General features: G+C 63.8%; 42 protein-coding genes, 4 tRNA genes and 1 pseudogene (2 of these 47 cut by a window edge). 27 read left to right on the forward strand and 20 right to left on the reverse strand.

Annotated elements, in window-relative coordinates:
• Both KY496_RS19835 and KY496_RS19840 read right to left on the reverse strand, forming a co-directional pair.
• A protein-coding gene (locus tag KY496_RS19835) for a hypothetical protein (RefSeq protein ID WP_005663665.1) crosses the window boundary here: on the reverse strand, positions 1–359 show its 5' portion. 133 nt of this gene lie to the left of the window's left edge; the window shows 359 of its 492 coding nt (coding positions 1–359); the start codon lies at positions 357–359; its stop codon lies off the left edge, out of view.
• Between the two features lie 64 nt (positions 360–423).
• Entirely contained in the window at positions 424–1,947 is a 1,524-nt protein-coding gene (locus tag KY496_RS19840) for a S8 family serine peptidase (RefSeq protein ID WP_143054460.1), read from the reverse strand.
• 651 nt (positions 1,948–2,598) lie between these two features.
• Between KY496_RS19840 and KY496_RS19845 the strand changes: the two genes are divergently transcribed.
• A complete protein-coding gene (locus KY496_RS19845; RefSeq protein ID WP_229520546.1) occupies positions 2,599–3,090 on the forward strand; it encodes a transposase in 492 nt (163 codons plus the stop codon).
• A 131-nt stretch (positions 3,091–3,221) separates the two neighbouring features.
• Here KY496_RS19845 and KY496_RS19850 read toward each other — a convergent pair whose 3' ends face one another.
• A complete protein-coding gene (locus KY496_RS19850; RefSeq protein WP_219862084.1) occupies positions 3,222–4,205 on the reverse strand; it encodes an IS5 family transposase in 984 nt (327 codons plus the stop codon).
• Positions 4,206–4,258: 53 nt separating this feature from the next.
• Here KY496_RS19850 and KY496_RS19855 point away from each other — a divergent pair, with 53 nt between their 5' ends.
• Positions 4,259–4,675 carry a hypothetical protein gene (locus KY496_RS19855; RefSeq protein WP_229520316.1) on the forward strand — a complete coding sequence of 139 codons (417 nt, stop codon included), beginning with the start codon at positions 4,259–4,261 and terminating at the stop codon, positions 4,673–4,675.
• A gap of 100 nt (positions 4,676–4,775) precedes the next feature.
• Here the strand turns inward: KY496_RS19855 and KY496_RS19860 are convergent, their stop codons facing one another.
• The 5 genes from KY496_RS19860 to KY496_RS19880 form a co-directional block, all read right to left on the reverse strand.
• Positions 4,776–5,309, reverse strand: coding sequence for a histidine phosphatase family protein (locus KY496_RS19860; protein ID WP_219862086.1), 534 nt, complete (start codon positions 5,307–5,309; stop codon positions 4,776–4,778).
• A gap of 48 nt (positions 5,310–5,357) precedes the next feature.
• Positions 5,358–6,116 (reverse strand): 2'-5' RNA ligase family protein, encoded by a 759-nt coding sequence (locus KY496_RS19865; RefSeq protein ID WP_219862088.1) that lies wholly within the window; start codon positions 6,114–6,116, stop codon positions 5,358–5,360.
• 74 nt (positions 6,117–6,190) lie between these two features.
• Positions 6,191–7,138, reverse strand: a complete 948-nt coding sequence (gene ttcA / locus KY496_RS19870) for a tRNA 2-thiocytidine(32) synthetase TtcA (protein WP_219862090.1) — start codon at positions 7,136–7,138, stop codon at positions 6,191–6,193.
• Entirely contained in the window at positions 7,135–7,533 is a 399-nt protein-coding gene (locus tag KY496_RS19875) for a dihydroneopterin aldolase (RefSeq protein WP_005663650.1), read from the reverse strand. Before KY496_RS19875 ends, ttcA begins: the two co-directional genes overlap by 4 nt.
• Before the next feature lie 9 nt (positions 7,534–7,542).
• Positions 7,543–8,343 (reverse strand): SDR family oxidoreductase, encoded by an 801-nt coding sequence (locus tag KY496_RS19880; RefSeq protein ID WP_184238396.1) that lies wholly within the window; start codon positions 8,341–8,343, stop codon positions 7,543–7,545.
• Between the two features lie 44 nt (positions 8,344–8,387).
• On the opposite strand from KY496_RS19880, the gene KY496_RS19885 reads away from it, so the two are divergent.
• The 17 genes from KY496_RS19885 (at position 8,388) to rpoC (ending at position 28,531) form a co-directional block, all read left to right on the forward strand.
• Positions 8,388–9,536, forward strand: coding sequence for a class I SAM-dependent methyltransferase (locus tag KY496_RS19885; RefSeq protein WP_005663645.1), 1,149 nt, complete (start codon positions 8,388–8,390; stop codon positions 9,534–9,536).
• 132 nt (positions 9,537–9,668) lie between these two features.
• On the forward strand, positions 9,669–10,628 hold the full coding sequence (locus KY496_RS19890) for a J domain-containing protein (protein WP_184238392.1): 960 nt from the start codon (positions 9,669–9,671) through the stop codon (positions 10,626–10,628).
• A 167-nt stretch (positions 10,629–10,795) separates the two neighbouring features.
• Positions 10,796–12,454: a tetratricopeptide repeat-containing response regulator gene (locus tag KY496_RS19895; RefSeq protein ID WP_219862091.1), complete on the forward strand. Its 1,659-nt coding sequence runs from the start codon at positions 10,796–10,798 to the stop codon at positions 12,452–12,454.
• A 13-nt stretch (positions 12,455–12,467) separates the two neighbouring features.
• Complete coding sequence (locus tag KY496_RS19900) at positions 12,468–14,012, forward strand: HDOD domain-containing protein (protein WP_184238388.1); 1,545 nt, start codon at positions 12,468–12,470, stop codon at positions 14,010–14,012.
• A gap of 320 nt (positions 14,013–14,332) precedes the next feature.
• Positions 14,333–14,417: transfer RNA gene (locus KY496_RS19905), tRNA-Tyr, on the forward strand.
• Between the two features lie 38 nt (positions 14,418–14,455).
• A tRNA-Gly gene (locus KY496_RS19910) sits at positions 14,456–14,529 on the forward strand.
• 33 nt (positions 14,530–14,562) lie between these two features.
• A tRNA-Thr gene (locus tag KY496_RS19915) sits at positions 14,563–14,637 on the forward strand.
• An 85-nt stretch (positions 14,638–14,722) separates the two neighbouring features.
• Entirely contained in the window at positions 14,723–15,913 is a 1,191-nt protein-coding gene (gene tuf / locus KY496_RS19920; protein ID WP_005663511.1) for an elongation factor Tu, read from the forward strand.
• A gap of 108 nt (positions 15,914–16,021) precedes the next feature.
• Positions 16,022–16,097 (forward strand) — tRNA-Trp (locus KY496_RS19925).
• Positions 16,098–16,133: 36 nt separating this feature from the next.
• Positions 16,134–16,520: a preprotein translocase subunit SecE gene (secE, locus tag KY496_RS19930; protein ID WP_005663637.1), complete on the forward strand. Its 387-nt coding sequence runs from the start codon at positions 16,134–16,136 to the stop codon at positions 16,518–16,520.
• A gap of 1 nt (position 16,521) precedes the next feature.
• A complete protein-coding gene (gene nusG, locus KY496_RS19935; RefSeq protein WP_005663636.1) occupies positions 16,522–17,142 on the forward strand; it encodes a transcription termination/antitermination protein NusG in 621 nt (206 codons plus the stop codon).
• Between the two features lie 111 nt (positions 17,143–17,253).
• A complete protein-coding gene (rplK, locus tag KY496_RS19940) occupies positions 17,254–17,685 on the forward strand; it encodes a 50S ribosomal protein L11 (RefSeq protein ID WP_005663634.1) in 432 nt (143 codons plus the stop codon).
• Positions 17,685–18,386, forward strand: a complete 702-nt coding sequence (gene rplA, locus KY496_RS19945; protein ID WP_219862093.1) for a 50S ribosomal protein L1 — start codon at positions 17,685–17,687, stop codon at positions 18,384–18,386. The genes rplK and rplA overlap by 1 nt, the downstream gene beginning before the upstream one ends.
• Positions 18,387–18,684: 298 nt before the next feature.
• Entirely contained in the window at positions 18,685–19,215 is a 531-nt protein-coding gene (gene rplJ / locus KY496_RS19950; RefSeq protein WP_005663630.1) for a 50S ribosomal protein L10, read from the forward strand.
• Positions 19,216–19,272: 57 nt separating this feature from the next.
• On the forward strand, positions 19,273–19,650 hold the full coding sequence (gene rplL, locus KY496_RS19955; protein ID WP_005663628.1) for a 50S ribosomal protein L7/L12: 378 nt from the start codon (positions 19,273–19,275) through the stop codon (positions 19,648–19,650).
• A 300-nt stretch (positions 19,651–19,950) separates the two neighbouring features.
• Entirely contained in the window at positions 19,951–24,060 is a 4,110-nt protein-coding gene (gene rpoB / locus KY496_RS19960) for a DNA-directed RNA polymerase subunit beta (protein WP_005663627.1), read from the forward strand.
• Positions 24,061–24,286: 226 nt separating this feature from the next.
• Entirely contained in the window at positions 24,287–28,531 is a 4,245-nt protein-coding gene (rpoC, locus tag KY496_RS19965) for a DNA-directed RNA polymerase subunit beta' (protein WP_005663626.1), read from the forward strand.
• 179 nt (positions 28,532–28,710) lie between these two features.
• Here the strand turns inward: rpoC and KY496_RS19970 are convergent, their stop codons facing one another.
• A complete protein-coding gene (locus KY496_RS19970) occupies positions 28,711–30,477 on the reverse strand; it encodes an ATP-dependent endonuclease (RefSeq protein WP_219862095.1) in 1,767 nt (588 codons plus the stop codon).
• 515 nt (positions 30,478–30,992) lie between these two features.
• Here KY496_RS19970 and KY496_RS27470 point away from each other — a divergent pair.
• Positions 30,993–31,204: pseudogene (locus KY496_RS27470) on the forward strand (hypothetical protein); the annotation flags it as partial.
• 404 nt (positions 31,205–31,608) lie between these two features.
• On the opposite strand, the gene KY496_RS19975 reads toward KY496_RS27470, so the two are convergent.
• From KY496_RS19975 to KY496_RS19990, 4 genes are all read right to left on the reverse strand, one after another.
• A complete protein-coding gene (locus KY496_RS19975; RefSeq protein ID WP_307729058.1) occupies positions 31,609–32,112 on the reverse strand; it encodes a tlde1 domain-containing protein in 504 nt (167 codons plus the stop codon).
• 160 nt (positions 32,113–32,272) lie between these two features.
• Positions 32,273–33,208: a bifunctional 2-polyprenyl-6-hydroxyphenol methylase/3-demethylubiquinol 3-O-methyltransferase UbiG gene (locus KY496_RS19980; protein WP_219862097.1), complete on the reverse strand. Its 936-nt coding sequence runs from the start codon at positions 33,206–33,208 to the stop codon at positions 32,273–32,275.
• Positions 33,209–33,309: 101 nt separating this feature from the next.
• Positions 33,310–33,678 carry a hypothetical protein gene (locus tag KY496_RS19985; RefSeq protein WP_219862099.1) on the reverse strand — a complete coding sequence of 123 codons (369 nt, stop codon included), beginning with the start codon at positions 33,676–33,678 and terminating at the stop codon, positions 33,310–33,312.
• A 9-nt stretch (positions 33,679–33,687) separates the two neighbouring features.
• Positions 33,688–34,161 carry a penicillin-insensitive murein endopeptidase gene (locus tag KY496_RS19990; protein ID WP_219862101.1) on the reverse strand — a complete coding sequence of 158 codons (474 nt, stop codon included), beginning with the start codon at positions 34,159–34,161 and terminating at the stop codon, positions 33,688–33,690.
• Between the two features lie 254 nt (positions 34,162–34,415).
• Between KY496_RS19990 and sodC the strand changes: the two genes are divergently transcribed.
• Complete coding sequence (gene sodC / locus KY496_RS19995; RefSeq protein WP_005663610.1) at positions 34,416–34,937, forward strand: superoxide dismutase family protein; 522 nt, start codon at positions 34,416–34,418, stop codon at positions 34,935–34,937.
• A gap of 61 nt (positions 34,938–34,998) precedes the next feature.
• Here sodC and KY496_RS20000 read toward each other — a convergent pair whose 3' ends face one another.
• From KY496_RS20000 to KY496_RS20015, 4 genes are all read right to left on the reverse strand, one after another.
• Entirely contained in the window at positions 34,999–35,847 is an 849-nt protein-coding gene (locus KY496_RS20000) for an alpha/beta fold hydrolase (protein WP_219862103.1), read from the reverse strand.
• A 94-nt stretch (positions 35,848–35,941) separates the two neighbouring features.
• A complete protein-coding gene (locus tag KY496_RS20005) occupies positions 35,942–37,567 on the reverse strand; it encodes a M28 family peptidase (protein WP_005663607.1) in 1,626 nt (541 codons plus the stop codon).
• 71 nt (positions 37,568–37,638) lie between these two features.
• The gene (locus KY496_RS20010; protein ID WP_219862105.1) at positions 37,639–39,882 is read right to left on the reverse strand and encodes a M28 family peptidase; all 2,244 of its coding nucleotides are present in this window, start codon (positions 39,880–39,882) and stop codon (positions 37,639–37,641) included.
• A gap of 134 nt (positions 39,883–40,016) precedes the next feature.
• Entirely contained in the window at positions 40,017–40,679 is a 663-nt protein-coding gene (locus KY496_RS20015) for an energy transducer TonB (RefSeq protein ID WP_005663604.1), read from the reverse strand.
• Between the two features lie 386 nt (positions 40,680–41,065).
• On the opposite strand from KY496_RS20015, the gene KY496_RS20020 reads away from it, so the two are divergent.
• Genes KY496_RS20020 through KY496_RS20035 form a run of 4 tightly spaced genes read left to right on the forward strand, consistent with a single transcriptional unit; the run spans position 41,066 to position 45,912 of the window.
• Positions 41,066–41,716, forward strand: coding sequence for a response regulator transcription factor (locus tag KY496_RS20020; protein ID WP_005663603.1), 651 nt, complete (start codon positions 41,066–41,068; stop codon positions 41,714–41,716).
• 4 nt (positions 41,717–41,720) lie between these two features.
• The gene (locus tag KY496_RS20025; RefSeq protein ID WP_005663602.1) at positions 41,721–42,671 is read left to right on the forward strand and encodes a hypothetical protein; all 951 of its coding nucleotides are present in this window, start codon (positions 41,721–41,723) and stop codon (positions 42,669–42,671) included.
• Positions 42,668–44,215 (forward strand): ATP-binding protein, encoded by a 1,548-nt coding sequence (locus KY496_RS20030; RefSeq protein WP_219862107.1) that lies wholly within the window; start codon positions 42,668–42,670, stop codon positions 44,213–44,215. Before KY496_RS20025 ends, KY496_RS20030 begins: the two co-directional genes overlap by 4 nt.
• 5 nt (positions 44,216–44,220) lie before the next feature.
• Positions 44,221–45,912, forward strand: coding sequence for a M14 family zinc carboxypeptidase (locus KY496_RS20035; protein ID WP_219862108.1), 1,692 nt, complete (start codon positions 44,221–44,223; stop codon positions 45,910–45,912).
• Positions 45,913–46,083: 171 nt separating this feature from the next.
• Here KY496_RS20035 and KY496_RS20040 read toward each other — a convergent pair whose 3' ends face one another.
• From KY496_RS20040 to KY496_RS20050, 3 genes are all read right to left on the reverse strand, one after another.
• The gene (locus tag KY496_RS20040) at positions 46,084–47,892 is read right to left on the reverse strand and encodes a DUF885 family protein (RefSeq protein WP_219862110.1); all 1,809 of its coding nucleotides are present in this window, start codon (positions 47,890–47,892) and stop codon (positions 46,084–46,086) included.
• A 17-nt stretch (positions 47,893–47,909) separates the two neighbouring features.
• Positions 47,910–49,046 (reverse strand): branched-chain amino acid ABC transporter substrate-binding protein, encoded by a 1,137-nt coding sequence (locus KY496_RS20045; protein WP_219862112.1) that lies wholly within the window; start codon positions 49,044–49,046, stop codon positions 47,910–47,912.
• Positions 49,047–49,155: 109 nt separating this feature from the next.
• A complete protein-coding gene (locus tag KY496_RS20050; protein WP_005663596.1) occupies positions 49,156–49,641 on the reverse strand; it encodes an Lrp/AsnC family transcriptional regulator in 486 nt (161 codons plus the stop codon).
• 152 nt (positions 49,642–49,793) lie between these two features.
• Here KY496_RS20050 and KY496_RS20055 point away from each other — a divergent pair, with 152 nt between their 5' ends.
• Together KY496_RS20055 and KY496_RS20060 are read left to right on the forward strand one after the other, a co-directional pair.
• Positions 49,794–51,347: an aminotransferase class V-fold PLP-dependent enzyme gene (locus KY496_RS20055; RefSeq protein ID WP_219862114.1), complete on the forward strand. Its 1,554-nt coding sequence runs from the start codon at positions 49,794–49,796 to the stop codon at positions 51,345–51,347.
• A 190-nt stretch (positions 51,348–51,537) separates the two neighbouring features.
• Positions 51,538–57,671 carry the 5' portion of a GH36-type glycosyl hydrolase domain-containing protein gene (locus tag KY496_RS20060; protein WP_219862116.1) on the forward strand. The gene runs 1,969 nt beyond the window's last position, so the window shows 6,134 of its 8,103 coding nt (coding positions 1–6,134); its start codon is at positions 51,538–51,540; its stop codon lies beyond the right edge, outside the window.

The raw sequence follows: 57,671 nt of genomic DNA on the forward strand, positions 1-57,671 counted from the left end.
TGGACGAATTCCTTGGCCGCGGTCAGGGCTTCGGCGGAGGGCTCCGTGCCGAGGCTGATCTCGCTGATCGCCCCGCTGTCGCCATACTTGACGTGGAATTCCGTCTTGGCGAATTGGGCGGGGACGACCTTGGCGTAGTACAAGGCCCCGGTCGCCAGGGTGGCGCTGGTAACGAATTGCGCCGGCTCGCAGTTTCCGCCGTCGCTCGCCTTGTCATGCGTCCCTGTCTTGACATAGGTTTCGTGCGTCCTGAACGGAACGCCCGGCGCCTGCCTGTTGCCCGCATCGTATATATGCAGCGAGCTGGCGCAGCCGCACAGGCTGGCTACCGCGCCCAGGGTCGTGACCAGCGTTTTCATGGTGGCGCCTCCGTACCGGTCCGGGGTTAATGTGTTTCCGCTCGGGTCGTGGATGCCCGGGCCGTTACGACGTTATTGCCAGCTGCACCGCTTTCAGCACGTTCAGGCGGCCATAGCCCATCTGGTCGTTGCGTCCATCGACATAGGACACCGAGCCGACCTTGTCGGCGCTCTGCGCGATGATGGCCGTCACCTGGGCGCCGGACAGCGTGGGGTTGGCGCTCAGCACCAGGGCGCAAGCCCCGGCGACCAGCGGCGTGGCGGACGAGGTGCCATTGAAGCCGGGATAGTAATCGCCGCCGGGGTTGTAGCCGGCCGGCCCGGTGATGTCGGTCGTATAGTTCTTGACCCCAGGGGCGGCGACCAGTACTTCAGGGCCGTAACTGGAGCCCCACCAGTTTTCTCCATCGTCGCTGGAGGGCGTCTTCGGTTCATCTTTCGGCGTGGATGCGGCCACGCAGATCACACCGGGGAGGTTGCTTGGAAAACCGACCGGTCCTGGCCTGTTGCCCGCCGCGACGACGACAACGCAGCCCTTGCCGCCGCGACCAAGCGTCAGCGCACGTCCAAAAGCGGCGATGACGGCGCTCGACGCGGATGTGTCGCTCCAGCTATTGCTCAGGACCGAGGCGCCGTTTTGCCAGCACCAGTCGACCGCCTCGGCGATCTGGCCGGGGCTGGTGGTCCAGACGCCGCGCGGCCGGTCGGAATAGGCGATCCGGACCGCCATGATCGAGCAGCCGCCACCGATCCCGCGGACGCCATCGGTGCTGCTGGGAACCGCCGCGGCAAGACCTGCGCACGCCGTCCCATGGCCGTCCCAGGCATTGGGCTCCTGAAAATTGTCCTTGTCGCAGGCGTCGTAGCCGGCGATGACCGATTGGCGCAGGTCGAGATGCCGGGTATCGATGCCGTCGTCCAGCACGGCGATCTTGATTGCGAGATTTCCCTGAACCAGCTTCCAGGCCTGGTCGGCGGCGGTCAGCTGTATCGCGTATTGCCGCGCGGCGTAGGCGCGCTCGCTGCCCGGGCCGCCCTGGGCGGCAGCATCGGCCGAGACATCGTCAAGCGCGGGCTTGACCATCAGATTGACGAAGTCCGGCTCGATATACGCCAGGTCTTCGCTTGGCGCCAGTTGCTGGACCGTCGCCAGCGGATCGACATCGGGCGCCAGGGTAACCGTGTACTCGCCGAACCCGCGTGGCGCGATCGATTCATAGTTCACGTCCTTGAGCAAGCCGCTGACGGGGGTGGCCGGGTCTTTCATGCCCAGCAGGATCCGGTCTGTGGCCAGCACCCGGGTTTCGCCCAGCTTGAACACGGGCGTCGTTCGTGCAACGCCGGCAGGCCGGTTGCCGACCGCCGCGTTGACGGCATGGCTCACCGACATGGGCGCCGCGGACGGGGATTTCAGTAAGGTGAATTTTTCATTAGGGATTTCGATGCGTTCGGTAACGTCGGCCCCGACACTGCTGGAGAATGCCGCCCGCAGGCTATGCGGCGCCGGCTCCAGATAACGTACGCCAACCAGATCTGGATCTTCCGCCAAACGAACCGTCTGGCCATTGACCTTGTATTCATAATCCACGATATCCCTCCGTGACCAGTGATCTATCCACCATTCATGCGCCGTGCATGGATGTAGATCACCATGTCACGGTTTTTTGGTAAAACGGTCAACGAAAATCCAGGTGTTCAATAATCGAAATGCGGGCGTGTCGCGCAAATACGATGCCATGTCCTTGTTTTGGTGGCCTGAACGACTAACATCGCAACACCGGGGGCACGTAACATCGGGGTCAGCATAATATCGGTAACATCGGGGTCAGGTCTGACATTTGGACACGGGTTCAGCATTAATCAATATCGGTAACATCGGGGTCACGGTAACATCGGGGTCAGGTCTGACATTTGGACACGAGTTCAGCAGTAATCAAGGTTCCTTGGAAGTCTGAGCGATCTCAGCGCTGGTGGTTGCCGATCCAGTACCGTTATCGGATGACACGACCACTTAGAGTCAATTTTCCTGGGGCGCTCTACCATGCGGTAACATCGGGGTCAGGTCTGACATTTGGACACGAGTTCAGCAGTAATCAAGGTTCCTTGGAAGTCTGAGCGATCTCAGCGGTAACATCGGGGTCAGGTCTGACATTTGGACACGAGTTCAGCAGTAATCAAGGTTCCTTGGAAGTCTGAGCGATCTCAGCGCTGGTGGTTGCCGATCCAGTACCGTTATCGGATGACACGACCACTTAGAGTTAATTTTCCTGGGGCGCTCTACCATGTGACGTCGCGCGGAAACCGACGCGCATCGATCTTTCGGGATGATGCCGATCGACGTATTTGGCTAGACGTTCTGGAGAAGGTTTGCGAACGCTATCATTGCGTCATTCACAGTTTTTGCCAGATGACCAATCACTACCACTTATTGATTGAAACGGTGGAAGGGAATCTACCGAGTTGCATGCGCCAACTCAACGGTCATTATTCACAGTATTTCAATCGACGGCATCGTGTTGTTGGCCACTTGTTTCAAGGGCGCTATAAGGCGGTATTGGTGCAGAAAGATAGCTATCTGCTAGAGGTTTCCCGTTATATTGTTCTAAATCCTCTACGCGCTAACACCGTGGCGGCGCTGAAAGAATGGAGATGGAGCAGCTACCATTATTTTATAGGGGATGACATTTCACCCGACTGGCTTGAGCGCAACTGGCTTCTAAGGAAGCGCTGATCAATTAACGATTTTTCGGCGCATCCGCAGTTTTTGGTGACGTGGTCGCCTCGCACGTTGCGATAGGTTTCTTGACGCCGCTACGGCGAACTTTTCAGCGAATTGGCAGTTTTCCTTGCGCCTTTCGGCACTCAGGACGCACTTCGGGTTTCTGTGATCGTAAATCGCCGTCCGGCCAGCACCAGATTGGCGAAGCCGAACAAGGTAAAGAGCTGAGCGGTGTTCTTGGCCAAGCCGCGATAGCGTGTCTTCCGATGGCGGAACAGGTTCTTGATGACATGGAACGGATGCTCAACTTTCGCCCGCACGCTCGCCTTGAGATGCTCCAGTTTTTCGAGCATGCGGCCGAGCTTGTTCTTGGGCAGCGCCTTGCGCTTGGAGCGCTTCATCGCCACGTGCCAGGTCACCGATTTGCCGAGATTCTCTGCGCGCTTTTCGACACCTTGGTAGCCTGCATCGCCAAGCGCAGCAGATTCATCACCGTGCAACAGCGAGCCCGCTTGCGTAACGTCGGAGACGTTGCCGGCAGTGCCGATGACGGTATGCACCAGGCCCGACGCGGCGTCCACGCCCACGTGCGCCTTCATCCCAAAATGCCAGTCGTTGCCCTTCTTCGACTGGTGCATTTCTGGGTCGCGCTTCCCGTCCTTGTTCTTGGTCGAAGGTGGCGCAGCGATCAGCGTGGCGTCCACGATGGTCCCCTCACGCATCATCAAACCCTTCTCGGCAAGATGGCCGTTGATCGTGTCGAAGATCTTCTTGGTGAGTCCCTTGGCTTCGAGCAGATGGCGAAATTTAAGGAGCGTCGTCGCGTCCGGCGCGGACTCCCGATTGAGGTCGATGCCAACGAAAGCGCGGATGGCCTGGCTGTCATAAATCGCGTCTTCAATGCCCTCATCCGACAAGCCGAAACACTGTTGGGCCACGTACATCCTCAGCATGCGTGCCAAGCCGATTGGCGGGCGGCCAGCACCGACGACCTTGGGATAAAACGGTTCGATTGCCTGCTGCAGCTGCTTCCACGGCGTGATCTTTTCGATCTCTGCAAGGAAGCGGTCGCGCCGCGTCAGCTTCTTCTTGCTCGCGTATTCAAGGTCAGAGAAGCTCTTCTGCATGATCGACACCGTGACGTTGGAGGAGCCAAAATTATCGCAGATGAGCAGACCCTGTGACACGTAGTGCGGATGAATTGATCAGCGCCTCCCTAAGGCAGTTTGGTAATACGCCGACGAGCGCGATCGCGGCATATCAGGATTTTGTTCTTGCTGGCCTTGGGCAAATGAGTCCATTGGAGGCTACACGCCATCAAATTCTGCTTGGCGATGAAAACTTCATATTGGTGCACCAGCAACTGCAGCAATCCGAAGAGCTTATAGAAACAAAGAGATCTGAACGACGTGCCGTTGCGCTTCCATTGTCCGACTATCAGGACCGGTATCCGGACAGGAGCGAGGCAATGGCACGTGCTTACGCGTCTACCGCCTTCACCATGTCGGAAATAGCACGCGTGTTTGGTGTGTCGACCAAAACGGTCAGCCGAGCGATTGCTGGCTTTGAACGGGCAAATAAAAGCAAATCATTGTAGAGGCCGTGTCCAAATGTCAGACCTGACCCCGTAGTTCCGGCAGTAGTTCCCGTGTATCCGGTGCTGCGCGCGAACGTCGCGCCCTGACGCCTGGCCACGCTCAGGGCGCGCTGGCGGATGCAGGCAGGGACGTCAGGATGACCGTCCTTACCGCGCCGCCGGCGTCAAGCGTGAGCTGGTAGAGGCGGTCGTACTCGTCGTCGGCGATATCGGGACCAGGCTCGCCGCCGAACAGGCGCACCAGTTCCGGCAGCGTGTTCGAGTGGCCCACCACCAGCACCGGGCCGCGCAGCGTCTTCACCTTGTCGACCAGCGCTTTCGGCCGGGCCGGGTCGTACTGCTCGACCTGCAAGCCCAGTTGGCGGGCCAGTGGCTGCGCGGTCTGCAGCGTGCGCGCGGTCGGCGTGCTGAAAATGGCCTGGATGCCGGTGCGCTGCAGGATCCCCGCGATGTTCTGGGCGCGCAGCTGGCCTTGCGGCGTCAGGGCCGGGTCCTTGCCGATGCTGGCTTTTTCGCCATGGCGGACCACGTAGATCGCGCTGGGCTCGGCAAGGGCAGTGCCTGGGACGAGCACGGCAAGGGCAATGAAGATGTTTCGCAGCAGGCGTGGGGCTTGGCTCAAAGGCAGGCGCATCGCGGTTCTCTAGGCGGTGGAGGTGACGCCAGCGTAGCACGGCGGAACTCAGGCTTCGGTATCTGGGAGAGGGCGACCGTGGAAACTGGCATCGCGCTGCGGCCCGGCGAGGGGCAACGCTGCCACCCGCACCAGCAAGTGGCTGGACATATACCAGTCATTGACCACCAGTTCGGCCTGTTCGATGCGCATAAGGCCGAGCGGCTCGTCGCGCAGCGCGTCGAGCAGGGCGGCGAAACGCGCCGCATCGCGCAAGGGCTCGGTGAAGCGAAACAGCGTCATATGCGCGGTCACCAGGCGATAACGCCGGTCGAGCGCGCCGTCGAGGCCCCGCTCGCGCAATGCCGTCCGCAGGCGCTCGCGCAGGATTTCCAGCGCTGGGCCGCGTGCAATGCCGCGCGCCATCACCGCACCGCGCGACAGCGCGATGCCGCCGAAGTCGATCCCGATCGCCTCGATGCCGTCCACGGCGGCCCGGGCCGCGGCCAAATAGTCGTCCACCAGCGCCGGGTGGATGGCGACACCGGCGCCGGCGGTCAGCAGCGACAGGATCGTCATGTGCATATCGGCTGCCGGGTAGCGATACTGGCGCGGTTCGGCGCCCGCCAGGCAGTCTAGCAGGCCGTCGAAGCGCGCCTGCAGCGATGGGCCGGGACGCGCGATCAGGCTGATGCCGCGGCGCGGGTCGGGACCGGCCGCAAGTCGCGTGTCGCAATCGACGTCTCCACGCGCGATCGCGCCAAAGGCGTGCTCCCACATCGTGTCGTAATGGGCTTGCAGGCTGGGCCTCGCAGAGGTGTCGGTCATGTCGTCGTTCCGCACGTCTATCATGACGAAAAAAAAGCAGAGGCACCGGCCTCTGCTTCCTCGATGCGCTGCTCTTAGAGCTGCGTCAACGAAATCGTATTCGCCGCAGGCGTCGAACACGGCTCCTCGTCGAACGCGATATCGCCCAGCGGATTCGGCACGCCATCGGTCTTCAGGCCGACGAAATCGAACAGGTCGCGGTCCTGCAAATGCGACGGCACCACGGTCGACAGCGCCGAGAACGTGTTCTCGACCCGGCCCGGATGCTTCTTTTCCCATTCGCGCAGCATGTTCTTGATTTGCTTCCTCTGCAGGTTTTCCTGCGAGCCGCACAGGTCGCACGGGATGATCGGGAAACCTTTCACTTCGGCGTAGCGCTCGGTGTCGGCTTCTTTCACGTAGGCCATCGGGCGGATCACCATGTGCTTGCCGTCGTCCGACACCAGCTTGGCCGGCATGCCCTTCAGCTTCCCGCCGAAGAACATGTTCAGGAAGAAGGTCTCGAGGATGTCGTCGCGGTGGTGCCCCAGGGCGATCTTGTTGCAGCCGAGTTCGTCGGCCACGCGGTACAGGATGCCGCGCCGCAGGCGCGAGCACAGCGAGCAGGTGGTCTTGCCTTCCGGGACCAGGCGCTTGACGATGCTGTAGGTGTCCTGGTTTTCGATGTGATAAGGCACGCCGAGCTTGTCCAGGTAGGCCGGGAGAATATGCGCCGGGAAGTTCGGCTGCTTCTGGTCGAGGTTGACCGCGACGATGTCGAAGTGGATCGGCGCACGCTCGCGCAGCGTGAGCAGGATGTCGAGCAGCGCATAGCTGTCCTTGCCGCCCGACAGGCACACCATCACCTTGTCGCCGTCCTCGATCATATTGAAGTCGCCGATGGCCTGGCCCACCAGGCGGCACAGGCGCTTGTGCAGTTTATTGTCTTCGCGTGCGATCTTCTCTTGCTTCTTCGCGTCAATGCCGGCCTCGGCAGTCGGGAAGTCGTCTTCGACGACGCGTTCAATCACCGTTTCGTTCATGCTTCTTCCTTGATCCTGAATACTTCGACGCCGACGCCTTCGCAATCCGGATAGACGTCCGGCTTCATCGTCGACACACCGGCGGCGCGCACGCGCGGGTGGGTCAGCATCGCGGCCACCACGTCGTCGCACAGCGTTTCCTGCAGGTGGATGTGGCCCTTGGCGATGCGCTGGGCAATGGTCTCGCGCATGAAATCGTAGTCGACCACCTCCGCCAGCTGGTCCGCCTTCGGCGTCGACAGCTCCAGCGGAATGTACAGCTCGACATTGATCAGGACACGCTGCTCGCCCTTCTTCTCGAAATCGTGCACGCCGATATTGATCATCACTTCGTAATTGCGCAGGAACAGCCGGCGGCAATCGCGCAAGCTCGGGTGGGACAGGGCGGACAACATGGGATAGCCTTATTTGGTGGAGTTATTTGGTTCGGTCAGGAACATCACGTCGCGCTGCGAGGGCATCAGGTGCTGGCCGCCATCGACCAGCAGGGTGGTGCCGGTCAGCGCGCGCGCTGATGCGGCGTAGACCACGGCGTCGGCGATGTCCTGCGGGGTCGACGAACGCCGCAGCGGCGTCATCTGGTGCGCCGCGGCGAAGCCTTGCTCGCTCTGGTCGCCCGACACCATCGTGATGCCGGGAGCGACGCCGACCACGCGCACCTTCGGCGCCAGCGCCTGGGCCAGCATCGTGGTCGCCGTGTGCAGGGCCGCCTTGGACAGCGTGTACGACAGAAAATCCGGGTTGAGATTGTACAGTTTCTGGTCCAGCAAGTTGACCACGACGGCTTGCCGCCCCTCCGGGGTGGCGGCGTGCAGTTCCTGCGCCAGCAGCACCGGCGCGGCCACGTTCGCCTGCATATGGGCGTTGAGCAGCTCCCAGGAGAACGCGGTGGCGCTGTCGTATTCAAACAACGAAGCGTTGTTGACGATGCAAGAGATCGGCCCCAGCGCCGCGCTGGCCTGGCCGACCAGCTGGCGTACCGCCGCCTCGTCGGCCAGGTCGCACTGCAGCAGCGCGGCGCGCCGGCCCAGGACCAGGATGGCGTCGCGGGTCGCGATCGCGTCGCTTTCGGAATGGCGGTAGTGCAGGGCGAGGTCCCAGCCGGCCTGGGCCAGGCCGAGCGCGATCGCGCGGCCCAGGCGACGGCCGGCGCCGGTCACGAGCGCGACCCGGGGCAGGGAGATCGAAGGGCTATCCGTCATCATTTTCTTGAATTGTTGATAAAAGCTATTCTGGCTACAATGCCGGCATGTCCCTGCCCGCACCCGATACCGACGCCCTGGCCGCGTCCCATTCCCTGCAACAGCTCATCGCCGCCGACATCGAACAGCACGGCGGCGCGATCGCATTCTCTCGTTTCATGGAACTGGCGCTGTATGCGCCCAGGCTCGGGTATTACAGCGGCGGCGCAGCCAAGCTCGGCGCGAGCGGCGACTTCACCACCGCGCCCGAGATGACGCCGCTGTTCGGGGCGGCCGTGGCGCGCGTGGCAGCCGCTATTATCGCCCAAAGCGCGCCCGACATCATCGAGTTCGGCGCCGGCACCGGCCGCCTGGCGCGCGACGTCCTGGCCGAGCTGGCCCGGCAGGGTGTCGAGGTTCGCTCCTACACCATCATCGAACTGTCCGGCGAATTGCGCGCGCGCCAGCAGGCCAACCTGGCCGACCTGCCGCAGCTGCGCTGGCTGGACGCCATGCCGGACCGCTTCAGCGGCGTGGTGCTGGCCAACGAGGTGCTCGACGCCATGCCGGTCGAGCTGGTGATCCGTACCGGCGACGGCTGGCGCCGGCAAATGGTCACGGTCGAGGACGGCGCTTTCGCCTTCGTCCAGGCGCCGCTCGGCGCTGAACTGACCGCCCAGCTGGCGCGCCAGGTGCCGGACCACGAGCAGATGATCGAAGGCTATGTGACCGAACTGCACCCGATCGGCGCCGGCTTCATGCGCTCGCTGGCGGCGATGTTCGCGGGCGGCCGCGGCGCCGCCATCCTGTTCGACTACGGCTTCCCGGCCCACGAGTATTACCTCGACCAGCGCATCGGCGGCACCCTGATGTGTCATTACCGCCACCACGCGCACCCGGATCCCTTTTATTTGCCCGGCCTGCAGGACATCACCGCCCACGTCGATTTCACGGCGATGGCGCTGGCATCGCAGGATGCCGGCCTGCCGGTGCTGGCCTATATGAGCCAGGCTTCCTTCCTGCTCGGCGCCGGGATCGGCGAACTGTTGCTGGAAAACGACCCCGAGGATGCCAAGCATTTCCTGCCCCGGTCGCGGGCCGTGCAAAAGCTGGTTTCTCCTGCTGAAATGGGCGAATTGTTCAAGGTCCTGGTGGTCGGACAGGACGTAGAATTGCCAGAGCCAATCGTGCGCGCGGACCGCAGTCATCGCTTGTAGACTTTATGATATCTTGCACAGCGGACACAAATCCGGCTAAGCTGTGAGATATTCCCGCGTCTCGTCACATGACGGGCTTCGGCCGAGGACAGACAAAACGCGCAGGGTAGAAGCGGGTAGACTTGACAGATCATGGCCAAGATTCATACACATTATGACAACCTGAAGGTGTCGCGTCATGCGCCCCAGGAAGTCATTCGTGCTTCCTACAAGGCCCTGAGCCAGAAATACCACCCCGATAAAAACCCGGGCGACGAAAAGTCCGCCCGCATCATGGCGGTCGTCAATACCGCCTACAACGTCCTGTCCGATCCCGTCCGCCGCAAGGAACACGACGAATGGATCGCCGCCGAGGAGTGGGAAGTCGAGTGGCTGGAAAGCTCGAACGCCAAGGAAGGCCAGCCGCGCAAGAACGCCGACAACTGGGAGGGGCAGCCGCCGCCCAAGCCGCGCCGCAAGCGCCTGTGGCGCGATCCGCGCTGGTGGCTGGGCATGTCGGGCTGCTTCGTGGCCGGCGCCGTCGTCGCCGTGCTGACGATCGAACAACAACCCAACATTATCCCGAGCGCACTGGCCTGGGGCGGCATCGCCCAGGACCCCGTCAAGACCGGCCGCCCGGACGCGCTGGGCGTCGACGCCAGCAGTGACGACTGGGCCCGCCGCATCGGTCCGGACGGCGCCAAGGGCCCGCCGCCCGAGGTGCGCGCGCTCGCCGTCACCCAGCTGGCGGTGCCGGCCCGCGCCCCCGACTGCAGCACCGACCTGCAGACACTGGCGTCGCCCAGCGGCGATCCCTGGCCGCTCGAGTCTTCCTACCTGCCCGGCTACCCGGTCGGCAACGAGGGGACAGAAATGCAGGTCGTGGTCGACAACAGCGCCAACGCGGCGCCGGTATTCGTCAAGCTGTACGACCTCGACCGCCGCGCCAACGTCAGGCACGCCTTCGTGCAGCAGCGCTCGAACTTCACCTTCGACAAGCTGGCCGCCGGCAAGTACGAGGTGCGTTACCAGAACGTGGTCGACGGCGCCAGCAAGTCCGAGTGCGACGGCCGCCATACGGCCCTGCGCCAGGCCGCGGCCGATATGCAATAAGCGGCCCACAATCAGCTGGCTGTCGTTTTTTCGGCGTACTGACACTTTCTCGTGTCAGGACCTACCCCGATTTCATTATTTTCGTTCCGCGCCGTAATATACTGGCCAGATGCCGCGCGCCCATGCAGCCACGGCGCCACGCCCAACGCAGGCTTACACGGACCATCATGAACGAACTGGAAGGCCTGACGGCCCTGATCATCGAGCCCCACGCGGGGATGCGGGCCAGCATCCACAGCATGCTCACGCTGTGCGGCCTGACCCGGATCGAGCACGCCAGCACCTCCAACCAGGCCGTCAAGCACCTGGGCCTGCGCCAGTTCGACATGATCCTGTGCGAATACGACCTGGAAGGCGGCCAGGATGGCCAGCAACTGCTGGAAGACCTGCGCCACCACAGGCTGATGCGGCTGGCCACCATGTTCTTCATGGTCACGGCCGAAGGCAACCACAGCAAGGTGGTCAGCGCCGCCGAGCTGGCGCCCACCGACTATATCCTCAAGCCGTTCACCGCCGACCGCCTGCTCGAGCGCATCGCACGCGCCCTCGACAAGCGCAATGCCTTCCTGCCGGTGTACACCCTGATGGAAGCGGGCGACCAGGAGGAGGCGATCGCCGCCTGCATCGAAGGCCAGCGCCTGCACGCGCGCTACGCGGTCGACTTCCTGCGCCTGCGCGCCGAGCTGCACATGTTCCTGGGCCAGGCCGACCAGGCCGAGCCGATCTATCGCCACCTGGTCGAGATCAAGGCGATCGCCTGGGCCCGGCTCGGCCTGGCCAAGACCCTGTTCGTGCGCAAGCAATTCACCGAAGCGCGCGACATCCTGGAAGACCTGGTCGACACCAACCGCAACTTCGTCGACGCCTACGACTGGCTGGCGCGCACCCACGCGGCGGTCGGCGAATTGCAGAAATCGCAGGCGGTGCTGAGCGACGCGGTGGCGGTGTCGCCGCATGCCGTGCGGCGCCTGCGCACCCTGGCCGACACCGCCTTCGAGGCGGGCGACGTCGACACCGCCGAAAAAGCCCTGCGCCAGGTGGTGGGCAAGGCCAAATACTCCGAATTTCGCGACCCCGAGGACCACGTCAAGCTGGTGCGCGCGCTGGTGCACAAGGGCGATCCCGTCGGCGCCGCCGCCGTGGTGCGCGACCTCGACCGCTCGATGGGCGGGCGCGCCAATACCCCGCTGTGCAGCGCGATCGCCTCGGCCCTGGTGCACGAATACACCGGCAACGAGCAGCGCCTGGGCGAAGCGCTGGGCGCGGCCCTGGCGTCAAGCAAGGATGCGCCCAATCTGTCGCCCGACCTCAAGCTCGAGCTGGCGCGCACCTGCATCGACAATGGCCGCGAAGAAGGCGCTTCCGAGATCGTGCGCGAGGTGATGAGCAATGCCTCGAGCGACGCCATGGTCACCCGCGCCATGGGCGTGCTGGAGCAGGCAGGTAGAAGCGAGCTGGCGCAGACGCTGGCCCAGCAGAGCCGCCAGCAGGTGGTCGACCTGGTCGCCGGCGGCGCCGCGCGCGCCAGGGACGGCGACTACCAGGGCGCGGTGAGGCTGATGCTGGAAGCGGCCACCAAGTTGCCGAGCAATCCGGCGGTGGCCTTCAATGCCGCGCTGGCGGTGCTGCGCTGCCTCGAGCACGAGGGCTGGGACAACCGCCTCGGCGCCCAGGTGCCGGGCCTGATCGGCAATGTGCGCAAGCTCGATGCGCTCAATCCCAAGCTGCCGGCGCTGGCGGCGCTGCACCAGCAGGTGCTGAAACAATACAATCAAGGACTGCGACAAGGCGCGCATGCTGCCGCGCCGCTGCGCAAGGCCGGCTGAGCGGAGCGACGCCATGGCCGACATCCCCCAGGACTGCGCCCCGCGCCGCGTGCGACCCGCCCTGATGCGTAAACTCAGCGGCACCGAACGCATGTTCACCCTGGGCGGCGCCATCGCCCATGTGATCGGCATGGGGTATAGCGACGACCTGAGCACGGCCGACCTCGCGTATTACGTGGTGTCCGACGTCGCCCTGACCCAGCGCATCCTGCGCCTGTCCAACACGGTCCAGTACCGCACCCTGTCCGGCACGCCGGTGACGACGATCTCGCGCGCCATTTCCCTGCTCGGCTTCGACAATGTGCGCGCCGCCGCGCTGGCGATGCTGCTGGTCGATGCGCTCGACACCGCCGAGCACGGCGTGCGGGTGGAACTCGAAGCCGCCCTGTGCGCCAGCCTGGTCGGCCGCGAGCTGGCGCGCCACAGCCCGATCCCCGGGGCCGAGGAAGCGGCGATCTGCGCGCTGTTCAAGAACCTGGGCGCACTGCTGCTGGCCAGTCACGAGCCGGAGCGCTACCGGGAAATCGCCGCGTTCGTGGCGGCCGGCAAGCATAGCCCCAGCCAGGCTGCGCAACTGATCCTGGGCTGCAGCTTTGAGGTTTTGTCCGAGGCGATCTTGCGCGAGTGGCAGATGCCGGAGTTGATCGTGCAGGCCCAGGCGACGCTGCCGCCGGGACCGCTCGAGGCCGCGTTTGATCGCGACGAATGGATGCGGCAGGTGGCCGCCTTCAGCCGCGACGTGGCGCGCCTGATGGGGCGCCATCACGATCCGGCCGCCGCGACCGAGACCCAGGAACTGATACGGCGCTATGGCGCGGCGCTGGGCGTCGACCATCCGGCCATGGTGGCGCTGTACGACGAGGTGCAGGAAGGCATGAACGGCATGCTGCAGAGCATGAACATGGAGCGCGCGCCGAAGACCGATCCGAAGGCCGCCAGCAGCCTGCCGAACGTGCTGGCGCTGGCCACCCTGGACGCGGGCGAGGACGACGAGGGCGAGTTCCACCCCAGCGGCAAGCCGAAGAATGCGCGCGACCTGCTGCTGGCGGGCGTGCAGGACGTGACCCTGCTGGGCGGGTGCGGCGCCGGCGTCAACGACGTCATCATGGCCGTGCTCGAGACCCTGTACGGCGCGCTGGGCTTCCGCTTCGCCACCGTGTGCCTGCGCGACGCGCGCACGAAACAGTTCCGCGCCCGGGTGTCGCTGGGCGAGGGCAGCGTCGACCTGCAGGATGGTTTTGTTTTCCCCTGCGCCTTCACGCGCGACGTGTTCCACCTGGCGCTCGAAAACGACGCCGACATGATGATTGCGGACGCCTTCAGCCCCAGGATCCGCGACCTGCTGCCGGCCTGGTACAAGACTTTGCTGCCGGACGCCGAGAGTTTCATCGTCCTGCCGCTGGTGGTCGGCAAGGCCGGGCTGGGCCTGATCTACGCCGACCGCATCTTCCCCGCGCCCGAGGGCGTGGCGCCGGACGAGACGGCCCTGATCAAGGCGCTCAAGGCGCAGGTGCTGGCGGCGCTGGCGCCGGCGGGTGCGGGCAACCCCCAGCCTTAATTAACGTCGTTCCCGCGGAGGCGGGAACCTCATTCCGCTGCGCCCCGATAGCGTTTCTCTCCGCCACAACAATACGCATGAAAACTTGGGTTCCCGCCTCCGCGGGAACGACGTTGGTAAGCTGTGCTGGTGTGCCAACGGGCCAATTCCAAATCAGTTCATAAAGATTTTTTCGCACTTGGCAAAATCACCCTTGCAGCTTTACAGTCCGACCGTTACAATCACGCCCCGAAGCAACGCTGTCAGGCGAAGTAGAAAATCTTCTACCAAAACCTGATTGACAGTACGTTGAGCTTGCTTCATACTCTGCGGTTCTTCGCGGTGGGGTGGCCGAGTGGTTAAAGGCAGCAGACTGTAAATCTGCCCTCTCTGAGTACGCTGGTTCGAATCCAGCCCCCACCACCAAAAAGAAGATCGTGAAGTCGGATTTGAAGTTGTACCTCGCGGGTGTAGCTCAATGGTAGAGCAGAAGCCTTCCAAGCTTACGACGAGGGTTCGATTCCCTTCACCCGCTCCAGTTAGTGCGGTGGTTTCTACATCGCAAAAATCAGCCCTTGTAGCTCAGTGGTAGAGCACTCCCTTGGTAAGGGAGAGGCCACGTGTTCAATCCACGTCAAGGGCACCAGAATTTTGTACGGCAGTCGCGTTGCACTCGTCCGTCAGGTGTGCCTGGTAATCCCCAAAATATCGTTAGATCTTAGGAGTCTGAAATGGCAAAAGGTAAATTCGAACGGACCAAGCCGCACGTGAACGTCGGCACCATCGGTCACGTTGACCACGGTAAAACCACCCTGACGGCTGCAATCGCTACCGTCCTGTCGAAGAAATTCGGCGGCGAAGCCAAGGCCTACGACCAGATCGACGCGGCTCCAGAAGAAAAAGCACGCGGCATCACCATCAACACCGCGCACGTCGAGTACGAAACCGAAAACCGTCACTACGCGCACGTTGACTGCCCAGGCCACGCCGACTACATCAAGAACATGATTACCGGTGCTGCGCAGATGGACGGCGCGATCCTGGTGTGCTCGGCCGCTGACGGCCCAATGCCACAGACCCGCGAGCACATCCTGCTGGCGCGTCAGGTTGGCGTTCCATACATCATCGTGTTCCTGAACAAGTGCGACCTGGTCGACGACGCAGAACTGCTGGAACTGGTCGAAATGGAAGTCCGCGAACTGCTGTCGAAGTACGAGTTCCCAGGCGACGACCTGCCAATCATCAAGGGTTCGGCACGTATGGCGCTGGAAGGTCAGCCAGGCGAAATGGGCGAAGAGTGCATCGCCCGTCTGGCAGAAGCTCTGGACACCTACATCCCAACCCCGGAACGTGCTGTTGACGGCGCCTTCCTGATGCCAGTCGAAGACGTGTTCTCGATCTCGGGCCGCGGCACCGTCGTGACCGGTCGTGTCGAGCGCGGCGTGATCAAAGTCGGCGAAGAAATCGAAATCGTCGGTATCGTTGACACCGTCAAGACCACCTGCACCGGCGTGGAAATGTTCCGCAAGCTGCTGGATCAAGGTCAAGCTGGCGACAACGTCGGTCTGCTGCTGCGCGGCACCAAGCGTGAAGACGTGCAGCGTGGTCAGGTTCTGGCAAAGCCAGGCTCGATCAAGCCACACAGCAACTTCACCGGTGAGATCTACGTCCTGTCGAAAGACGAAGGCGGCCGTCACACCCCGTTCTTCAACAACTATCGTCCTCAGTTCTACTTCCGTACGACTGACGTGACCGGTTCGATCGAACTGCCAGCAGACAAAGAAATGGTCATGCCAGGCGACAACGTCTCGATCACCGTCAAGCTGATCGCTCCGATCGCGATGGAAGAAGGTCTGCGCTTCGCAATCCGCGAAGGCGGCCGTACCGTCGGCGCCGGCGTGGTTGCCAAGATCATCGCCTAATTCATCAGGCGATAGAGGGAAACGGAAACATCTCCGTTTCCCTCGAACAGCATTGCCAGCGAGCGCGCGCTTGCTGTATAATGCTGGATTCAGCAGTAAAGTTTTCGTAGGGGTGTAGCTCAATTGGCAGAGCGTCGGTCTCCAAAACCGAAGGTCGCGGGTTCGATTCCCTCCGCCCCTGCCACCGAATTCTGGTGCGCAGCACCGAAAGTAAAGAAGAATGTCTAATCAATCCGTGCAAACTGTCAGCACCTCGAATGACAAGTTCAAGGTCGCGCTGGCGGTGGTTGCAGCGATTGCAGGCGTCGTCGGGTTCTTCTACCTGACTGGCCAGAACAAACCAGCCTTGGTCGCCGCAGGCGCCCTCGTGGCTGGTTTAGTTTTTGCTGTCCTGCTTTTGTGGACTTCCACCACTGGCCGTGATTTCCTGAGCTTCGCCAAGGAGTCGGTGCGCGAGACCAAGAAGGTCGTCTGGCCTACCCGCCGCGAAGCCATGCAGATCACCGGCATCGTGTTCGCCTTCGTGGTCGTGATGGCGATTTTCCTGTGGGGCACGGATAAGCTTCTCGAGCTCCTGTTGTACGACTTTGTCCTGGGTTGGAAATAACATGAGCGATAACGTGCAAGACAATGCACCAGTGCCGGGCGATGTCCCGGCACAAGACGCTGCGGCTGCGCCGCTGAGCGTCCCGGTCAGCAACAAGCGCTGGTACGTCGTCCATGTCTATTCGGGCATGGAAAAGAGCGTGATGCGCGCCCTGAACGAGCGCGTCGAGCGCGCAGGGATGCAAGACCAGTTCGGCCAGATCCTGGTGCCGACCGAGGAAGTCGTCGAGATGCGCAACGGCACCAAAGCCGTTTCCGAGCGCCGCTTCTTCCCGGGCTACGTGCTGGTTGAGATGGAAATGACCGACGAAACCTGGCACCTGGTGAAGAACACCAGCAAGGTCACCGGCTTCATCGGCGGCAAATCGAACAAGCCGACCCCGATCCCAGCACGCGAGATCGACAAGATCATGCAGCAGGTGCAAGAGGGTGTCGAAAAGCCACGGCCAAAAGTGCTGTACGAAGTGGGCGAGCAAGTCCGCATCAAGGAAGGCCCGTTCACCGACTTCAACGGCAACGTCGAGGAAGTCAACTACGAAAAGTCGAAGGTGCGTGTTTCTGTTACCATCTTCGGTCGTTCGACTCCGGTGGAGCTGGAGTTCGGACAGGTAGAGAAAGTCTAAACGCCGTAATCGGAGCGTCGCAGTAGTCAGGCGGAATCCGGTAAGAGGAGCCCCGCCGAGACGAGTAGTCGTGGTGGGGCGCTACTACTCAAGTCAAGATAGGAGCCAGACATGGCAAAGAAAATCATTGGCTTTATCAAGCTGCAAGTCCCAGCTGGTAAGGCAAACCCATCCCCACCGATCGGTCCTGCACTCGGTCAGCGTGGCCTGAACATCATGGAATTCTGCAAGGCGTTCAACGCGCAGACCCAGGGTATGGAACCAGGCATGCCGATCCCGGTCGTGATCACCGCGTTCGCCGACAAGTCCTTCACCTTCGTGATGAAGACCCCGCCGGCAACCTACCTGATCAAGAAAGCCGCCGGCATCACCAAGGGCTCGGCCAAGCCGCACACCGACAAGGTTGCCAAGCTGACCCGCGCTCAAGCTGAAGAAATCGCAAAAACCAAGCAGCCGGACCTGACCGCCGCCGACATGGACGCAGCAGTGCGTATCATCGCTGGCTCGGCACGTTCGATGGGCATCACGGTGGAGGGTCTGTAATGGCTAAGCTGTCCAAGCGCGTCAAAGCAATCAAAGCAAAAGTTGACCGTAACAAGGTCTATGAGTTCGACAACGCTGTGTCGATCATCAAGGAATTCGCCACCGCCAAGTTCAACGAGTCGATCGACGTCGCCGTTCAACTGGGCGTGGACCCGAAGAAGTCGGATCAAGTGGTCCGCGGTTCGGTCGTGCTGCCAGCTGGCACCGGCAAGACCGTGCGCGTCGCTGTGTTCGCTTCGGGCGAAAAGGCTGAAGCTGCCAAGGCAGCCGGCGCCGACGTGGTCGGCATGGAAGACCTGGCAGAGCGCGTGAAGGCCGGCGACATGCCGTTCGACATCGTGATCGCTTCGCCAGACACCATGCGTATCGTCGGTACCCTGGGTCAGATCCTGGGCCCACGCGGCCTGATGCCGAACCCGAAAGTCGGCACCGTGACCCCTGACGTCGCTACCGCCGTCAAGAACGCCAAAGCCGGTCAGGTCCAGTACCGTACCGACAAGGCAGGTATCGTCCACGCGACCATCGGCCGCAAGTCGTTCAGCGACGCAGATCTGAAGACCAACCTGGTCGCCCTGATCGACGCACTGAACAAGGCCAAGCCGGCCACCTCGAAAGGCGTGTACCTGCGTAAGGTCGCCCTGTCGTCGACCATGGGCGCTGGCGTCCGTGTCGATCACGCTTCGATCTCGGCTGCTGCCTAAGAACGTCATCCCCGCGCAGGCGGGGACCTAAGTTAAAAGTCCTTGCAGTTTCATCGTGAGGCGCATCTTTGGGCTGTCGGAGCTGAACACCGCTCCGGCAGGCAATCAAAGACCGTTGGGCCGAAAGCAGAGGTTGAGCTGACGGTTAATAGACCACCCAACGCAGATGGTGTACCCGAACAAGTTTTGTAGTCCAGCTGTGTGAATGTATCCGCCCAGTTTTAAGACTTCTTAACTTCGGACGCCGTGTGTTCGAACCGATATGGACATCCGTTCATATCATTTAAGGAGATTGACCGTGGGTCTTAATCTGAATGACAAAAAGGTCGTCGTCGAAGAAGTTTCCGCAAAAGTAGCAACTGCGCAAACCATCGTCGTGGCTGAGTACCGTGGCATCCAGGTTAGTCACTTGACCAAGCTCCGTGCAACCGCACGTGCCCAGGGTGTGTACCTGCGTGTTCTGAAGAACACGCTGGCTCGCCGCTCTGTCGAAGGCACGCAGTTTGCCCCGCTGGCTGACGCCATGACCGGTCCGCTGATCTACTCGATCTCGGACGACGCCGTTGCTGCCGCTAAAGTCCTCGCCGACTTCGCGAAAACCAACGACAAGCTGGTCCTGAAAGCCGGTAACTACGCAGGTAAGCAGCTCGACGTAGCTGGTGTTACCGCGTTGGCAAGCATCCCATCCCGTGAAGTCCTCATCTCGCAGCTGTTGGGCGTCATGCTGGCTCCGGTGTCGGGCTTTGCACGTGGTCTGGCTGCACTGGCAGCGAAAAAAGGCGAAGGTTCGGAAGCTGCTCCTGCAGCCGAAGAAACCGCTGCAGCTTAATAGCGCAGCCTTTTTTCTCAAGTACTAACTACACACAATATACAACTGGAGTTTCAAATGGCAATTAGCAAAGACGATATCCTGAACGCAGTGAGCGAAATGTCCGTCATGGACCTGAACGAACTGGTCAAGGCATTCGAAGAGAAGTTCGGCGTGTCGGCAGCTGCAATGGCAGCACCGGCAGCTGGCGGCGCCGCTGGCGGTGCAGCTGCTGCTGAAGAGCAGACCGAGTTCAACGTTGTTCTGTCGGAAGTCGGCGCGAACAAGGTCGGCGTCATCAAGGCAGTCCGTGAAATCACCGGTCTGGGCCTGAAAGAAGCCAAGGACCTGGTCGACGGCGCACCGAAGACCGTGAAAGAAGCCCTGCCAAAAGCTGACGCTGAAGCCGCTAAGAAGAAGCTGGAAGAAGCTGGCGCCAAGGCCGAGCTGAAGTAATACATAAGCACCGGGCGCTTGAAATACAGTGCCCAGCGCGGGAGTCAAAGCTTGCAAAACCTGCCGGAAGGCAGGGGATGCGGCTTTGGCTCTTTTGTCGTCCCTGCGGCAAACGTCGAGATTTACATGGCGACAGGGAATAAGTAGTACCCCGTTTCAGCAGCATCGTATCACAGCAGTTTGCTTGTCCTTTTCATCTGGCGCGAAAGAGTAAGAGACTTCAGGGCTTGCGTGTGGTAGTGGCGTTCGCCACTGGCAATTCCTGAATTCTCCATCCTTTCTGTCACTCACGGAGTGTCCATGCACTACTCATTTACTGAGAAGAAGCGCATTCGCAAGTCGTTCGCGAAGCGCGCCAACGTTCACAACGTTCCCTACCTGCTGGCTACCCAGCTGGAATCCTACGAGAACTTCCTGCAGGCCGAATTCGCTCCGTCCTCGCGCAAGAACGAAGGCCTGCAATCGGCCTTCTCCTCGATTTTCCCTATCGTGTCGCACAATGGTTTTGCGCGCCTCGAGTTCCTGTCGTATGTGCTGGGCGACCCTGCGTTTGACGTGAAAGAGTGCCAGCAGCGTGGCCTGACCTTCGCGTCGCCGCTGCGCGCCAAGGTGCGTCTGGTGATCCTGGACAAGGAATCGCCGACCAAGCCAGTCGTCAAGGAAATGAAAGAGCAGGAAGTCTATATGGGCGAGCTGCCGCTGATGACCACGAACGGTTCGTTCGTGATCAACGGCACCGAGCGCGTCATCGTCTCCCAGCTGCACCGTTCGCCTGGCGTGTTCTTCGAACACGACCGCGGCAAGACCCACTCGTCGGGCAAGCTGCTGTTCTCGGCACGTATCATTCCTTACCGCGGCTCGTGGCTGGACTTCGAGTTCGACCCGAAAGACATCCTGTTCTTCCGCGTCGACCGTCGCCGCAAGATGCCGGTAACGATCCTGCTGAAGGCCATCGGCATGACGCCGGAGCAGATCCTGGCGAACTTCTTCGTCTTCGACAACTTCACCCTGCGTAACGACGGCGGCGAACTCGAGTTCGTTTCCGAGCGTCTGCGCGGCGAAGTCGCGCGCTTCGACATCGTCGATCCGAAGTCGGGCAAGACCATCGTCACCAAGGACAAGCGCATCAACGCCAAGCACGTCCGTGACATCGAAGCCGCCGGTATCAAGAGCATTTCGGTGCCGGAAGACTACCTGCTGGGCCGCGTGCTGGCCAAGAACATCGTCGACCAGGACACCGGCGAGATCATCGCCGTGGCCAACGACGAGCTGACCGAAGAACTGCTGGGCAAGCTGCGCGACGCCAGCGTGACCGACATCCAGACGCTGTACACCAACGATCTGGACCAGGGCGCCTACATCTCGCAAACCCTGCGCACCGACGACACCGCCGACCAGACCGCCGCACGCGTGGCGATCTACCGCATGATGCGTCCTGGCGAACCGCCAACCGAAGAATCGGTCGAAGCCCTGTTCAACGGCCTGTTCTACATGCCGGAACGCTACGACCTGTCGGCTGTCGGCCGCATGAAGTTCAACCGCCGTATCGGCCGTGACGAACTGACCGGCGACATGACCCTGTCGAATGAAGACATCCTGGCCGTGATCAAGATCCTGGTCGAGCTGCGCAATGGCCGCGGCGAAGTCGACGACATCGATCACCTGGGTAACCGCCGCGTGCGTTGCGTCGGCGAACTGGCTGAGAACCAGTTCCGTGCCGGCCTGGTGCGCGTGGAACGCGCCGTCAAGGAACGCCTCGGCCAAGCCGAAGCGGACAACCTGATGCCGCACGACCTGATCAACAGCAAGCCGATCTCGGCCGCGATCCGCGAATTCTTCGGTTCGTCGCAGCTGTCGCAGTTCATGGACCAGACCAACCCGCTGTCGGAAGTCACCCACAAGCGCCGCGTCTCGGCACTGGGACCGGGCGGTCTGACCCGCGAACGCGCCGGCTTCGAGGTGCGCGACGTGCACCCGACCCACTACGGCCGCGTGTGCCCGATCGAAACGCCTGAAGGCCCGAACATCGGCCTGATCAACTCGCTGGCTCTGTACGCCCGCCTGAACGAATACGGCTTCCTGGAAACCCCGTACCGCAAGGTCGAGGATTCGAAAGTCACCGACAAGATCGAATACCTGTCGGCGATCGAAGAAGGCCGCTACATCATCGCCCAGGCGAATGCGAAGATCAACGACGAAGGCCAGCTGGTCGACGAACTGGTCTCGGCGCGTGAAGCCGGCGAAACGATCCTGGTCTCGCCAGAGCGCATCCAGTACATGGACGTCGCCCCGGGCCAGATCGTGTCGGTCGCAGCATCGCTGATTCCGTTCCTGGAGCACGATGACGCGAACCGTGCACTGATGGGCGCCAACATGCAGCGCCAGGCCGTGCCTTGCCTGCGTCCAGAGAAAGCCGTGGTCGGCACCGGTATCGAGCGCACCGTCGCGGTCGACTCGGGCACCACCGTGCAGGCCCTGCGTGGCGGCGTGGTCGACTACATCGATGCCGGTCGCGTGGTCATTCGCGTGAACGACGATGAAGCGCAGGCTGGCGAAGTCGGCGTCGACATCTACAACCTGATCAAGTACACCCGTTCGAACCAGAACACCAACATCAACCAGCGTCCGATCGTGCAGGTTGGCGACCGCGTTGCCCGTGGCGACGTGATTGCCGACGGCGCATCGACCGACCTGGGCGAGCTGGCACTGGGCCAGAACATGCTGGTGGCGTTCATGCCGTGGAACGGCCTGAACTTCGAAGACTCGATCCTGATCTCGGAAAACGTCGTCAAGGACGACCGTTACACCTCGATCCACATCGAAGAACTGTCGGTTGTCGCTCGCGACACCAAACTGGGCGCGGAAGAAATCACCCGCGACATCTCGAACCTGGCAGAAAACCAGCTGGCGCGCCTGGATGAATCGGGCATCGTCTACATCGGCGCCGAAGTGCAAGCCGGCGACGTGCTGGTCGGTAAGGTCACCCCGAAAGGCGAGACCCAGCTGACCCCTGAAGAAAAGCTGCTGCGCGCGATCTTCGGCGAAAAAGCGTCGGATGTGAAAGACACCTCGCTGCGCGTGCCTTCGGGCATGGTCGGCACCGTGATCGACGTGCAAGTGTTCACCCGCGAAGGCATCCAGCGCGACAAGCGCGCCCAGCAGATCATCGACGACGAGCTGAAGCGTTTCCGCCTGGACCTGAACGACCAGATGCGTATCGTGGAAGGCGATGCCTTCGAGCGTCTGGAGCGTATGCTGGTCGGCAAGATCGTCAACGGCGGTCCGAAGAAGCTGGCCAAGGGCGCGGCGATCACCTCGGAATACCTGGCGGACCTGGACAAGTTCCACTGGTTCGACATCCGTCCGGCCGACGACGACACCGCGAACGCACTGGAAGCGATCAAGGAATCGATCAACGAAAAGCGTCACCAGTTCGACCTGGCCTTCGAAGAAAAGCGCAAGAAGTTGACCCAGGGCGACGAGCTGCAGCCTGGCGTGCAGAAGATGGTCAAGGTCTACCTGGCCGTCAAGCGCCGCCTGCAGTCGGGCGACAAGATGGCGGGCCGCCACGGTAACAAGGGTGTGGTCTCGCGTATCGTGCCGGTGGAAGACATGCCGTTCATGGCGGACGGTCGTCCTGCCGACGTCGTGCTGAACCCGCTGGGCGTTCCGTCGCGTATGAACGTCGGTCAGATCCTGGAAACCCACCTCGGCTGGGCAGCGAAGGGCCTGGGCTGGCGCATCGGCGAAATGCTGCAGGCGCAAGCGAAGGCGGCAGATCTGCGCACCTTCCTGGGCAAGATCTACAACGAAACCGGCCGCAAGGAAGACCTGGACAGCTTCAGCGATGAAGAAATCCTGAGCCTGGCACAGAACCTCAAGAACGGCGTGCCGTTCGCGACCCCGGTGTTCGATGGCGCCCACGAGGAAGACATCCGCCGCATGCTGGACCTGGCGTTCCCGGACGACATCGCTGCCCACCTGGGCATGACGCCGTCGAAGAACCAGGTCACCATGTTCGACGGCCGCACCGGCGAAGCGTTCGAGCGCAAGGTCACCGTCGGCTTCATGCACATGCTGAAGCTGCACCACCTGGTCGACGACAAGATGCACGCCCGTTCGACCGGTCCGTACTCGCTGGTGACGCAGCAGCCGCTGGGCGGTAAAGCCCAGTTCGGTGGCCAGCGCTTCGGTGAGATGGAGGTGTGGGCACTGGAAGCGTACGGCGCATCGTACGTGCTGCAGGAAATGCTGACTGTGAAGTCGGACGACGTGAACGGCCGTACCAAGGTGTACGAGAACCTGGTCAAGGGCGACCACGTGATCGACGCCGGCATGCCGGAATCGTTCAACGTGCTGGTCAAGGAAATCCGTTCGCTGGGTATCGACATCGATCTCGAGCGCAACTAAGCAGGGCCAGCATGGCCGCCAGCCTTCGGGCTGGTCCGCGCCTTCAAGACCGTCGTTCCCGCGCAGGCGGGAACCTAAGCCCGGCGATCAGCCGGCAAACTTGGATTCCCGCCTGCGCGGGAATGACGGTTTTTAGGATAGTGGGATCAGCAAACGCCGGCGAAAATCGGTGAGAACGTGGCGGTAGTAGTATTCAGTACAGAATCAATCACCTTTGGAGTGATACATGAAAGCACTGCTCGATCTATTCAAGCAAGTTCAGCAAAACGAAAGTTTCGACGCCATCAAGATTGGCCTGGCGTCGCCTGAAAAAATCCGTTCGTGGTCGTTCGGCGAAGTCAAGAAGCCGGAAACCATCAACTACCGTACGTTCAAGCCTGAGCGTGACGGCCTGTTCTGCGCCAAGATCTTTGGCCCGATCAAGGACTACGAATGCCTGTGCGGCAAGTACAAGCGCCTGAAGCACCGCGGCGTGATCTGCGAAAAGTGCGGCGTCGAAGTCACCCTGGCTAAAGTGCGCCGCGAGCGCATGGGCCACATCGAACTGGCGTCGCCAGTCGCTCACATCTGGTTCCTGAAATCGCTGCCGTCGCGTCTGGGCATGGTCCTGGACATGACCCTGCGCGATATCGAACGCGTGCTGTACTTCGAAGCATACGTCGTCACCGATCCTGGCATGACCCCGCTCAAGAAGAGCCAGATCATGTCGGAAGACGACTACGCCGCCAAGTACGAAGAGTACGGCGACGACTTCACCGCATTCATGGGCGCCGAAGGCATCCGTGAACTGCTGCGCTCGATCGACATCCACCGCGATGCCGAAGCCCTGCGCGTGGAGCTCAAGGAATCGAAATCCGAAGCCAAGATCAAGAAATACGCCAAGCGCCTGAAAGTGCTCGAGGCGTTCCAGCGTTCGGGCATCAAGCCTGAGTGGATGATCATGGAAGTTCTGCCGGTCCTGCCGCCAGAGCTGCGTCCGCTCGTCCCGCTGGACGGCGGCCGTTTCGCCACGTCTGACCTGAACGACCTGTATCGCCGCGTCATCAACCGTAATAACCGCCTGAAGCGCCTGATGGAACTGCGCGCACCAGAGATCATTACGCGTAACGAAAAGCGCATGCTGCAGGAAGCGGTCGACTCGCTGCTGGACAACGGCCGTCGCGGCAAAGCGATGACCGGCGCCAACAAGCGTCCGCTGAAGTCGCTGGCCGAGATGATCAAGGGTAAGGGCGGTCGTTTCCGTCAGAACTTGCTGGGTAAGCGCGTCGACTACTCGGGCCGTTCGGTCATCGTGGTGGGTCCACAGCTGAAACTGCACCAGTGCGGTCTGCCGAAGCTGATGGCTCTCGAGCTTTTCAAACCCTTTATCTTCAACAAGCTGGAACTGATGGGTCTCGCGACCACCATCAAGGCCGCGAAAAAGCTCGTGGAAGTTCAGGAACCAGTCGTTTGGGACATCCTGGAAGAAGTCATCAAAGAACACCCGGTCATGCTGAACCGTGCGCCTACGCTGCACCGTCTCGGTATCCAGGCGTTCGAGCCAGTCCTGATCGAAGGTAAAGCGATCCAGCTGCACCCGCTGGTCTGCGCGGCGTTCAACGCCGACTTCGACGGTGACCAGATGGCAGTCCACGTGCCGCTGTCGATCGAAGCGCAGATGGAAGCGCGTACGCTGATGCTGGCGTCGAACAACATCCTGTTCCCATCGAACGGCGAACCGTCGATCGTGCCGTCGCAGGATATCGTGCTGGGTCTGTACTACGCGTCGCGCGAGGCGATCAACGCCAAGGGCGAAGGCATGATGTTCCCGGACGTGTCGGAAGTCATCCGCGCGTACGACAACAAGGAAGTCGAACTGGCGACCCGCATCACGGTGCGTATCGTTGAGTTCCCGAAGAACGCCGAAGGCGGCTTCGACCAGACCCTGACCCGCTACGAGACCACCGTTGGCCGTGCGATCCTGTCCGAGATCCTGCCGAAAGGCCTGCCGTTCTCGGTGCTGAACCGCGCGCTGAAGAAGAAGGAAATCTCGAAGCTGATCAACACGTCGTTCCGCAAGTGCGGCCTGCGTGCGACCGTCGTCTTCGCGGACAAGCTGATGCAGTCGGGCTTCCGCCTGGCGACCCGCGCCGGCATCTCGATCGCCGTCGACGACATGCTGATCCCGGACGTCAAGAAGGGCATGATCGCGACCGCCGAAGCCGAAGTGAAGCAGATCGAGCAGCAGTACGCCTCGGGTCTGGTCACCGCCGGCGAGCGTTACAACAAGGTCGTCGACATCTGGGGCAAGACCTCGGATGAAGTCGGCAAGGCGATGATGGACCAGCTCAAGATCGAGCCGGTCACCAAGCGCGACGGCACCGAAGGCACCCAGGAATCGTTCAACGCGATTTACATGATGGCCGACTCGGGCGCCCGTGGTTCGGCAGCCCAGATTCGCCAGCTGGCGGGTATGCGCGGCCTGATGGCGAAACCGGACGGTTCGATTATCGAAACGCCGATTACCGCGAACTTCCGCGAAGGCCTGAACGTTCTGCAGTACTTCATCTCGACCCACGGCGCTCGTAAAGGTCTGGCGGATACGGCACTGAAGACCGCGAACTCGGGTTACCTGACCCGTCGTCTGGTGGACGTGACGCAAGACCTGGTGGTGATCGAAGACGATTGCGGCACCAGCAACGGCACCCACATGAAGGCGCTGGTCGAAGGCGGTGAAGTCATCGAAGCCCTGCGCGACCGTATCCTCGGCCGCGTGGCAGGCACCGACGTCGTCAACCCTGAAACCCAGGAAACCCTGTACGAAGCCGGCACCCTGCTGGACGAAGACATGGTCGAAGAGATCGAACGCGTCGGCATCGACGAGGTGAAGGTCCGCACGCCGCTGAACTGCGACACGCGCTACGGCCTGTGCGCCAAGTGCTACGGCCGCGACCTGGGCCGCGGCATGCTGGTCAACAGCGGCGAAGCAGTCGGTGTGGTGGCAGCGCAGTCGATCGGTGAGCCGGGTACCCAGCTGACCATGCGTACCTTCCACATCGGTGGTGCGGCATCGCGCGCAGCAGTGGCATCGTCGGTCGAAGCCAAGTCGAACGGTACGGTCCGCTTCACCGCGACCATGCGTTACGTCACCAACGGCAAGGGCGCGCAAATCGTCATTACCCGTTCGGGCGAAGTGCTGATCACCGACGACCACGGCCGTGAGCGCGAGCGTCACAAGGTGCCGTACGGCGCGACCCTGATCGTCAAGGATGGCCAGACCGTGAAGGCTGGCACCGCCCTGGCGACCTGGGATCCGCTGACCCGTCCGATCATCACCGAATACGCCGGTACGATCCGCTTCGAGAACGTCGAAGAAGGCGTCACCGTCGCACGTCAGGTCGATGAAGTGACCGGTCTGTCGACCCTGGTGGCAATCGATCCGAAGCGTCGTGGTTCGGGCAAGGTGCTGCGTCCGCAGGTCAAGCTGCTGAACGAAGAAGGCCAGGAAGTGAAGATCGCCGGCACCGAACACGCTGTGACGATCGGCTTCCAGGTCGGCGCGCTGATCATGGTCAAGGACGGTCAGCAAGCGACCGTGGGTGAAGTGCTGGCACGTATCCCGACCGAATCGCAGAAGACCCGCGACATTACCGGTGGTCTGCCGCGCGTTGCCGAACTGTTCGAAGCACGTTCGCCGAAAGACGCGGGCATGCTGGCGGAAGTCACCGGTACCGTGGCGTTCGGTAAAGAGACCAAGGGCAAGCAGCGCCTGGAAATCACCGACATGGACGGCAACAAGCACGAGTTCCTGATTACCAAGGACAAGCAAGTGCTGGTGCACGACGGCCAGGTGGTGAACAAGGGCGAGATGATCGTGGACGGCCCGGCCGATCCGCAAGACATCCTGCGCCTGCTGGGCATCGAAGCGCTGGCCCGCTACATCGTGGACGAAGTGCAGGACGTGTACCGCCTGCAGGGCGTGAAGATCAACGACAAGCACATCGAGGTGATCGTTCGCCAGATGCTGCGTCGTGTTCAGATCACCGACGCAGGCGACACCGACTACATCGTCGGCGAGCAGGTGGAGCGTTCGGAACTGCTGGAAGAGAACGACAAGGTCAACGCCGTCGGCAAGCTGCCGGCGCAGTACGAAAACGTGCTGCTGGGTATTACGAAGGCATCGCTGTCGACCGACTCGTTCATCTCGGCCGCATCGTTCCAGGAAACCACCCGCGTGCTGACCGAAGCGGCGATCATGGGCAAGCGCGACGGTCTGCGCGGCCTGAAAGAGAACGTCATCGTCGGCCGCCTGATCCCTGGCGGTACCGGTCTGGCATTCCACCGCGCCCGCAAGGAGAAGGAAGTGTGGGAAGCGGAAGAGCGTCAGGCATTGCTGCAGCAAGAGAAAGCCAATATGGCTGCCGAGCTGCAGGCGATGGAAGACCAGCAGACTGCGCAGGCTTCGGCTGAGCAGCATGACGACGGCGAGTGATCGCGTAAGTTGTTAGTGAAAACGGCACCCTGAGGGGTGCCGTTTTTTTTCACTAAATTAGTACGAAAGACGCAAGATTGAGAAGCGTGAATTAAAGAAAATTCTTCGTGTTTTAGCACCTAAAATATATTAGTGAGTATCTAAGAAAAAGGCGACAGTACGTTAAAAGCGCAAATATCTTACTCTTCAAGCCATTGAATAAGTTCTTTTAGGCCAACCATGTCTGAGCATATCGACTCAATACCGTCGGTCTCAGCTTTGGTTTGAAATGCCGCCCAGCAGGTCTCATTTTTTCCATCGATACCAATGTGCTGCTCGATGGCGCCATTTGTCCAGAGCCAAATTCCGGCGGTCTTGAGTTTCACATGCAAATTTTTAATCGCTGGCTTTGCATCAATATTTTTAGCAAGTTCTGTAAATGCTTCGGAAGCCTTTATTACCCCATTCTTTGGGGTTCCGGTGGCGGGATTTAGTGTTACTTGTCCTGCCGCCGCCATCTGCGCCAGAATGTTCTTTAGCGTTTTGATGTCGGTATCGTTTGGCTCTATGAATCCATGGGTTATGCAGCCATTAAAAGCATAATCCAAGTCAGCGATTGCCTTTGTCGGCATGTCCATAGCCTCTAGGATCGATTTCGATTTCTTTGTGTCGTTCACTCCACTCTGCGCAATCAGTGCAATCTTCTTCTGCCCTAAGCTTGCGCCGGTAAGTTGCTCAAATATACACGGAAGCAAACGAATCTCAGTTTTCCCTTCGGCAAGAACCACACGTTCAGAAAAAAGGATTTTGCTAGAGTTAGTGAGGGTAAATAGCTGCTCCATTTGATGGATAGAGTCAGGAACAACGTTTTGGATCGCATCTGCTAATCGTTGGCGCGAGTAAGTACCTAAATTCTCACTTTTTCTAATCAGAAGAGTATGCTGGGCGTCTGTGGTGCCAACGAGTTGAGAGGAGTGTGTAGAGAAAATAACTTGATACCCTGTTTTTGAAAGTTGTTTGAGTGCGAATCTAACTTGCTCAATGGCAACAGGATGCAAATAGAGTTCTGGTTCATCAATTAGTAGCAGGGTTGTCCGAGCATTGATAGCATTGGCGCGACGTACATCTGCAAGGTGGCGAATTAACGCAATCTGGATTGAGCGTTGAGCACCATGCCCGTATGATGAAAAACTCCGGCCAGGACCGTTATCTTCATATACTCGAACGGTGCCGCTTTTGATTATTTCATCAATAGTCGGCACTGGAAAATCTAATTTCACATTTAGCCCAGGAAACATCTCATTAACTTTGCCGTTAATTGAATCATCGAGATTTCCTAATTCGCCAAGGCGTAAGTCGCCATCCGCAGTTACTCTTCGTTCTACTTCGAGAAGATGTTGCGAAAGTTCCTGTCCATGTGCATTACGCACAGGGTTTAAGAACTCTGCTAAAAGCTTTCCTATTGTTGTAGTCGTTTTTGCTTTACTTGCGTCTTCTGCGGAGTTCTCCATGGCGCCAATTCGTATTGGGTCAGGGAGCAGTGCGGAAAGTGCATTATCAATCCCATTTGGGTTTGGCACCCATTTTCCTTCTTCTTCTCCCATACTCCAAACATGAAGAAGAATTTCTGTGGCTTTCGCATTCGGCTTGAGTTGGCATCGCCTTACTTTTAGCACACCTGCAACTATATATGGCTGTATCGATGCGCGTTGCTTTGGGTCCAGTGTATCAACCACCTCTGGGGTTATCCCTGTGATTGTACCGATTACTTCAACCGATTTTTGTGTGTCGTTAAAATCGGTATCGTCCAAACTTGATTTTCTAAGTAACCATTGAATAGCCGATAATATGTTGGACTTTCCGCAGTTGTTATATCCAACGAGCGGAGTAAATGCCGACAAAGTGATTTTTGCGTTCTTGCACGATCTAAAGTTAATGATTGATAGGTCTTTTATGAGAATCGTCATTTTTCAGTCCTGAGGTTTCGGATGAGTTTCGGTCATTCTGAGTAACATCAGTGGGAAATTGCCAGCCCTCTTTTATTCTAAGAAATATTCAATCGTTAAATCTAAAAAAAAGTCACAATTTCTTTAATTCTTAATTTATTTTTGTTAAAACTCTTTGCTTTATTTCTTATTGGTGTGGATGGGTGCGGATGAATTGAATATAAGGGTTAAAGAGCGAGTTGCTAATTCAACGGTTTCAGTAATTTCCCTTTGGAAATTTTGCATGCCATTGGCCCATTCGTTTGTTCGGCGCAGACGGGGGCGGGTCTGACAATCGGACACGGTGTATTGCTGTGTTTGCGCAGGCGCGTTGAGATTGCATCTCGACTACTGTCTATAGGCAGAAGATCGTCGACATGCTTATCCCTCTGATCATTCCAGATGTCGTACTGTATTATGAGTGTCGGGCCAAGCGGCACCAGCTACATCGTCTGAGCACACGGAGGGGGTCAGGTCCGACTATCGGACACGGCTACGGCCTGAAAGAGAATGTCATCGTCGGCCGCCTGATCCGTGGCGGTGCCGGTCTGGCATTCCATCGCGCTCGCAAGGAGACGAAGTATGGGAAGCGGAAGAGCGTCAGGCACTGCTGCAGCAAGAGAAGGCCAATATGGCTGCCGCGCTGCAGGCGATGGAAGACCAGCAGACTGCGCAGGCTTCGGCCGAGCAGCACGACGACGGCGAGTGATCGCGTAAGTTGTTAGTGAAGGGGGCACCCTGAGGGGTGCCGTTTTTATTTGCCGGATGGGTTCGTTGACGTGGATCCTCGGAAAGGTTTGCGCCTGTGCCAGAGGTAACCAATGACGAGTCCTGCAATAGTGATTCCGAATGCTGCGTATGCCTGCAGGTAGTAGCCGTTACCCTGTTCCAATCGCAGATAAGGGCCAACGTCCGTGGAGTGAATTTCTAGAAACAGGCTTGTAAACCAAATCGCTGCTGGAGCAAAACAGATCGCGCCGAGCCATGGCCTGAAGCGGGCCGTGACGAGGCATAGAAGTGCTGCCGCCAAACCTACTTGCCAAAAAAGGACCGCATCCGGTTCTTTGTCGCTTACTTCGGCAAGTAGGACTGTAGGATAGAGGCAGGTGAGCGCTAGTATTGCACGGTGAGTGGAACGTAACATTCCGGAAGTCCTCCAAGTTCCTGCTCGAGGCGCTCAACAAACCTGTCGATATACTGGACCAGATCGATGCAGCCAGCGCTGCCGGCTACCGCACCGCCATGGATAAAAAAGCCACCCCGGCCATGCGTCTGTGTGGACGGATACGGATGAATTGTAAGCCTGAAATTACCCCAAGCTGCGCGAGGCGAATGAATAACGCTCTTGAGCCAGTTGTTCTCCCATAGCTGAGATGGTTGGATCCAATATTGACCAGCTGGGATAGGACCGTGGAAAGGAATGCGTTGCCGCTCTTTGGAATAGTCGAACTGTCCTCTTGCGTTCGGCTTCCCCGACACCGCTGGGAAGACCAATGAGGCTCGGGTTCCGAAAGCGTGCAGCGTTTTTCCGTCGAATCGTAATGACATGTGTGATTTTGCGCACGCAGGCGTGCGCGGTATTGCTCTCTCTTCTGCATATCTTCCCATCATCTGCATCCTTAGTAGATTGGCTTGAGCATGTGCTTGCTACCAATGGATGATTGGTTATTCTATGATGTTCTAAGTTATGCATAGTCAAGTTGAACGAAGATAATCTGCCAACGAATGGCGACGTTTAAGGATGTGATCGACGACGCCTGTGGGCTTGGTTGCCGGCCTATGACGCAACCAGCATCACCGTGTGTCCGACCTTCAGCCTTGGACTGGCCCTCAAGGCACTTCGCACGAGATATCTGCGCAATATAGGAATGTGAACCACGCGGCCCAGCAATCGGTAACGTATGCTGTCGTCGATCAAGCGTGGACGGTAAAGGCCGAGTCGTGCCAGCGCTTGATAGGCCAGCGTCGTTGCATGCCATTCCTTGTGAAAGTCGGCAACTGGTTCGTGCCAGATGCTCGTCTTGTGCAGACCTTCGCTCAGTGCGAGGTTTATCAAGGCGCGGTCGGTCCAGCGCGTCACGTGGTGCGGCGGCATATTGAGCGGAGAGTTCGGCGCGATGGCCAGGAAGCTGTCCTGGGCCGGGACGGCAATCATCAGTGTTCCACCGGGTTTCAGCGCCTGGACGCAGGCGTGAAAGAACTGCTTGGGATGCTCGACGTGCTCGAGTACCTGGAACGCGCACACGGTATCGTAGCGTCGGCCTTCGGTAGCATGGATTTCGACCGGCTGCTTCCTGACATCGAGCCCGGCCGCGCGCGCCTTTTGTACGGCTTCGTCGTTGAACTCGAGACCGCTGTAGCGGACCGATTCCGGCAGCCAGGCGCGGAATGCGCCTTTTCCGCAGCCGATTTCCAGGAGCGAACTGTCCTCAGGGACCAGCGTCGCCGCATAAGCGTATTCGGCCTTGTCGTCCTGGTAGTACCATTCTTGCGTTTGCAGCTGTTCGTAGAACGGGCCGTCGCCTACGCAGGCCGGATCGAAGTAGCCCAGCGTGCAATGATTGCAGCGCCGCAGCGTGATGCTGCCCCCAGGGAGATAGGCGCTGACGTCGATGCCTTTCTGGCGATAGCTGCCAATCAGATTCGCTCGATCCACTGAATCGACCGCTTCGGTGTTATCCGCCTGGCATGCTGGGCAAATAGGCTCAGGCATGGCGTCCTTTCAGAAGAGGGAGAGCACGGTCAAGTCGATTTGCCAGTCGGCGTAGCAAGCCCCGGATGTCCCAGTTTGCTCGTCCTTAATGTGTGCATCGTTCAACAGATAACACCACCAATACTCTTACCAGACCGTAGGTCGAACCCGAAGTTGCAGTCGTACTCGCCATCCTCTGACTTGCGACAAGAGAGCTTTTCATCGTCCTTGCTGCGTACTCGAGTACGGCTGTGCTGAGAACAGATGTCTTTCTTGTCCGGGCCGATTGCATCAAAAATATCCTTTGCAGCACGACCACTAATCGAAAACATGATCTTTCGGTCTTGCGGACTCGGGGCAACCGGGTCACCCAATCCACCACCGTAGATGTGATATACGCCCGAGAACTTCTTGAAGGGGTCAGAGGCGTCACTTCCGGATGCATGTACAGCGCAGAAGAGGCACAGTAAAAATAAAACTATTTTGTTCATTTTGCATCCTCATCCGAGTTCTACATGAAAGTGGTTGTCATGTCCTACCGCCGAACGAACTCGCTGAATACTACGATCATTAAAAAGGATCAGCGCTACCATGGGATGTTGGTTGAATAACGCGATGAGCTTGGCAGTGCCGTCCCGGTCATATTGAGGGTCCCGCATCGTGCATGGCAGGTGTTTTCCATCCTTACGAACCGGACGTATATCGACCTCGAGCCCGCTTTCGTGCGAGCCGTGATGTGGATGGTCGACCCCATCGGCGAGGCTGATATTGCCGATGCCGAATTTTCTTGTATCGAGTTCAGACCACTTGACGGCAACCCAGTGCAGAACAGTGAGCATGCGCGGATGGGCATATTGACTGCGACCGCGGTCAGGCGTGCCATAGGTGTAGTATCCGCCGCCTTCGAAACCTTGAGGCAGAATGAAAAAGTGTCGTCTATCTTGTACTGGGATCGGAGACATCGGTTCCACCATGAGTCGATTCGAGCATGCAATTTTCGACTGGCAGGGACTGATTGTTCCTGAGTTCAAGCAAGATAAAGCCCGAAACGCAGAACGACCCACAAAACACATCTTTGCTCACATACATCCGCTGTCGGTGAAATTCAGTATGCGCTTCCCACGCTACCTGTCGGGCTACCGCGTCAGCCGGACGCCCATACGCATGAGAATGATCTACACTGGGTTGGCTTTTTACTACCAATGCAGATCTTTCGAAGGAGCAAACAATGAAAATGCGATGGATGAGCGCCGTCCTGCTGAGCGCCGTATGCGCTGCCGCCAGTGCCGCCGACAATACCGTGACCCTCAAGCTGGCCACCGAAAAAGGCGATGGCGCCACCGTGGGCACCGTGAAGCTCAGCGAAACCAAGTACGGCGTGGTGCTCACGCCTGACCTCAAGGACCTGACCCCGGGCCTGCACGGCTTCCACATCCACGCCAACGGCAGCTGCGCGCCGAACCAGGCTGACGGCAAGACCGTCCCGGCCGGCGCCGCGGGCGGCCACCTCGATCCTGCCAAGACCGGCAAGCACGGCACTCCATGGGGCGACGGCCACCTGGGCGATCTGCCGGCGCTGACGGTGGATGCAAAGGGCATGGCCACCAACCCGGTCCTGGCCCCGCGCCTGAAGATGTCGGACATCAAGGGCAAGGCCCTGATGGTCCACGTCGGCGGCGACAACCACTCCGATCACCCGGCGCCGCTGGGTGGCGGAGGCGGCCGCATGGCTTGCGGCGTGATCCAGTAAGCCACGACTCGCAGCAGAAAGCGGATGGCGGCCCACGGCGCGCCATCCGCCGCAAGGTCGATCAGTCCGCCCGCAACTGCCCGCGCAGCCACACCAGGCTCGACGCGGCGTAGTTCATCACCGAGATATGCCCATCGCCCGGCTGCCGCCACAGCTCGGCCCAGCGGCAGTGACGCGCCAGCCATTCGCTGTGCGACGCCGGCACCACGCGGTCCCGCATCCCATGCACGAACAGCACCGGACAGGCGATGTGCGAACAATCGAATCCCCACGGCGTCACATAGGCGATATCGTCGTCGATCGCGCCGTCGGGCCCCTTGGCCACCGCCGGCCCCACCACGCTGTCGAACCATGACCACGGCCCCGCCAGCGCGTCCCAGTCTTCAAGCGTGAACATCTCCCGGTCGAACGCGAGCCCGAGCGCTTCATGGTATGCCTTGGCCGCGCGCCCCTGCGCCGCTGCACGCAACGCGGCCGCTCCATATGCGCCCATCCCCCTGAACCAGTCGAGTCCCTGCGCATCGGGCGGCGCCAGGCCCGCGATGCTGACCGCACCCACCACCCGCTCGGGCAGCAGGGCGGCGCAAGCCAGCGCATGCGGCCCGCCACCCGAATGCCCCATCACCGCGAAGCGCCTGACGCCCAGCCGGTCGGCGATGCGCTCGACGTCGAAGGCCGCCGAGGCGACGTCCCGCCCGCTGCGTTCCGACGAGCCGCCATAAGCCGGGCGGTCGTAGCCGATCCAGCGTATGCCCAGCTGCGCCGCAAGGGCGAACAGCGGCTCGGGCGGGCGGCCGATGTTCGGCGTGCCGTGGTGCCAGAACACGGCCAGCTCCTGCTCGCCGGGTGGCGCCAGGTCGTAGAAGTGCAGCGTGCGGCCGTCGCCGAGCACCAGGTCTTCTTCGCGCATCGTTCGCTCTCAAAAAAGGTCGGCCAAAAAAAAACGCGCCGGTGGACCTAGTGTGGTCCTCCGGCGCGTTCATGTCGAGCGCTTGCCTGACTGCTTACTTGGCAGCGCGCGCCTTACCGAACGGATCGCCTTCCTTCCACGCCGGCATCTTCGGCGCGTCGGCCACTGCGCGGCCCAGGTTCAGCGTGTACTGCGCCTGCTGCACCATGCCCGACAGGTCCCAGTTCGGATCGTATTCGTCCGACGCCTGGTGGTACTTGTCGCGGTAGGTCGCGGCCTTGGCGTTGTTGGCTTCGACGTCCTTCACCCAGCTGCGGCCCGCGCCCACCGAGAACGCCGGCACGCCGGCCTTGGCGAAGCTGAAGTGGTCGCTGCGGAAGTAGCCGCCGGCCAGGTCAGGTTTCGCTGGCGCGACGGTCAAACCCATCGCCTGGGCGGTGGCTGCCGCCATCGCGCCCAGTTCGGTGCGCTCACTGCCGGGCACGCTGACGTCCTTCACCAGGCCCACCCAGTTCAGGCTGTCCAGGTTCAGGTTGGCGGCGGTCTTCGCGATCGGCCACAGCGGCTTGGCGACGTAGGCGGCGCTGCCCAGCAGGCCTTGCTCTTCGGCCGCCACCCACAGGAACATCTGGCTGCGCTTGGCCGGGTGCTTGACGGCTTGCTCCGCCATCGCCAGCAGCGCGCCGGTGCCCGAGGCATTGTCGACCGCGCCGTTGAAGATGGTGTCGCCCTGGGTGCCCTGCTTGCCCATGTGGTCCCAGTGCGCGGTGTAGATCACCACTTCGTCCTTGAGCTTCGGATCGGTGCCGGGCACGATGCCGGCCACGTTGAACTCTTCGAGCTTGCGTACCTCTGCGCGGGCCGTGCCCTTCAGGCGGGCCTTCAGCGTCACCGGCTTGAAGTTCTTGTCTTCGGCCGCGGCGCGCAGTTTATCGAGGTCCTGGCCGGCGGCGGCGAACACCTTGCGTGCGGTGTCATCGGTCATCCAGCCCTGCAGGCCGGTGCCCACTTTGCCTTCGGTGAGCTGGAAGCGCTCGGCGTTGGCCCAGCTGTTCTGCACCACGCTCCAGCCGTACGAGGCCGACTTGTCGGTGTGGATCAGGATGGCGCCGGCCGCGCCCTGGCGCGCCGCTTCCTCGAATTTATAGGTCCAGCGGCCGTAGTAGGTCAGGCCTTCGCCGTTGAAGCGGTTCGGTTCCGCCGCGGTCGGCAGCGGATCGTTCACCATCATCACCAGCACCTTGCCCTTCAGGTTCATGCCCTTGAAGTCGTTCCAGCCGCCTTCTTCCGGCGCCACGGTGCCGTAGCCGACGAAGACCAGGTCGGCGTCCAGCTTGTGATCGGCCTTGCCGTCGCCCGGGCCCCAGACCCAGTCAGCGCCGAACTGCAGCGGCAGCGCCTTGCCGCCGGCGGTGATCGCGATGTCGCTCTTGGCCGGCAGCGAACGCACGCCGGCGATCTTGACCGCCTGGCGGAAGCTGCTGCCGTTGGCCGGCTTCAGGCCGGCGGCCTTCGCCTGCGCCTCGAGGTAGGCGACGGTCAGCTCGCCGCCGCGCTGGCCGGTGCCGCGGCCTTCCATGGCGTCGGCGGACAGGTGGGCCAGGTGCGCGCGCAGCGGCGCTTCCTGGACGTTTTGCACGTTCTGGGCATAGGCCGGATAGGCCAGCGCCAGGCTGCCGGCGAGGGCGGTAAGGACGAGGGAAGAGACGATCTTGTACATAAAATCCTGCGACTTGAGTTGATCGGGAAGGGCACGTTCGTGGCGTGCGCGGAACATTCTATGACAAGTTCTCAATAAAATCGCAGGATATCGGTCGACATCGTCATTCCCGATTGCTCCCGTAAATACGGGGCGCCTTGCTCGCGCGACGGTAACAGATGCCGAGGCACGCCGGGCATGCGCTCCTGCACCGTGATCGCGAAAATCTCTTCCGGCGCGCTCTCGATCTCGAAATGCAGCACCCGGTCTTCCATCCCGTACAGCGACAGCATCCACGGCGCCTCCTTCGACGTAAGCGGCACGCCGTCGAGCCGCGAGCGCAGCGCCTTGGCGCCCGACATGCGCAGCTCGATGTGCGGCGCGCGGTTTTTTGAACGCACAGTGAACGTGCCGCGCCGCACCTTGCCGACGGTGTTGAGCAGGGCGAAGCATTCAGGGAAGGCGATTGCGTCCTCGCGCGGCGCCTCGGCATACCACTGGCGCGGGCTGTTCCAGCCGAAGACTTCGACGAAGATGGTCGGCTGGCGGCCGGAGAACAGCTGGCGGATCCAGTCGCCCTGCGCCTGCTCCGGCAGCAGCCAGTAAGCGCGCCAGGTGTTCGCGTCCTTGTAGTAGACCAGCCGTTCGAGGCCGTCGGTTGCCGGCGGCAGCGTGGCGCGCGGCGCCGCCTGTCCCGGCAGGGCGAAGCAGCTTGCGGCCAGCAGCGCAAGCAGGGCGGCGACGGCCGGCGCCATGCGCAGCACCAGCAGCAGGCAGGCGAAGCACAGCATCGGCAGCGCCATCAGCATCGGCGGCAGGTACATGTGGTGCGGCGCGAGCAGCAGCCAGGCGTCGCGCAGCGCCGGTGGGAATAACGCGGCGGCCGGCGCCAGCCCGGCCACCAGCACCAGCAGGCGCGGGGCGAAGGCCTGGCGCTGGCCCCAGCGCGACTGCAATACCAGGAAGGCGGCGAGCACCGCCGCCAGCGGCCAGGCCAGCACGTAGGCGGCGCCGGGCAAAAAGAAGACGGCCAGCAGCAGCGTCAGCGCGGGCCAGGCCAGCGCGCCGAGCACCATCGCCGCGGCGCCGACGCTGCGCCGGAACAGATACAGCCCGGCGACGAAGACGCAGCTTGCCACGACCAACACCATCAGCGGCAGGCGCTGCTCGCCCGCAAGGCCGGCGGCGGCCACCTCTTCGCGCCAGGTCCAGCTGCCGACGCGCACCACGAGCAGCAGGAAGCACACGCCGAACAGGCCTTGCGCCGCCTCGATCGCACCGTCCGCGCCGAACAGGCGGCGCCAGGCGAACCCCAGCATCAGGCAGGACAGGATCGTCGGCGCCCAGGCGAGCCACGCCGCGTGCTGCACCAGGCCCACGACGGGCAGAGAAAAATAGGCGGCGGCTGTCTGCGTCCCGCGCGTGAGCGGCGTGTCGCCGTAGGCCTGCGCCAGGCGCAGCATCGCGTCGCCCAGTTGTCGCGGATCGGCTTCGCCGCCGGCGAACAGCAGCACCGGCGTATCGAGCGCCGCCAGCGGACCGACGTGCGGCGCGTCGTTCAGCATGCGCGCCAGGGTCGTCTCGAGCGAGGAGCCGCGCAGCTCGGGTGCGGCGCGCATCCAGCCGGCCAGCGCGGCGCCGCCCGCGCCGCTGGTCTCGACCATGCGCAGCCCCGCATCGCCGGATGGATCGAACTTGAGCGCCAGGCCGATGTTTGGGGCCAGCGGATGCTGTTCGACGAAGCCCTTGGCGCCCAGCGCACCGACGTGGTGGCCGTCGGCGAACAGGAGCACGACGTCGTTGGCGGGTGGCGCGGCGCGCAGGGAGCGCGCCGTTTCGAGCAGGGCCGCCATGGTGGCGGCGCCGCGCGCGGCATCGCGCCCAGCGTTGCCGCTGTCGTAGTGCGCCGTGAGCAGCAGCGCCGGGCGGCGGCCCGCATCCGGCGCGCTGCCGGGAATCCTGGCGACGACGTTATGGACGACGCCGACCGTGTTGTGGATGGCGCCGAAGTAATAGACCACCGACTTGCGCACCGTGGCGCGCTGCACTGTCGGCGCCAGGCCCATCGTACGCAGCTGCGCCGCCAGGTATGCGCGCGCCTGGGCATTGCCTTCGGTCGCGATCGAACGCGGCCTGGCCGCGAGCACCCGCATGTGCTCCTGCACGCGGGCGTTCCAGCTGCCGGCCGCGATCTCTGCCTTCGGCTCGGGCGGTGCCTGTCGCGTCAACGCCATCCAGCCCAGGATGACCAGGACGGCCAGTCCCAGGCAGCCGGCAAGGGCGTGCATGAACCCGGTGAGACGTATCGCCGGTATTGCTGCGCTCGTTGCATCCATGTGTTCTCTCTCCATTGTTGTTGTGAGCGGATGTCGCCCGCGCAGGCGTCGATGCGCCTGTCAAAGGAACGAAAAAGCGGGGCGAAAAAAAGCCCGCCGGATGAATAGGGGCGGGCTGCAAGAGGAAAAGCGGCTTACTCGAGTGTCCAGACGTAGGCGAGCTGCGCCCATCCGGCTTCGGCTGTGCCGCCGTTCATCGCCGGCTGGAATTTGCACAGGCTCAGGGCGTGCACGGCGGCGCGATCGAGTTCACGCGAGCCGCTGGAAGACTGGATGCGCGAGTCCTGCACCCGGCCATCGGCCCCGACCAGCAGCGCCAGGGTCACGGTCCCGGTCTCGCCATTGCGCGCAGCGCGCACCGGATAGTCTGGTTTGGCGCAGCCGTTGGCGTCGGCCAGCACGGCGCTGCGCATCTGGCCGCTGTTCGACGACGGCGCGGCGGCGGGCTGCGGCGGAGCCTCGGACTGGGTTTGCTGGGCCGGTTCAGGCGCTGGCTCCGTGCTTGCCTCCATCACCTGCTCGAGCGGCGGTGCAGGCACTTCGACTTCCACGTCCGGCACCACGATGTCGGGCGGTGCGGCCTTGGCGACGGGTTTCGGTGGCTCCGGCGGCGGGGCAGGCGGAGGAACCTCGGGCTGGATCCATACCAGCTTGTCTTCGAGCATGGCGGGCAGCGAGATCGACTTGGCGTTCATCGTGCTGATGACGCCCATCGCCACCAGCACGTGCAGGCCGGCCACCAGGGCGAATTTGCCGGCCTTGCCGCCGGCGCCTTGATTGATGTCAGAAAAATGCATGGCAACCTCCTTTATTCGTTCTGGGACCCCTCGGGATCGCCAGGTTTACTACCTTGGAAGAATGCATATCTACAGCTCGTTGGAATCAATATATGCTATGTCCTAGCAATTTGCAAATCCATAATCTAGTAAATTTGTTTCTGGTTGTGTGTGCGTCAACGTACCAAGCAAGCCCATTCGTAAGGTGGGCGACTTCGCCATCCACGCGTCCAGCGAAAGGAAGGGCCCCAAAAATGCGGACCAGAGCGTACAAAATCTCCCCGCCTTTCCATTCGCTTCCCCGCCCGTTGTATGAAATAATTCCCAACTGTGCCGTGGCTTTTCGCCCGGCCAACGCAACGCCAGACACTGGCAACGCACACCGGCCACGCGCCAGGAGAATCAAATTGGCAGAACAGAACAAACCCATCCGCGTCATGCTCGCGGATGATCACCCGATCGTCATGACCGGTTTCGCCATGTCGCTGGAAGCGGCGGGCATGCAGGTGGTGGGGCAGGCCAAGACCCCGAGCGAGGCGACCGCGCTGTACGCCGCCGAGCACCCCGACGTCGCCGTGCTCGACATGCGCTTCGGCACCGAGCTGACCGGCATGGACGCGGCCCAGGCCATCCTCAAGTCCGACCCGGCGGCCAAGATCGTCTTCCTGAGCCAGTTTGACCAGGACAGCCTGATCAAGGAAACCTACCGCCTCGGCGCCCACGCCTTCGTCACCAAGGATTGCGACCCGGCCGACCTGGCCACCGCGGTGCGCCATGCCCACGAGGGCAAGCTGTACTTCCTGCCGCATATCGCGTCGCGCCTGGCCAGCATGGCGGTGCGCGGCGAAGTCACGCCGCAGTCGCAGCTCGACGAGCGCGGACTGGAAATCTTCAAGCTGATGGCCGAGGGCATGACCAATGCCGAGATCGCGGAGCGCCTCGACCTGTCGACCAAGACCATCAGCAACATCAGCCAGTCGATCAAGGAAAAGCTGGGCGTGCACCGCCAGGCCAGCATCACCCTGCTGGCGGTCAAGCACGGCCTGATCGAGCCCTGACGCGATGGCCATCCTCCCGCGCCGCATGCCCCACCAGCGCAGGCGCGCCCCCGCGCTGGCGCCGCTGCTGGCCCTTGCCTTCATGCTGGCGCTGTCGGCCGGCAGCGTCCACGCCGCCCAGCAGGCGGAGCGCGAACGCGAAGAAGCGCAGGGCTACCGCTTCCAGATCCTGACCGGCGACGACAGCGCCGTCACCCACCGCATCGCCGACGACCTGTACAAGCGCCTGGTGCCCACCTTCGCGGCCTTCCGCACCGAGCTGGCGCAGAAGCGCCGCATGCTGTACGTGGCGATCGGCCCGACCGCGCTGCGCGACGCGCTGTCGCGCCGCTGCGATTGCGTGGTGATCTCGGCCTATACCTCGAGCCAGGTGTGGCGCACGCTCACCGCGCGCCTGCCCAAGCCGCGCCGCATGGCCATGACCGCGATCTATGCCGAGCCGGCGCCGAACGACCAGATGCGCCTGGCCGAACTGCTGTACGGCCGCCCGGTGCGGGTCGGCGTGCTGCTCGGCCCCGACACCGCCTTCCTGAAGCCGGCGCTGCACGACGCGACCGAGATCCAGATGTACGCGCCGGGCGACGACCTGAATCACACGCTCAACAGCATGACGCGCGCCGAGACCCTGCTGGCGCTGCCCGACAGCGACATCTACAACGCCGAGAACGTGCGCAACATCCTGCTCTCGACCTACCGCCGCAAGCAGGGCGTGATCGGCTTCTCGGCCGACATGGTCAAGGTCGGCGCGCTGGCCACCACGTATTCCGAAATCGAGGAGATCAACGCCCAGGTGGCCGAGCTGGCCGCCGACTTCGTGCGCACCGGCGAACTCGATCCGCCGCAGTTCCCGCGCTACTTCCGCACCATCATCAACGAAGGGGTGGCCAGTTCGCTCGACCTGCGCGTGACCGACGCCGCCCGCAACTTCGCGCGGCGCGCGCCGGCCTTGCAATGAACCTGCGTTTCTGGCGCGGCTGGGGTGTCGGACGGCGCATGGCCGTCATCACCATGCTGCCGGTGATCCTGCTGTTCACCTCCTTCGTCTGGTATTCCTGGTATGCGCACCGCGCCCAGGTGGCCGAGGAGCTGGCCGAGCGCGGGCGCATCCTGGCGCGCGCGCTGGCCGAGACGTCCGAATACAACGTCATCTCGGGCAACCTGTCCGACCTGCGCCTGACCATCAACGGCCTGGTGCAGTCCGACCGCAGCATCTACAAGGTCGACGTGATCGATGGCAGCGGACGCGCCGCGGTGCGCGTGGTGTCCGATTCGGCCAGCGACGCCCAGGCCCATTTCTACGAGGCGCCGATCCGCAAGCAGGTGGTGTGGATCAACCTGTTCTCGGACAACGGCACGCCGCACGTGTCGGCATCGAGCGATTCGCGCCCGCCCACGCTCACCACCGAAGTCGTCGGCTGGGTGCGGGTGACGATGTCGCCGGCGAACATGATGGCCAAGCAGACCGACCGCTTCCAGATCGAGCTGTCGATGGCGGCGCTGGCGCTGGCCGCGAGCGGCATCCTGGCCTGGGTGCTGGCGCGCTCGCTGATCGTGCCGCTGCGCGAGGCGATCGGCACCTTGCGCCAGATCCGGGGCGGCAACTTCCGTGTGCATCCGCCGGTCACCACCGGCGGTGAGATCGGCGAGCTGCAGGCCTCGATCGGCGAGATGTCGCTGGCGCTGGAAGAATCCAAGCGCGACCTCGAGAACAAGGTGGCCGAGCGCACGCGCGACCTGCTGGCCTCGCGCAACGAGGCGCTGCGCGCCGACGCCGACAAGCGCAAGCTGATCCAGAAGGTCAACGAGATCATCGAGGACGAGCGCAAGAGCATCGCGGTCGAGATCCACGACGAGCTCAATGCTTCCCTGATCGCGGCGCGGCTGGAAGCGCAGTCGATCGGCCTGCTGGCGGCCAAGGCGCCGCCAGGGCCCGAAGTCGACGAGATCCGCCGCAAGTCCGAGGCCATCACCAAGCTGGCGCTCGACCTGTACGCCAACGGCCGGCGCCTGGTGCGCCGCCTGCGTCCCGAGGTGCTCGACATGCTGGGCCTGCACGGCGCGGTGGAAGAGATGGTGCGCCACTACGACACCACGTCCGGCTGCCGCTTCGACCTGCACAGCGAGGGCGACTTCGCGCGCCTGTCGAACGAGCTGGCGATTTCCGCCTACCGCATCGTGCAGGAAGCCCTGTCCAACGTGATGAAGCACGCCGCCGCGCGCTCGGCCCACGTCAGCCTGCTGCTGGACGAAGGCAAGGGCATGCTGCGCATCCGCGTGGTTGACGACGGCGCCGGCTTCGACACCGCCAGCGCCTCGGAAGGCATCGGCATCATCGGCATGCGCGAGCGCGCCTATGCGCTGCACGGCACGATCGAGGTGCGATCCAGCCCGGGCGAAGGCACCGACGTCGCGATCGCGCTGCCGCTCAACCTGCCGGCCCAGGCGCAAACCCCACCTGTGCCGGCGACGATTTCCGAAGCATCCACCTCACAACGATAAGATCCATGTCCACTGAATTGCTGACGCCCTACGAGAAGGGCAACCTGAACCAGACCACCACCTGGGGCGAATGCATCGCCTGGTACGAAGACCTCGCGCGCCGGTTCCCTGCGGTGCTGCGCTTCGAGAAAGTTGGCGTGTCGGATGCGGGCGTGCCGATCCATGCGGGCGTGGTCAGCAGCGACGGCGTGTTCGACGTCGATGCGATCAAGCGCGCCGGCCGTCCGGTCTTTTTTAACAACAACGGCATCCACCCGGGCGAGCCGGAAGGCGTCGACGGCTGCATGGCGATCGTGCGCGACTTCTGCGTCGAGCCTGGGCGTCTGAGTGCGCTGGGCAAGACCGTGTTCCTGTTCGTCCCGCTGTACAACGTGGACGGCAGCTTCAACCGCGCCGACACCTCGCGCGTGAACCAGGACGGCCCGGAGCAGTTCGGCTTTCGCGGCAACAGCCGCCACCTCGACCTGAACCGCGACTTCGTCAAGTGCGACACCCTGACGGCGCGCACGTTCAATCAACTGTTCACGCGCTGGGATCCGGACGTGATGGTCGACACCCACACCTCCAACGGCGCCGACTACAGCTACACGATGACCCTGATCCACACCCAGGCCGACAAGCTGGGCGGCGGCCTGGGCGAATTCCTGCGCGCCGAGATGCTGCCGGCGATGTATGCCGGCATGGATGCGCGCGGCTGGCCGACCTGCCCCTACGTGAACCCGGTCAAGGACAGCCCGGACCACGGCATCGCCGAATTCCTTGAGACGGCGCGCTTCTCGACCGGTTACGCGGCGCTGCACCACACGATCGGCTTCATGCCCGAGACGCACATGCTCAAGCCGTTCAAGGACCGCTACGAGTCGATGGTGGCGCTGGTCGAAGTGGCGCTCGAGTTCACCGTCAAGAACGCCGACCGCATCCAGGCGCTGCGCCGCGCGGCGCGCGAGGAAGGCCGCAAGCAAGACGCGTGGCCGGTGCGCTGGAAGATGGACGAAGCCAATCCGGCGAGCTTCCGCTTCAAGGGTTACGAAGCCAGGTACAAGAAGAGCGTCATCGGCGACTACACCCGCCTGTACTACGACCGCAGCAGCCCGTGGGAACGCGACATCGCTTATTACAACAGCTTCCCGGTCGATGTCGCGGTGCCGGCGCCGCAAGCCTATGTGGTGCCGCAGCAGTGGCGCGAGGCCATCGAACGCCTGGAATGGAATGGCGTGCGCATGGAGCGCATCGAGGCGGATCGCCTGCAGGAAGTGACGTACTACCAGATTCAGTCGGTGACCTCGCGCCCGTCGGCCTACGAAGGCCATCTATTCCATGACGAGGTGGCGCTGGAGCGGCGCGTCGGCCAGGTCTTGCTGCGCGCCGGCGACTACATCGTGCCGCTGGACCAGGACCGGGCGCGCTACGCGGTCGAGACGCTCGAGCCGCTGGCCCACGACAGCTTCTTCCGCTGGGGATTCTTCAACAGCGTGCTGGAGAAGAAGGAGCATTACTCGGATTATGTGTTCGAGGACGAGGCGGAGAAACTGCTGGCGGAGGAGCCCGAGCTGGCGGCGAAGTTCGCCGAGTGGAAGGCTGCCAATCCCGGCTTGCTGAGCAGCCAGGAAGCGGTGCTCGACTTCATCTACGCCAACTGCGCGCGTTATCGCGAGCCGGAGTGGAACCGCTATCCGGTGTTCATGATCGCGCGCTGATCAGGTGCTGGCTATCTACCGATAGCTTGAAAACCGTCGTTCCCGCGAAGGCGGGAACCCAAGCTTGCCAGCGTTATCGATGCGTTTGAACGTGACCGGCGGCTCTGAGGACTTGGGTCCCCGCCTGCGCGGGGACGACGTTGGTTTTGTGAGCTGGTAGCGTGACAGCGCTTACTTCGACGCCGCGATCCAGCGATCGACCTTCGCCTCCAGCACCGCCAGCGGCAAGGTGCCTTCGTCCAGCACGACCTCGTGGAATTTCGGCAGGCTGAACTTGTCGCCCAGCGCCGCCTGCGCACGCTGGCGCAGTTCCATGATCTTCAGCGAACCGATCTTGTACGCCAGCGCCTGGCCCGGCATCACCATATAGCGCTCGATCTGGGCGCGCGCTTCCAGCTCCGAGTAACCCAGCGTGTCGCGGAAGTACTTGATCGCCTGGTCGCGGCTCCAGCCCTTGCTGTGCATGCCGGTGTCGACCACCAGGCGCGCGGCGCGCAGCATCTCGTCGTTCAGGTGGCCGAAATAGTCTTCCGGTTTCTCGAACAGGCCCATCTCCTTGCCCAGGGTCTCGGCATACAGCGCCCAGCCTTCGGTGAAGGCGGTATTGCCGCCGAACTTGCGGAAGTTCGGCAGGCCCAGTTCCTGCAGCAGGGCGATGTGGAAGTGGTGGCCCGGCTGGCCTTCGTGCAGGTACAGGGTGACCATGCCGGTGCGGCCATACTTGGTCGGGTCGTTCACCACCGACCAGAACACGCCCGGACGCGAGCCGTCCGCCGCCGGCGCCGAATAATGGTCGGATGCGGTTTCGCGCGTCAGTTCCGGCTCCAGCCGCACTTCCAGCGGCGCCTTCGGCATCAGGGTGAACAGGGCCGGCAGCTTGGCGCGCACTTGCGTGTCCAGCTTCTGGAACACCTCGATCACCTGCTGGTCCGTGGTGAACGGCTTGTACTTCGGCTGCTCGGACACCCACTTCGGCAGGCCGGCGGCCGGGCCGTCGTAGCCCATCTTGGGGCCGATCTTGCCGTATTCGCCCTGGATGCGCGCTACTTCCTTCAGGCCGATCGCATGGATCTGCTCGGGCGTCATGTCGGTGGTGGTCATCGCCGCCACGCGCGCCTTGTACCACTCGGCGCCGTTCGGCAGCGCGTTCCAGCCGGCGCTGGTGCGGGTCTTCGGCAGGTAGTCCTTCTCGACATAGCTGGCCAGGCGATCCAGCGCCGGATTGAGCTTGCCGACCGTCGTGCGATAGGCGTCAAGCAGGCTGCGCTTGTCGGCGGCCGAGAAACCTTGTGGCAGCTTCTTGATCGGGGTATAGAAGATGCTGGCTTCCGCGCTCTTGGCCTGCAGCTGCTTGAGCTGCGGCAGCAGCGACTGGATCGGCTGGCGCGGATGCACGATGCCGCGCTCGACGCCTTCGCGCATGTTCGCGATCGACTGGTCGATGTAGGCGACCATCTGGTCGAGGCGGTTCAGGTAATTGCGATAGTCCTTCGGCGTGGCGAACGGCTGCGCGCCTTCGCCGCCGGCGTAGTTCGCGATGAAGGCCGGCATATTGAACATCTGGTCCATCGGCAGCAGGTGCTCGGGGAAGGCGCCCAGGCGCAGCGCGGTCTCGAGCTCGAACTTGACGATGTCGTAGCTGGCCTGCTCGTGCGCATTCAGGCGCTCGCGCGGGATGGTGGCCAGGCGCTTCAGGTAGCCGCGGTACAGCGCAAACTGCGCGTCGCGGTTCTTCGGCGCGATCGACAGGCCGAGCTGGTCGAAGAAGCGGCCGTCGCCGCTCTCGGTCGCCCACACCGGCTCGAAGCGGGCATAGGCCTCGTAGTATTCGTCGACCAGCTTGTTGATCGCCTTGCCGGCTTCGGTCGTGGCGACCTTCTGCTTGGCGGGCGCGGTGTCGGGCGCCGGCGCGGCCTGGACGGATGCGCAGGCGAGCAGGGCGCCAATCGCCAGCGCGCCGAGCCTGAAGTTCTCTCTCATTTTTTTTCCTTGTTGGGTCAGTAGCTGGCCAGTGGCGTCAACGCGCCGTTCTTGAAGGTGTACACCGTCACCGCCGTCTTCTTGAGGTTGCCCTTGGCGTCGTAGCCGTAAGCGCCGACCACGCCCTGGTAGCTGATCGCGTGCATCGCGGCGCCGACCTGCCTGGCGTCGACCGACTTCGCCTGCTGGATCGCCTGGGCGATGAACCTGGTCTGGTCGTAGAACGACGGCGCGTAGACGTCCGGATCGCGGCCGAAGCGCTTCTTGTAGCTGGCCAGGAAGGCCGGGCCGCCCGGCTGCTTGGCGACGATGGCGCCGGCCTGCGCGCAGCGCACGTTCTCGCCGACCGCCTCGCCGCCCAGCCGGGCCATCTCTGGGCTGCACAGGGTGTCGCCGCCAAGCAGCGGCACGTTCAGGCCCAACTGCTTCATCTGGCGCGCCATCGGGGCGCCTTGCGGGGCGTAGCCGCCGAAGAAGATCGCGTCCACCTTCTTGGCGCGCAGCGAGGTCAGGATGGCGGCGAAGTCGCTCGCCTTGTCGTTGGTGAATTCGTGGCCCGCGACCTTGATGCCGGCCTTTTGCGCTTGGCGCTTGAACTCCATCGCGATGCCCTGGCCGAACGCGGTGCGGTCGTCGATCACGCCGACGTTCTTGACCTTGAGCTCCTTGGCGGCATAGCCGGCGACCGAGGCGCCCACCTGGGTGTCGCTGGCCACGATGCGGAACACCGTCGGGTAGCCGGCGGCCGTGATCTTGGGATTGGTGCCGACGGTCGACATCAGGATGCCGTTGTCGTTGTAGACGCGCGAAGCGGGAATCGCCACGCCCGAGTTGTACGGGCCGAGCACGTACTTGACGCCGGAATCGGCGAATTTCTGGGCCACCGTCACGCCCTGTTTCGGGTCGCCCGCATCGTCTTCGGACTGCAGCACGAAACGCAGCACATTGCCGCCCACCTGGATCTTCTGCGCGTTGAGCTCCTCGATGGCGAGGCGCACGCCGTTCTCATTGTCCTTGCCGGCGAAGGCGTTGGAACCCGACAGCGGGCCGCTCACGCCGATCTTCACGATTTGCTCCGCGGCGGTTGCCTGAGTGCCGATCAACGCTATTAACGCCGCCAGCGCCAGCGGCGCCATCCTAATTTTCGATCGCATTCCCTTGGTCTCCGTTGATGTCAACGGCCGCCATCATCGCACGATTCGCACGGCCGGCGAAAGCGTTAAGCGACAGCGTAAAGACCCGGCGTAAGGATTCGGAGCGACCTCAGGCCGGCACGCCGTGCGAGATCAGCTCGAGCGGCAGGGCGGTGGTCGACTTGATCTGTTCCATCGAAAACGCGGACGACACGCCGGTCAGGCGCGCGGCCTTGATCAGCTTTTTATAGAAGCGGTCGTAGCCGGCGATGTCGGTGGTGACGACCTTGAGCAGGTAGTCGACGTCGCCGCTCATGCGATGGAATTCCAGCACTTCGGGCAGGGCGACCACGGCGGCGGCGAAGCGCGCCAGCCATTTCTCGTCGTGCTCGGTGGTCTTGATGCTGACGAACACGGTGACCGGCAGGCCGACCTTTTCGCGGTTGACGATGCTGACGCGGCTTTCGATATAGCCTTCTTCTTCGAGGCGCTTGACGCGTTTCCAGCAGGGCGTGCTGGAAAGGCCGACCTTTTCGCTCAGACCCGAGATGGAAAGGGTTGCATCCGCCTGCAAGGCGGCGAGAATCGCACAATCAAACTTGTCGAGTGAGTTCATATTCCGTAAAGCGTGTTTATAAGAATAATTATTCTATTAACAGCCCACAAATCGAGAAATTTGGGACGTTTCGATTGGCGTAATTCCGTACCATATTACTGGACAATAACGTGTTGTGCGACACCTTTTTTTATGTCTTTGGCAGCTAATCCATGATCACCGAAATCTACCTCGACGCCAACGCGACTTCGCCGGTGCTGCCTGCCGCCGCCGCTGCCGCCATGGCCGCGCTGCAGGAGTGCTTCGGTAATCCGAGCAGCAGCCATGCGAGCGGCCTGCGCGCCCGGGCGCTGCGCGAGGGCGCGCGCGCCTGCGCACGGCGGGTGCTGGGCGCCCCGAACGGACGGCTGATGTTCAACAGCGGCGCCACCGAAGGCATCCAGACCGCGGCGCTGTCGGCGCTGTGCGCGGTGCGCGAACGGCGCGCGCGCGGCGAAGCATGCGGGGACGTGGTGCTGATTGGCGCCACCGAGCACAAGGCGGTGTCCGAAAGCCTGGCGCACTGGAACCGGCTGCTGGGCACGGGCCTCGAACTGCGCGTGCTGCCGGTCGACGCCGACGGCCGCCATCGCCTGGACGTGCTGCGCGCGCTGGCGCCGCGCCTCGCCTTTGTCTGCACCATGGCCGCCAACAACGAGACCGGCGTGGTGTCCGACCTGGACGGCATCGCGGCGGCGCTGATCGAAACGGCCAGCCCGGCGCTGTGGATGGTCGACTGCGTGCAGGCGCTCGGCAAGCTGCCCTTGAACCTGGGCGCCAGCCGCATCGACTACGCGCCGTTCTCGGGCCACAAGCTGCATGCGCCGAAGGGCATCGGCATGCTGTACGTGCGCGAAGGCGCGCCGTTCACGCCGCTGATCTGCGGCGGCGGCCAGGAAGACAATGGGCGCTCGGGCACCGAGAACATGGCCGGCATCGCGGCGCTGGGCGCGGTGCTGGAAGCGCTGGAGCGCGGCGACACCTTCCATGCCGCCGAGGCGCTGCAAGCCTGCCGCGCGCGCCTGGCCGAGGCCTTGACCCGCGCCTTTCCCGGCATCGTGTTCAACGCGCCGCTGGCGCACACCTTGCCGACCACGCTCAATTTCTCGATCCCGGGCGTCGCCAGCGCCGAGCTGCTCGACCTGTTCGATGCCGCCGGCATGCGCGTCAGCGCCGGCTCGGCCTGCGCCGCATCGAAGGCGGCGCCGAGCCATGTGCTCGACGCGATGGGCTTGCCGGCCTGGCGCAGCGCGTCGGCGGTGCGCCTGTCGATCGGGCCGCTGCTGGACGACGCCGTGCTGGCGCTGGCCTGCGAACGCATCGCGCGCTGCGGGGCGGCGCTGGCAATGCCGCCGGCGCCGGCGGCGGCGCCCGATGCGGCGCCGCCTGACGCCGCGCTGGACGCCGGCATGGACGCCGGCATGGAGCTCGACGCCGTCGCGGCCCGCGGCTGGCTGGCGGCGCATCCCGACGCCATCGTGGTCGACGTGCGCGATGCGCGCGAGCACAGCGTCGCCGGCCAGGTGGAACTGCACGGCCGCACGGCGCTCAACGTGCCGCTGGCGAGCGTAAAGGAACATGCCGCCGCCTGGCTGGGCGCCGAGGCCCGTCCCTTGCTGTTCGTGTGCCGCAGCGGCGCCCGCAGCGCCCGCGCCGCGCGCACCCTGCGCGCGCTGGGCCATCCGCGCGCCTGCTCGCTGGCCGGCGGTTTCGCGCTCGCCGTCTGACGATTCCCCGGCCGCCTGCCGGCTCGGCAGGCGGTGTGTACGCCAGCGCACGGTAACTTTTCGTACCTTTCCCTAGCATGGAGTCAGCCGTGCGCGCCCAGCATCGTTTGTCTGGTTTCTTGCCCTGATTACCTTAGGGTGTCCCGTCCTCCGGCGGTCCGCCGCGCACGCCTCCGTCCCGAGGTTCCCGTTGAAAGTTGAGAACGACAAGATGCCCGCGGGGCAGCATGCGCCACATGGCGCCGCCGCCGCCGCCTCCGTGCCGCTGCTGGCCGCGAATGCGGAGGGCATCGTTCGTTCCTGCGAAACGCTCGACCGCGCCATGCGCGCCGGGATCGACCTGCCTCCCGCCGGCGCGCGCCTGCTCGACGGCTACCACCTGCTCGACACCCAGCTGCGGCTGGCGCGCGCGCAATCGCGGCAGATCGCCGCCCAGGACGGCGCCGCGCGCGTCTGGGGCCTGGCGCTCGATACGGTGGGGCGCGCCGATGGCGTGGTCGACATCGAAGAACTGGCGCGCGTCCTCGCCGCGAGCCAGGAAGGCGCGCCGTTGCGCGTCGCCGAACTCGATGCGCTGCCCGCGCTGCTGCGTCTCGCGCTGATCGACCGGCTGGCCGCGCTGGCCGCGCGCGCCGCGCATGCCTGCGCCGGCCGCGAACGCGCCGCCGCCTGGGCCGCGCGCTTCCTCGACACCGCCGAGGCCCGCCCGGGCGACCTGGTGCTGCTGTTCGCCGACATGGCGCGCAGCGCGGACGCGGACAACGGCGCTTTCATCGTCGAACTGGCGCGCCGCCTGCAGGGCCGCGGCGCGCCGCTGGCCCAGGTATTGGACTGGATCGATGCGCGCCTGGCCGATGGCCAGGGCAGCATTGCCGGGCTGACGCAGGACGAGAGGAGCAGCCAGGCGCAGGACGCCGTCGCCGCCGGCAACGCCCTGGCCAGCCTGCGCGCGCTGGGCGGCGTCGACTGGCGCGCCTTCGCCGAGCGCCTGGGCGTGGTCGATGCGCTGCTGCGCGACGATCCTGACGGCAGTTATGCGCGCATGGACGGCGCCACGCGCGACCGCTACCGCCACACGGTCGCGCGCCTGGCGCATTCCCTCGGCGTGAGCGAAGCCGCGGTGGCGCAAGAAGCGATCGCGCTGGCCGGCGTCCATCGCGCGCCGGGCGAGGGCGGGCTCGATATGCGCATCCGTCACGTGGGCCACTACCTGGCCGGCCCTGGCCTGGCGACGCTCGAGGCCAGGCTGCGCGGACGGCGCGGATGGGCGCCGCGCGTTCGCGCCGCATTGCAGGGCGCTTCCCCCGGCATGCAGACGGGCGCCACGGCGGCGCTGGCCCTGCTGTTCACGGGCGCGGGCCTGGTCCATGCCTGGCAGGGCGGGGCCGGGTCGCTGCTGCTGGTCCTGATGGGCATCCTGGCGCTGCCGGTTGCCGGCGCCCTGGCGCGCACCCTGATGGGCATGGCCGGGCGCTGGCTGGTCCGGCCCCAGGCCACGCCGCGCATCGATGTGGCGGCCGGCATTCCTGACGATGCACGCACGCTGGTGGCCGTGTCGGCGCAGCCGGCCGACGCCGCGCAGCTCGCGGCGCTGTGCGAAGACCTCGAAGTGCGCTACCTCGGCAACCGCGATCGGCGCCTGCGCTTCTGCCTGCTGCTCGACCTGCCCGACGCGCCTGAAGCGACGCTGCCCCTCGACGCCGCCCTGTTGGCCCAGGCGGGCGGCGCGATCGAGGCGCTCAACCGCAAGCACGGCGGCGAACGAGACGGTCCCTTCATGCTGCTGGCGCGTGCGCGCGCCTGGAGCGAAGACCAGCAGGCCTGGATCGGCCGCGAACGGCGGCGCGGCCAGCTGACCGACCTGAATGCCTGGCTGTGCGGCGTGCGCGACCGCTTCGCGCACGCGGCCGGCAATCTCGGCGCCGCGGCCGAGATGCGCTATGTGATCGCGCTCGACGCCGATACCGGCCTGCCGCGCGACGCCGCGCGCGGCCTGGTGGCGGCGATGGCGCACCCGCTGCACCGGGCGCTGCAGGACGAAGCAGGGCGGGTGCTGGAAGGCCATGCCATGCTGCTGCCGCAAATCACGACCTCCTTGCCGGGCCGGGACGCCGTGCGCTACCAGCGCCTGTGGCCCGCCGGTGGCCACGGCTGGGCCGCGATCTATGACGTCGATGCCTGGCGCCGCGCGATGGGTCTCGAGCTGCGCGACGAGGGCCGGGCGCAACCCGGCGCGGTCGAGGAAGACCGCCTGCGCGCCGCGCGCGTGGGCGACCTGCGGCTGGATGCCGCGCATCCGGGCAGTTATGGCGAACACGCGCTGCGCCGCCATCGCGCCTTGCGCGCCGCCTGGCAGGAAGCGCGCCGCCTCGGGCGCGGCGCCGGGCGCCTGCGCGCCGCACGGGTGCGCCGGCGCCTGTTCGACGCGTTGGCCGGGAGCCTTGCCGCGCCGGCGTCGATCGCGCTGCTCGTGTTGTGCTGGAGCCTGCTGGCCGCGCCCGTGTTCTGGACCGTGGCCATCCTGGCGCCGCTCTGGCTGCCGACGCTGCTCGACATGCTGGCCACGCTGGCCGGCCGCGCGCTCGATGCGCCGCTGCGCCAGCACCTGGACGCCTGGACGCGCGGCGCGCGCACGGCCCTGGTGCGCGCCGCGCTGGCGCTGGCCTTCCTGCCGCACCGGGCCTGGCTTGACGCCGACGCGGTCGTGCGCGGCCTGTGGCGGCGCGACGTGAGCCGCCGCAAGCTGCTCGAGCTGCGTCCTCCGGCGCTGGCGCGACCCAGCAGCGCGCTGGAGAACAACTGGCGCACGATGTGGTTCGCGCCGTTGCTGGCGGTCGGCGTCGCGCTGCTCCTGACCTTCGCCAACCCCTACGCCCTGTTCGCGACCGCGCCGCTGCTGCTGGTGTGGTTCCTGTCGCCGGTGCTGGCCTGGTGGCTCAGCCAGCCGGCGCGGCGCGGCATGCGCCTGGCGAAAGGGCAGACGCTGTTCCTGCGCACGCTGGCGCGCCGCAGCTGGGCCTTCTTCGAACAGCACGGCGCGGGCCGGCACGGCCTGGCGCCGGAAGCCGTGTTCGACCATTCCGAACCGACCGTCGACGAGCGCGTGTCGCCCGCCGGCATGGGCGCGACCCTGCTGGCGACCCTGAGCGCGCGCGACTTCGGCTATCTGCCGCTGGGCGGCCTGCTCGCGCGCAGCGAGCAGGCGCTGGCGTCGATGGCCTTGCTGGAGCGCTGGCATGGCCACCCCTTCCAATGGTATGACGGCGTCACGCTCGCTCCGCTCGAACCGGCGCGTGTCGACACCGCGGCCAGCGGGGGCCTGGCGCTGGCGCTGCGCACCTTCGCCGCCGGCCTCGATGAAGTGCCGGACCGACCGGTCGTTGACGCCGCCGCGCTGGACGGCATCCGCGTCACGCTGTTGGTGGTGCGCGAGCATGCGCCGCCCGGCCTGCTGCCGGCGCTGGACGCGCTGGGCGAAGCGCTGGCGCCGGGCCGCTGCCGCGCCACCGATACCCTGCCGGGCCTGGCCGACTGCCTGCGCACGGTCGCGGCCAGGGCGGCCGAGCTGGACGCCGGCCTGCCGGAAAAAGCAAACCCCGCCGACCCCACGCTGCGCGCCTGGACGGCGCGCCTGGCGCGGCAATGCGCGGCGCAGCTGGACGACCTGCATGCGCTCACGCCCTGGACCCGCGCAGCGCAGGAATACGTGCTCGATGCCGGCCTGACCCGCATCCCGACCTTGCGCGAACTGGCCGCGCTCGAACCGCCAGGCGACAACGAGGGCCTGGCCCAGTTGGTCGCACAGGGGCGCGACTGCGCGCGCGAACGCATGGAGAGCATCGCGCGCCTGGCCGCGCAGGCGCGGGAAGCGGCGCGCGTGGATTTCGGCGCGCTGGTCGACCCGTCCACCGGCCTGCTGGCCACGGGCTGTCACGTGCGCGAGGGGCGCGGGGGGCGCCTGGACGGCGACAGCTGCGACCTGCTGGCGTCCGAGGCGCGCATGGCCAGCTTCGCCGCCGTCGCCCAGGACCAGCTGCCGCAGCAGCACTGGTGGTCGCTCGGCCGTCCCTTGCGCATGACGGGGGCCGGCGCGCTGCTGCTGTCGCGCGCGGGCGCGCTGGCGGACTATCTGGCGCCGCAGCTCGTGATGCCGTCATGGCGCGACACCTTGCTGGACGACGCCGGCCGGGCTGTGGCGCGCCTGCAGGCGGCCCACGCCAAGGGCCGCGGGCTGCTGTGGGGCTATACGGAATCGGGCTGCAACGCGGTCGACGCGGCGGCGCGCTACCGCATCGGGCGCTTCGGCATCGACGCCGCCGCCCTGCGGCGGAGGGCGGCCGACGACCTGGTCGCCGCGCCCCATGGCGCGGCGCTGGCGCTCAGCGCGGCGCCGGCGCTGGCGGCGGCCAACCTGCGCCGCATGGCGGAGCAGGGCCTGCTGGGCGAGACCGGCTTCCACGAGGCGCTCGATTATGCGCCAGCGCGCCTGCCGCAAGGCGAACGCCAGGCAGTGGTGCGGGCCCAGCTCGCGCGCCACCAGGCCACGATCCTGCTGGCGCTGGCGCGCCACCTGCAGGGCGAACCGATGCAGCGCCGCTTCGCGCGCGATCCCGAACTGCGCGCCGCGCTCGGCCTGCTGCAAGAGGCGGCGCCGGCGGCCGGCGCCGAGCCGCCCCTGCGCATCGATGCCGGCGTGGCGCTCGACGGCGTCGCGGCGGCCCGCCCCTACGCGCGCGTGCTCCAGCCGGACGCTTCGCCGCTGCCGGAAGTCCAGCTGCTGTCGAACGGCCGCTATCACGTGGTCGTCGACAGCGCGGGCGCCGGCGCCAGCTGCTGGGAGGGAACCGTACTGACGCGAGTCGGGGCCGGCGAGAGCGGCCTGGCGCTTCACGTGCGCGACACGGCATCCGGCGCCACCTGGGCCAACGTCCTGCTGCCCGGCGCGCCGGCGCCCGACGAGGTCGAGGCGGTGCTGGCCGAAGGGCGGGCCAGCCTGCGCCGCATGGACCACGGCATCGAGATGCGCACCGACGCGGTGGTGGCCCCGGGCGACGACGTCGAGCTGCGCCGCATCCGCATCGTCAATCGCGCGTCTGAGACGCTCACCCTGGAACTGACCGGCTGCGTGGCGCTGGCCGGGCCGCCGCTGGAAGAAGGCGGCCGCAGCAGCATCCGCATCGAGTTCGACGCGAGCGCCGACAGCCTGCTGTGCTTGACCGCACCAAGCGCGCCCGTGCTCGTGCATCGCATGACGGTGCGCGAGACGGCGGGGCAGCCGAGCGTGGAAACGAATCGCGCGCGCTTCATCGGGCGCGGCCATGAGCTGTGCCGGCCGCAGGCGGTGAGCCAGGGCGGCGCGCTGCCCGGCCTGGACCCGGAGCCCGACGAGGCGCTGCTGGCGCTGCGGCGCAGCGTGACCCTGGCGCCGCAGCAGGAGATCACGGTCGACCTGGTGCTCGGCGCCGCCTCCAGCCGCGCGCTGGCGCGCGAGCTGGCGGCGCGCTATGGGGTCGCTCACGAGGTCGACCACGCGATCGAGGCCGCCTGGACCCTGGCCCAGGCCGAGCTGCGCCGCGCCGAGATCGGCGAAGCCGACGCCCAGCTGATCAACCGCCTGGCCGGCTGCCTGCTGCAGCCCGCGCCGGCGCTGCGCGCCGATCCCGCCGTCATCGCGCGCAATCTGCGCGGGCGGGCCGACTTGCAGGCATATGGCGTCACGGGCGACTTGCCGCTGCTGTTGCTGCAACTGGGCGAGGGGCCGGACACCGGCCTCGCGCGCCAGCTGCTGCAGGCCCACGGTTATTGGCGCGGCCACGGCCTGGCGGTCGACTTGCTGGTCCTGTGCGACAGCCGCGCGGCGCGCGAAGCCCTGATGCACCTGGCGGCGCCGCTGGTCGATCCGTCCAGCTTCGACCAGCCCGGCGGACTGCACCTGCACCTGAAGGAAGACGTGCCGCATGAAGACCGCATCCTGCTGCGCTCCGCCGCCAGCGTGCTGCTCTCCGGGGAGCGCGGCGACCTGGCCGACCAGCTGCGCCGCGCCGAGCGCGCGGGCAGCGCGGCGGCGGCGCCGTTCGTCGCCGCCACGCCGGCGCAGGCATGGACCGCGGCGAATCCGCCTTCGCCCGCGACCGAGGCCTTGCCGGACGGCCGCGAGGTCGTGGTGCGCAGCGGCGCCGGCATCGCCGCGCCTGCGGCGCCGTGGATCAACCTGCTGGCCAACGACGCCTTCGGCAGCATCGTCTCGGAGCGCGGCCATGCCGTCAGCTGGAGCGGCGAGCGCGCCACGCGCCTGACCGCAGGGGGAGAAGACGAAGTCGCGCC

The organism is Massilia sp. NP310 (assembly GCF_019443485.1).
GTDB lineage: Bacteria > Pseudomonadota > Gammaproteobacteria > Burkholderiales > Burkholderiaceae_D > Telluria > Telluria timonae.

Coding starts and splice junctions, on each gene's coding strand:
- KY496_RS19845 (WP_229520546.1), top strand. CDS start 2,599: ATGACACGACCACTTAGAGTTAATTTTCCTGGGGCGCTCTACCATGTG.
- KY496_RS19850 (WP_219862084.1), bottom strand. CDS start 4,205: ATGCAGAAGAGCTTCTCTGACCTTGAATACGCGAGCAAGAAGAAGCTG.
- KY496_RS19860 (WP_219862086.1), bottom strand. CDS start 5,309: ATGCGCCTGCCTTTGAGCCAAGCCCCACGCCTGCTGCGAAACATCTTC.
- KY496_RS19865 (WP_219862088.1), bottom strand. CDS start 6,116: ATGACCGACACCTCTGCGAGGCCCAGCCTGCAAGCCCATTACGACACG.
- ttcA (WP_219862090.1), bottom strand. CDS start 7,138: ATGAACGAAACGGTGATTGAACGCGTCGTCGAAGACGACTTCCCGACT.
- KY496_RS19875 (WP_005663650.1), bottom strand. CDS start 7,533: ATGTTGTCCGCCCTGTCCCACCCGAGCTTGCGCGATTGCCGCCGGCTG.
- KY496_RS19880 (WP_184238396.1), bottom strand. CDS start 8,343: ATGATGACGGATAGCCCTTCGATCTCCCTGCCCCGGGTCGCGCTCGTG.
- KY496_RS19885 (WP_005663645.1), top strand. CDS start 8,388: ATGTCCCTGCCCGCACCCGATACCGACGCCCTGGCCGCGTCCCATTCC.
- KY496_RS19890 (WP_184238392.1), top strand. CDS start 9,669: ATGGCCAAGATTCATACACATTATGACAACCTGAAGGTGTCGCGTCAT.
- KY496_RS19895 (WP_219862091.1), top strand. CDS start 10,796: ATGAACGAACTGGAAGGCCTGACGGCCCTGATCATCGAGCCCCACGCG.
- KY496_RS19900 (WP_184238388.1), top strand. CDS start 12,468: ATGGCCGACATCCCCCAGGACTGCGCCCCGCGCCGCGTGCGACCCGCC.
- tuf (WP_005663511.1), top strand. CDS start 14,723: ATGGCAAAAGGTAAATTCGAACGGACCAAGCCGCACGTGAACGTCGGC.
- secE (WP_005663637.1), top strand. CDS start 16,134: ATGTCTAATCAATCCGTGCAAACTGTCAGCACCTCGAATGACAAGTTC.
- nusG (WP_005663636.1), top strand. CDS start 16,522: ATGAGCGATAACGTGCAAGACAATGCACCAGTGCCGGGCGATGTCCCG.
- rplK (WP_005663634.1), top strand. CDS start 17,254: ATGGCAAAGAAAATCATTGGCTTTATCAAGCTGCAAGTCCCAGCTGGT.
- rplA (WP_219862093.1), top strand. CDS start 17,685: ATGGCTAAGCTGTCCAAGCGCGTCAAAGCAATCAAAGCAAAAGTTGAC.
- rplL (WP_005663628.1), top strand. CDS start 19,273: ATGGCAATTAGCAAAGACGATATCCTGAACGCAGTGAGCGAAATGTCC.
- rpoB (WP_005663627.1), top strand. CDS start 19,951: ATGCACTACTCATTTACTGAGAAGAAGCGCATTCGCAAGTCGTTCGCG.
- rpoC (WP_005663626.1), top strand. CDS start 24,287: ATGAAAGCACTGCTCGATCTATTCAAGCAAGTTCAGCAAAACGAAAGT.
- KY496_RS19970 (WP_219862095.1), bottom strand. CDS start 30,477: ATGACGATTCTCATAAAAGACCTATCAATCATTAACTTTAGATCGTGC.
- KY496_RS19975 (WP_307729058.1), bottom strand. CDS start 32,112: ATGCAGATGATGGGAAGATATGCAGAAGAGAGAGCAATACCGCGCACG.
- KY496_RS19980 (WP_219862097.1), bottom strand. CDS start 33,208: ATGCCTGAGCCTATTTGCCCAGCATGCCAGGCGGATAACACCGAAGCG.
- KY496_RS19985 (WP_219862099.1), bottom strand. CDS start 33,678: ATGAACAAAATAGTTTTATTTTTACTGTGCCTCTTCTGCGCTGTACAT.
- KY496_RS19990 (WP_219862101.1), bottom strand. CDS start 34,161: ATGGTGGAACCGATGTCTCCGATCCCAGTACAAGATAGACGACACTTT.
- sodC (WP_005663610.1), top strand. CDS start 34,416: ATGAAAATGCGATGGATGAGCGCCGTCCTGCTGAGCGCCGTATGCGCT.
- KY496_RS20000 (WP_219862103.1), bottom strand. CDS start 35,847: ATGCGCGAAGAAGACCTGGTGCTCGGCGACGGCCGCACGCTGCACTTC.
- KY496_RS20005 (WP_005663607.1), bottom strand. CDS start 37,567: ATGTACAAGATCGTCTCTTCCCTCGTCCTTACCGCCCTCGCCGGCAGC.
- KY496_RS20010 (WP_219862105.1), bottom strand. CDS start 39,882: ATGGATGCAACGAGCGCAGCAATACCGGCGATACGTCTCACCGGGTTC.
- KY496_RS20015 (WP_005663604.1), bottom strand. CDS start 40,679: ATGCATTTTTCTGACATCAATCAAGGCGCCGGCGGCAAGGCCGGCAAA.
- KY496_RS20025 (WP_005663602.1), top strand. CDS start 41,721: ATGGCCATCCTCCCGCGCCGCATGCCCCACCAGCGCAGGCGCGCCCCC.
- KY496_RS20030 (WP_219862107.1), top strand. CDS start 42,668: ATGAACCTGCGTTTCTGGCGCGGCTGGGGTGTCGGACGGCGCATGGCC.
- KY496_RS20035 (WP_219862108.1), top strand. CDS start 44,221: ATGTCCACTGAATTGCTGACGCCCTACGAGAAGGGCAACCTGAACCAG.
- KY496_RS20040 (WP_219862110.1), bottom strand. CDS start 47,892: ATGAGAGAGAACTTCAGGCTCGGCGCGCTGGCGATTGGCGCCCTGCTC.
- KY496_RS20045 (WP_219862112.1), bottom strand. CDS start 49,046: ATGCGATCGAAAATTAGGATGGCGCCGCTGGCGCTGGCGGCGTTAATA.
- KY496_RS20050 (WP_005663596.1), bottom strand. CDS start 49,641: ATGAACTCACTCGACAAGTTTGATTGTGCGATTCTCGCCGCCTTGCAG.
- KY496_RS20055 (WP_219862114.1), top strand. CDS start 49,794: ATGATCACCGAAATCTACCTCGACGCCAACGCGACTTCGCCGGTGCTG.